The sequence below is a fragment of the Colwellia meonggei genome (assembly GCF_057537295.1).
Window position 1 is genome coordinate 461373 of record NZ_BAAJLZ010000001.1, and the last position, 57671, is coordinate 519043.

Here is a 57671-nt window from a genome sequence, read left to right on the forward strand (position 1 = left end):
AATAAGGTAAAAGTATATGCTAACACTTATTGATGCAGCATTAACCCGCACACGTTCGGTGTTAATGGTATTTGTATTATTGCTAATTTCAGGGGCAATTACCTATGCAAATATTGCAAAAGAATCAAATCCAGACATAACTATTCCTAATATTTATGTTTCTATTGTGCATGACGGCATTTCGCCCGAAGATGCGGAGCGTATGCTCATTCGGCCAATGGAGAAAGAGCTTAAGTCGATAGCGGGCATTAAAGAAATGTCTGCGACTGCAAGTGAAGGTCATGCTTCCATTAATCTTGAGTTTATTGCTGGATTAGATCCAAAAGAAGCGCTTGCTGACGTTCGCGATAAAGTAACGTTAGCGAAAGCGAAACTCCCATCTGAGTCAGAAGAGCCAGAAGTACACGAAGTTACTATGGCTAATCAGAACCCTGCCATCACTGTGATTCTATCGGGCGCGGTAACTGAGCGTGGACTGTTAACAATTGCACGCGATGTAAAAGATAAAATTGAGGCACTGCAAGAAGTCTTAGAAGTCGATATTGGTGGTGATCGAGAAGATATGGTTGAGATCATAGTTGACCCATTATTGATGGAAAGCTATGGCTTAGACCAGAACGATATTTATAATCTTGTTGAGCGTAATAACCGTTTAGTGCCTGCAGGAACTATGGATACGGGTAAAGGACGTTTTGCTATTAAAGTACCGTCGGTATTTGAAACAATACAAGACTTACTAGAACTGCCGATTAAAGTTGATGGTGACAAGGTTATTACCTTTCAGGATGTATCAACGGTACGCAGAGCGTATAAAGATCCAAGCTCTTTCGCTCGTTTAAATGGTGAACGTTCAGTTGCCATAGAAGTTAAAAAGCGTTCTGGTGAAAATATCATTAACACGGTTGCCAAAGTTAAAGCATTGATTGAAATTGAACGTCAACGTTGGCCAAATCAAGTATTTGTTGATTATGTCGGTGATCAATCAATTGACGTACAAGACACTCTAAATGATTTACAAAATAACGTTCTGTCAGCTGTTTTATTAGTTGTAATTGTAATTATTGCTACCTTAGGTTCTCGCACAGCGTTACTGGTTGGTTTAGCTATTCCTGGTGCTTTCTTAACCGGCATTTTAGTGTTAGCGATTGCTGGTTTAACCGTCAATATCGTAGTACTTTTTGGTTTAATCATGGCGGTTGGTATGTTGGTTGATGGCGCGATAGTTGTTACTGAGTTCGCCGACCGAGAACTCAATGAAGGTAAAACTAAACGTCAGGCCTATGGCTTAGCCGCTCGACGTATGGCGTGGCCTATTATTGCTTCAACGGCAACAACTTTAGCAGCTTTTGCACCCTTGATGTTTTGGCCAGGCATAATGGGCGAATTTATGAAGTACTTGCCGATCACTCTGATAGCCGTGTTAACGGCGTCATTAGCAATGGCTCTGATATTTGTGCCGACTATTGGTAGCATTATTGGTAAGTCGCGCAAAGTAAGTACTAAAGAACAGCAGCAAATGGAACAGGCTGAAGAAGGGGATTTAACCCAGCTTACCGGTTTCACTGGCAAGTATGTTCGTGTTTTAAGATCAGCAATTAATCATCCTTGGAAAATATTAGCAGGGACATTAGCAATGTCGGTGTTTGTAATATTTATCTATGGTGCTTCAGGTTTAGGAGCCATATTCTTTCCTGAAATTGAGCCATCTAGCGCCACTATGGTAGTGCGTTCACATGGTGATTTATCGATTAAAGAAAAAGATGAAATTATGGTTTCTATTGAAGACCGTATTTTAGATTTAGCTGAAATTAAAACCTTATACACTCGCACAGGTGGTAATGATCAAATTGGTACTTTTCAAGTTAACTTTACCAATTGGCAGTTTAGACGTACCGCGGATGAAGTTATCGCAGATATTCGCAAGCGAACGGATGACTTAGCCGGCGTTGAAATTGAAGTAAGAAAAAATGAAGATGGCCCACAAAACGGTAAAGATTTAGTTATTGAGCTCAGTTCACGCTTTCCTGATAAATTGAATGAATCAGCTCGTATTATAAGTACAGCATTGCATAACCACGATAAGTTTACTGATATCGAAGATACAGGCTCTAAGCCAGGTATTGAATGGCAGTTGCAAATTGATCGAAGTTTAGCTGCAACATATGGTGCTGATGCTGCACTAGTAGGCTCTACGGTACAAATGGTAACTAATGGCCTGAAACTAGGTGAATATCGACCAGATGATGTTGATGATGAGCTTGATATTCGTGTGCGTTTTCCAGAAGACAAACGCAATATTTCACGCCTTGATACCTTACGTTTAAAAACTTCAGCGGGCTTAGTACCGGTTAGTAGCTTTGTTGAGCGCAGTGCGGCACCTAAAATTGATAGTATTCGCCGTATGGACGGCAAACGAGTGGTCAGTATTAAAGCGAATTTAATACCGGGTGCGCAGTTGGTGAAAGAATTGCCACTCTTACAAGAACAGTTCCCTGAATTGGGTATCGACCCATCAGTTGAAATTGCCATAAAAGGTCAAAATGAAGATCAACAAGAATCAGAAGACTTCCTAGTAAAAGCTTTTGGTATTGCTTTGTTTGTTATGGCGATAATACTGGTAACGCAGTTTAATAGCTTTTATCAAGCATTCTTGATCCTTAGTGCTGTTATTTTCTCTACTGTTGGCGTATTTCTAGCGTTATTTTTAGTACAAAAGCCTTTTGGTATTGTTATGGGTGGCATTGGCGTTATTTCTCTCGCCGGTATTGTTGTTAATAATAATATTGTTCTAATTGATACCTACAATGTCTTACGTCGAGAAGGGTATGCGGTAATCGATGCAATATTACGTACTGGTGCTCAACGCTTGCGACCGGTAATGCTAACAACTGTTACCACTATTTTAGGTTTATTACCTATGGTATTGCAGGTTAACTTAGACTTCTTCAACAGAACCGCAGTTGTTGGTGCACCATCAACACAATGGTGGAATCAGTTGGCAACGGCCATTGCTGGTGGTTTAGCCTTCGCTACCGTTTTAACGTTGATTTTAACACCCTGTTTATTAGCATTACGTGATATTCGTAAAGTGAAAAAACAAGCGCGTAAACAAGCACAGCCTCTTGATATTAAAGCGATTGACTCAGCTGCTTAGCAGCTGTATTAAGTTAGTTTAATAACCTATTGTTATTGAAAAACCTTTAGCGCATATGCTAAAGGTTTTTTTGCTTACTTTTAATTGTTAAGACTAGGTAGGGTTAAATTAACGTTACTAACGTTTATTTCCGTTGATAATTTTTACTAACCTTGCATTAGCAAAAATTCAATAATTCTATTCATATCTAAATCAAAGTCATTAGCTTTAACGCCACGAACAATAAAGTCAGCTTCTTTTGCTAAATCAATATCTTTAGCTAAGGTGTAATGGTGACGATCTATGTTGTAGAAGCTGCGAACCTTTGGATTTATGGGATCATCTTGATTACGGCTTTCAACAATCGCTAATCGGTGTGAGCTTAGCTCGACCAATGTTCCAACTGGGTAGACACCTAAACATTTAATAAATAAATCAACCAACCGTGGCATTAACTTTCCTTGCCGCGCTAAATTTCGAAGCACACTAAAAGCTTTAATTTGACTGTAACCATCTTTATAGCAACGGTCAGCTGTTAGTGCGTCAAAAACATCACAAATTGCAATCATGGCTCCATAGTTTGAAATGTTATCTTGCTTTAATTGTAGTGGGTAACCCGAACCATCGTTTCGTTCATGGTGTTGTGCTGCTACTTCTAAGCTAATTGCAGAAATTTCAGGTGTTGCTTTGATAATATCAATTGAATGATTTACGTGCTGTTGAATAATTTTGTATTCGCTTGCAGATAATTTCCCCGCCTTGTTTAATATATTATCAGCTATCTTAATTTTGCCTACGTCATGTAAAAATGCACCTATAGCAAGTTGTTGAATGACACTTCTCTCAACTTTTAAAAAGCGAGCAAAAATGGTCATAAGAATTGAAACTGAGACCGAGTGCTCAAGTAGGTATTCATTTTTATTACGAATGTTAATAACACAAGCTAAGGTGTCAGGGTTTTTAAATATTGCCGCTATAGTTTCATTTGTTACATCAATAATGGGCGCAATATTAATTGGGTGGCCCTGTTGAACATCGAGAAAAACCTGTTGTTGTATTCGTTTTGAAGCATTAAAAAGTTTTTTTGCTTTAGTAACCTCTAGAATTACAGGCCCTGTTGACTCAATTGGCGCAGAAGGCGCAGCTGTCAGTGCCTCTGCAATGCTTTTAGTGGTGTCGACTAGCACTGACTCAACACCTTTCAACGTTAATGCTGTTATGGTTTTATTGTTTTTGATATGACCAGCGCGGGATAAGTTATAGCAACCTTGTTGTTTAACAATATCGACAACAAAGTGACCTTTTTTTAATTCTTTGATGCTAACTTCTATGATCATAATAAGTAGAGTTAACCGCCAGTATTGTTAAGTATAGGCGAACGCTGGCGTTGTTATTAATTCATCATTACAACACTATAATTTAAATACCATACCGTTCTGGGATTTTTTATTTGCATAGAGCTTTTTGTCGGCAGCTTTTAGTAATTCATCCATACTTTGCTGGCCATCGCTTGCCGCCGCGCCACAACTAATTGTTATCGGTAAACGCATATTTTGATATGGCATTGGGTTATTGACAAAAAAGTCGCATAGTCGATCGCTTGCTTGCTCTGCCTCGGGTAGTGTTTGGCTAGCAAGTACTACGACAAATTCATCGCCTGCGTAGCGAAAACATTTGTCGTTTTCACGCACCAGTTCTTGTAGTTGTGTGGCAACGTATGCCAGTACTTTGTCGCCACAGTCGTGGCCATAAGTATCGTTAACCGCTTTAAATTTATTACAATCAATAAACAATACCGAAAATGGCACACCGTATCGTCGTTGGCGAATAAGTTCTTCACTGATACAAACTTCCATCAAACGTCGATTGGCAACGCCGGTTAAACGATCATAATGTGCCATATATTCAAGTTGTTCGCGTATCAAAACATTAGATAAACATAGGCTAACTTTTACTGCCAACTGCTCTAAATGAAAGGTACCTAATTTATTATGAAAACGAGTAGACGCTTTATCGGTAAATAATAAACTACCAAATAGTTTACCTTCTAATGACAAAGGTGTGAGGGCGGCAGACTTGGCACCGCGCAGTAAGTTCTTTGGTAAAAACTGATCAAGCTGTGTTAATTCATTAGTTAAAAATGGTTTTTTATTAATATGCAGTTGAGCTAGTTTTTTTACCGAAATTTGTTTGGTATTTTTTTGGTGCCAATTTGACTGCAAATTACCGTTAATTAAGTAACTAAGAGGTGTAGGCTCGGCAAGCAATAGTGAAATGCCAGACAATTGAAATTTTTCTTGAATTAAACCCAGCAGTTGTTGCAGCAGTTCTTCACTTGATTGACAGGCTAATATTTCTGTTTCAATTTCGAATAGCTTACGGGCTATGCTTTCGTTAACTTTTGAGTTTTCAATCAACTGTTGGATATTTGACACGTGCGACACTCTGCCTGCTCAAATTTTATTCATTGTGATGTTTTCTCTGGATAAGTGCAAGCTTGGTATCTTACTGTTGGCAAATTAACAGCAAACTTGTCTAATAGCCGTATTTTGGTACTAATTTTGCTTCTACATAACAATAATTAGATATTAGGACTATCGGCAAATTGTTAGCTTGATAAATAATAGGATATTATCACTAAGATTTTAGTGCGATATGACGATATAAGGTTATTCAGTGAGATATTTCACTTTACGAAGAGGCAATATGCAACGTTTAGTTTTGGCAGTGTTATTAGCATCGGCTAATTTTTTCAATGCATCGGCTGCTGAGTTAACAGCAGTACAAATATATAGTGACAACGTATTACTCGATTTAATTAAAGAGAATAAGCATTTAAGTCAGGTCGTGATCGATGATTGTCAGTTGGTGCAAGACATTGAAGCACGAGCAGTAAAGTCAAAAATGCCGTCTTATCAGTTTTTATGGGGTGATATGCTCGCTTATGGCGTGTGTGTAAAAAAAGATGTGCCATTGGGTCTGCATTATATGCAAGCTTCCGCTGACCAAGGCTTATCAGAAGCGTTAGAACAAATGGGCCGTTATTATCATATTGGCAAATTCGTTCAAATTGACGTTAATCAAGCGATAATATTTTTGAAAGAGTCAGCGGCTTTAAATAATTTAAAAGCGCAGTTGCGGTTGGCAGATATTTATTTAGCTGGCGATGGTAGCCCGCTAGATTTTCCACAACTATATGTGCAACTGCATCAATCGGTAACCGATGATAAAAAGCAACATAAGAATATTGCTATGCAATTAGCTAAATTGGCAGATAAAATGCCAGAGCGGGTAGTTAATGCCGCTAAGAAAGGAAAATATTAGTCGTATAATCGGCACTTATTCGTTTGCGAATGATCAGTCTGTCATTGTGCCGAGGTTTGGGTATAACGTTAATCTACGATATACTTAACAAAAAACCATTATTGAATAAATGTGACCGAAAACGACCCACACCAACAGCGAGAAGCTGACAAATACGAAAAACCAGTAGCTAGCCGAGAGCTACTTTTATCGTTGATTGAAAAATCCAATATCCCGCCTACTTTTAAAGCCTTAGTAAAGCAACTTAATTATCAAGATGATGATATGTTGGTTGGCTTAAAGCGTCGCCTTCGAGCGATGGAAAATAGTGGTCAAATTGTGTTTAATAAATTTAAACAATACGCTATTGCCTCTCGTAGCAATGTCTTAACAGGGAAAGTTATTGGTCACCGTGATGGCTTTGGTTTTTTTGCCCCAGACAATGGCTCAAAAGATTTATTTATTTCTTCGCATGAAATGCAACGGGTTATTCATGGTGATGTTGTAGAAGCCATTTTACTTGACCGTACTGACCGAAAAGGTCGCAAAGAAGTTAAAATTCTTGATGTTATAGAGCCGAGAAAGTCGGGAGTTGTTGGTCGGTACTATGTTGACCATCATATTGCCTGTGTAGTGCCTGATGACGCACGCATTCAACAAGATATTCTAATCAAACCCGATAAAAAATCAGGTGCTCGCCACGGTCAAGTGGTGGTGGTAGAAATTATCCAACGACCAACTAAACGGTCAAATGCAGTTGGTAAAGTTGTCGAAGTATTGGGTGAGCATATGGCTCCCGGTATGGAAATTGATATTGCCTTGCGAGAGCATGATTTACCCTATCAATTTTCAGCAGAAGTAAAAGAAGAGGTTGTGGTAATTGCTGATGAGGTGGAAGAGTCAGCAAAAGTCCCCCGCGTTGATCTGCGTGATTTGCCATTGGTAACCATTGATGGTGAAGATGCTCGTGACTTTGATGATGCTGTTTATTGTCAGCCTAAAGCTAGTGGTGGCTGGCGTTTATGGGTTGCCATAGCTGATGTTAGTTATTATGTTCGGCCAAAAACTGCTTTAGACGATGAAGCCATTTCTCGTGGTAACTCTGTTTATTTCCCAAGCCAAGTTATTCCAATGCTGCCGGAAAAACTCTCGAATGGTTTATGTTCGTTAAATCCTAATGTTGATCGTTTATGTATGGTTTGTGAAATGACCATAAGTGCAGCAGGTAAGCTTTCTGGTTCTAAATTTTATCCTGCAGTAATGCGCTCGAAAGCTCGTTTTACTTACAGTAAAGTGGCGACCATACTGGGCGTAAATCCGCAACAAACCGATAAAGAATCTCGCGAAGCACTAAGAGCTGAATATCAACCCTTAGTGGCTGATTTAGAAAATCTTAATGAAATGTACCTGGCGTTAACCAAAGCGCGTACAGTACGCGGTGCTATTGCATTTGAAACGACAGAATCATTGTTTTTATTTAATCAGGAAAGAAAAATTGATTCAATTGTGCCTTTGGTTCGCAACGATGCCCATAAGATAATTGAAGAGTGTATGATTCTAGCCAATGTGGCTACGGCTAAGTTTATTGAAAAACATAGCAAGCCAGGCTTGTTCCGTGTTCACGATAAGCCTAGTGAAGAAAAGTACAATAATTTTATGAGTTATGTCAGTGAGCTTGGACTTGATATGTCATCAATGGGAGAGCGAAAAGCTCAACCAGAGCCAAGCGATTATTGCCATATTTTAGAAAAAATTTCTGGGCGTGCAGATCAAGAGTTAATTCAAACGATGTTATTGCGCTCAATGCGCCAAGCGGTTTATCAGAGCGATAATATTGGTCATTTTGGTTTAGCTCTGCCTTCATATAGCCACTTTACCTCTCCCATCCGTCGCTACCCTGACCTAGTTGTGCATCGCGTTATTAAGGCTATTTTGGATGAACAGGCTCAAAGTGATGCCAACGTTGGTGGACATAGTTATTCACCGGAAGCGGTAATTGAACTTGGAGAACATTGTTCAATGACCGAGCGACGTGCCGATGATGCCACTCGCGATGTTTCCGATTGGCTAAAATGTGAATATATGCAAGATCATGTGGGAGCAACTTTTACCGGTGTTATTTCAACGGTTACTAACTTTGGGCTTTTTGTACGCTTAGCTGATTTACATATTGAAGGTTTAGTACATATCACTTCTTTAGGGCATGATTATTATCATTTTGATGATGTTCGTATGTGTTTGTCAGGTGAGAATACTGGTGCAAAATACCGTATTGGAGATACTATTGAAGTCCAAGTTGCCGCGGTTAACTTAGATGAAAAGAAAATTGATCTAGCGTTAGCGGGCGACGGTACGGTATTAAAGCGTGCTAAACCATTACCTGCCGGACGACGATCAGATAAAAACTCAAAGAGCAGGGCCGGTAAAAAAGGCACGGGTAAATTTTCGGCTCAAGCACAAGAAGCACCTCAAGGGCGTAATAAGAAAAAAAGCTCCGAAAAAAAATCGACCAAAAAAGAGCAGAAAAAAACTGATAAGTCGACCACAGCCAAAGCTAAAAAACGCAAAGCTCGGAAAAAGAGGCCTGGTAAGAATGCGCGAAAGGCAAAAAATCAGTAAGTATTAAATTTCATTTCAGTCACTGGCAGTTACTTCGATTTCTGCCAATAGCTTCATTTAAAAAGTAATAGCGAAAATATTTATGGCAAAGCAAGAAGAGTTAGTATTTGGTATTCATGCCGTTAAAGCATTAATGGAACATGCGCCAGAACGATTTATTGAATTATGGTTATTAAAGGGTCGTGAAGATGATCGGTTAATGCCGATTATAAATTTGGCTCGCCAGTATGGCATTGCTACACAAATGGCTAACCGTAAAGTGCTTGATGATAAGAGTGACGGTGAACAGCATCAAGGTGTTGTTGCTCGCGTAAAGCCAGGTAAAACCTTCACGGAGGCGGACATAGACGATATTCTTGCGGTAGCTGAACGTAAACAGCAAGCGCCATTTTTATTAATTCTTGATGGTGTTACTGACCCTCATAACTTAGGTGCCTGTTTACGAAATGCCGATGCCGCTGGTGTTCAAGCCATTATCGTACCAAAAGACAATGCGGCTCGCATAACAGCAACTGTACGTAAAGTTGCCGTGGGTGCCGCAGAAACTGTGCCGTTAGTGCAAGTAACAAACTTGGCAAGAACCATGAAAACTCTGCAACAAAAGGGGGTTTGGATTATCGGTACGGCTGGTGAAACCGATACTTGCCTTTATGATGAGAAGTTATCGGGACCTATGGCATTAGTGATGGGGGCAGAAGGTAAAGGTATGCGCCGTTTAACCCGTGAGAATTGCGATCAACTTGTGAAGTTACCTATGGCAGGAGAAGTGTCAAGTTTGAATGTTTCAGTGGCAACGGGCATTTGTTTATTTGAAATAGTACGTCAACGCATGACAAACTAAGGCATAAATTTAAAAATACCAATTTATGAATAAGCAGCTTTAAATCAAAGCTGCTTATTTTTCTTCATGCTAGCTATTTGTGTTTAGCTTATAGGTTAGTAGACTTAAGGTTTTCTCATTGGCAAGTGAGCACGTTTTTACACTTTGTTGAGCTTGCGTAAGCATGGCGTCATTGTCACCTTTCATATCGGTGATATTTTCAGATATTTCATGAATAGCGACACTTTGCTCTTTAATCGCCCCTGCGATATTAGCCGTCATCTCTTGGATTGAATTTACTTCTGAAATAATATCGCCTAACGTTTGAGTCGACTGTTTTACTTGTTTGACATTATCAATACTACCGTCGCGACAATGATTGACTTTTTCTACGGCTCTAATTGTCATCGACTGCAGTTCAGTAATAATATAAGTAATTTGCTCTGTAGAAGTCTGTGTTCTATTGGCTAAAGTACGAACTTCATCGGCAACAACTGAGAAGCCTCTTCCTTGTTCACCCGCACGAGCTGCTTCAATTGCAGCGTTCAAAGCCAGTAAATTTGTTTGTTCAGCAATGCCTTTAATTTCTTCAATAAAGCCATTTATAGAGCGACACTTTTCTTCGAGTTGGCCGATATCTTTGGTTGAATCGATCAGTTCGTTAGCATTAGTACTTAAAAAGTCACTCAAGTTATTAAGTTGTTGTTGCCCAACTTCTGCTTGCTGCGCAATTATATCTGCAGTTGAGGCTGTTCGCTCTGTACTATTAACTATTTCTGCTGCCGAGCAGTCTAGTTGTACTGTTGCCGCAGATACTTGCTCGTTTTTCATTGCCTGTTGATGTAAATTTTTTTGGGTTGATTGTGCGTTTTGCTCAACTGACGCACTTACATTTCGCAGGTCTTCAACAGCTGAGTTTATTTTATTAGTAAACTTAATAAAGTTATTTACTGCGTCTATAACTTTACCGAATTCGTCATCTGTTTCTTTTAATACTTGCTTTGAAAAATCTCGTTCTTCGATAATCGCTTCTATATTTGTTATTGCACTCTTAATAGGGGAAATAATGATCTTAATAAGCTTGATAATAAATACTGATAGCACTGAAGATATGACGAAAAATAGTATAAGTGATGTCCAAAAGGCTTTATTCTCTTGTTGCTCAACAAAGGCACTGGTTTCGGTAATGGTTCTATTTAGCAATGTTTCAGCATTATGGGTAGCTGTACGCATTTCTCCTCTAATACCGCTGTCTTGTTTTAAGCCTATTTTTTGCTCAATCGCACTATAAGCTGTTATGGCATTTTCGTACTCATCAATAAGCGTTGCAGTATTAGCAATATGCTGAGAGTCGAACTTTAAAGTAGCAACCGATGTTGCTAATTTGTCGAGGTAATTGCTATCGCCACGTAACATATAATCTTTTTCATGGCGGCGAATAGTTAAGAGCGTAACTTGTTGAGTTGGCTCGTTAAGTGATTTGTAAATATCTTCTAGCTTATGAGTGGCGCGACGCAGCTCCCCATAGCGTCCGGAGTCTTTATCTAAGCCTTTTAGCTTCATTGCATTAACAAGCTCAGTGAAATTTTCGCGGTACTGGCTAAAGTTTTCACTAAGCTGTGCGATTGGAATATGACCACCTATGCTGTCATTTAAACTTGCTAATGTAGTTAACTCTTTATTGAGCTGTGAAAAATTATCGCCGTGTTTATCAAAATATTTAGGCAATTTTCGTAGCATGAAGTCTTTTTCATTGCGTCTTAGTTGTAATGCAATTATTCCAATTTGCTGTACGGTTGATTTTGCTTGCTGGAGTTGTTTAATTTGGTAGGAAAAGTAGTTAGTAGTAAATAGTAGTAATAACAAACCGAAAATAACTGCAGATAGCAAAACTAAAAGTTTATTTTTTAAAGATAGTGTCCTTGAAGGCATATGATGTTCCTTATCTAACTATATTTATTGTCTAATATATTTCCTTGTTACTATTAAACTAGAAGCTAGGTTATTTAAATGCAATAAAAACATGACATATGTCACATTCTGTTAACAAGGTTTTGGTATTTAACGTGTGTGTTGAATGAAAAGTGAACAGGTTTGTTTTGTTTTAGTTTTGTTAGTAGGTGATATTTCTATTTGCGCAATTGCTCTTTAAACATAGTAGGAATATTAATGTCTTGCTATCGCCGCTGCTTTTATCTACAATACGCGACCTTAATTCAGCCTGAACTTTTTGTTCCTTGCCTCAACTGGTGTTGGCTGAGCCAGATAATGAGGCTACAACCGTAAGGAGCTCGTAATGCGTCATTACGAAATCGTATTTATGGTTCACCCTGATCAGAGTGAACAAGTACCAGCTATGATTCAGCGTTACAGTGATATCATCACTAATGCTGAAGGCAACATCCACCGTCTTGAAGACTGGGGTCGTCGTCAATTAGCTTACCCAATCAATAAACTACACAAAGCACACTATGTTCTTATGAACATTGAAGCGCCACAGTCAGTTATTGATGAATTAGAAACTTCTTTCCGTTATAACGATGTTGTTATTCGTAACATGATCATGCGCACTAAAGGCGCGGTAACTGAAGCTTCAGCAATGGCTGCTGCTAAAGAAGACCGTCGTGAAGAGCGTCGCGAAGTGAAGAAAGAGGTTGCTGCACCAGCTGCTGAAGCACCAAAAGCAGAAGAAGCTGCGAGCGAAGAATAAGTAACCAATGACGCAGTCTCATGCTATGAATAATAGTTTAGAGAATTGCTTAGTGTTGACCGGCCATGTGGTTAAGCCACCTAAAACGTCAACAAGCCCAGCAGGTATTCAACATTGTCAGTTTTCGATAGACCATAAGTCTATACAAAATGAAGCTGGCATGAACAGGCAAGCGTTTGTTCGAATACAAGTTGTAGCAACAGGCAATGTGTCAACACACTTAACTCGTGATTTAATTGAAGGCTGTAATGTTAAAGTGACTGGTTTTATTAACCGTCATGAATCTAGAAACGGTAATCCGCTTTTAGTATTACATGCCCAACATATTGAAATGATTTAATTAAGGCTATTTTATTTAACCGACAATTATCGGAGTAATAAACTAAGCCATTTTAGGAGAAATCCATGTCTCGTTTTTTTAGACGTCGTAAGTTCTGCCGCTTTTCAGCGGAAGGTGCTGCTGCAATCGATTATAAAGATACAGCTGTACTAAAAAACTATATCACTGAAAGTGGTAAAATTGTTCCTAGCCGTATTACTGGTACAAGTGCTAAATACCAACGTCAACTTGGTCGTGCGATCAAGCGTGCTCGTTACTTAGCATTATTACCATATACTGATTTACATAAGTAACCTAATAAGGGGTTTTGAAAATGGAAGTAATCCTTCTTGATAAAATCGCCAAATTAGGCGGCCTTGGTGACAAGGTAACAGTTAAATCTGGTTACGCTCGTAACTTTTTATTACCAAAAGGTAAAGCAGTATTTGCCTCTAAAGCTAACGTTGAGCACTTTGAAGCTCGTCGTGCTGACTTAGAGAAAAAACTTGCTGAGCAATTAACTGCTGCAGAAGCTCGTGCTGCTAAGTTAACTGAATTAGCTGAAGTTACTATCGCTTCTAAAGCAGGTGACGAAGGTAAATTATTCGGTTCAATCGGTACGCGTGATATTGCTGATGCAATCACTGAAGCTGGTGTTGAAGTTGTTAAAGCTGAAGTACGTTTACCTTTAGGTAGCATCCGTGAAACTGGTGAATTTGATATCGTAATTCACGTACACACAGATGTAGATGCAACAGTTAAAGTTGTTGTAATTGCTGAAGCTTAATAGCTACTAGCAAACGTATAATAAAAACCCTGAATTCTGCAAAGAGTTCAGGGTTTTTTTATAGCTAAGTGCCATACTCCAGGTACTTGTGAACTTATCACAAATAGTACTATGCAGTTGTTTTGTCGATTGATTTAGTTTTATATTAAAACCTTGTGAGAAAAATTTCGTCTACACTTGAGTGAATGGTTGGTGAAAAAGGATTATTTGAGTGATAACAGTTCAGAAGCGGAGTACATATGTCGTCAGCCGTTAAAGATCTACTAGAAACTACTAATCAGGTACTTAAACGCATTTTTGTTGGTATTTATTTGCTTGTTAGTTTTTGTTTGCTTGGAACTGTTTATCAACAACAAAATAACACTCATGATGAAGTCGAGCTTCTTCTTGCTAACAACATAGCGATTACTCAGTTAAATAATTCGTCCTTATATTCGATCAGTGACTTTCCTCAAAATTCATTGAAAACGAATTTGTTTTATCGACAAATAGCACTTTCCGAAAGCCATCATTACATTAATTTTCAGCAACCGTATTTATTATTGTTAACGTCTCCAATTTATCTTTTTTTGTCATTCATACTTTTTGTTGCTTTTATTACTAGTAAAAAAACATTTATGCGAGCCTACCAAGCAGAACTGTCTACCTTAGATAAGCTCAAATCCTGGGCTAATTTGGCAATTATTCGTGGTGAAGTGAGCGAAATAAAAACGGTTGCTAGTAAGGAAAAGCACCATGAAATATTAACTACTATTCAAGGTATGCAGCAGCAATTGTATAACAATGTTGTTAGTGATATTTCTTCTGATCAAAATATTCGGGCAAGTGTGTTACTTGATCAGGAAACGCGTATTGGCAATCGTGCGTTTTTTGATAACCGCTTACAGGCCTTTTTGAAAGATGAAGATGTTCAAGGGGCGGTTTTATTAATCCAATTTGAAGAATTGGAATTAGTACAAAGCTTGTATGGGTATCAGCAAGCGATGTCATTGCTCTCATTACTTATTCAAGTAACAAAGCAACGGCTGCAAGGCCAGCCTAATTACTTTTTGGCGCGCCGAAGTGACTTTGAATTGTCAGTGTTATTGCCGGGGGTGTTTATTAATGAAGTTGAAAAGCTATCAGAAAGGCTATTAAAAAATTTACAATCTGTCACGCTTCCTATTGGTATTAATCAGGAGGAATTTATTCATATTGGAGTTAGCTACTTTGGCCACGACCAAGCGGCATATCAAGTAATGTCGGAGGCAGATATGGCATTACGAACGGCCCAGCTACAAGGACCATCACAATGGTTCATGTTTGAAATAGGAGAATTGGAAGCCGTAAAAACCAAAGGCTCATTAAAATGGCGGACGTTTTTAAGCTCAGCAATTGATAGTAATGCCTTTGTTATATTTTTTCAGCCCGTTATTGCTTGTGATACGGCGCAGGTTTTACATCATGAAGTGCTATCAAAAGTCCGAGATAAAGATGGGGCTTTGATAAGTGCCCGAGTTTTTTTACCTATGGCACGTAAATGCGGTTTAACAGTGAAAATTGATTTGCTCATTCTTGAACAGGTTTGTCGGGTACTAGCCTATGAGAAAAAACAACATGATGGTTGTAGTATTAACATTTCTATTGATTCACTCCTGTCTGCTGATTTTGTCTCGACATTTTTGGAAATAATAACGCGGTTTCCCGAATTGAAAGGGCAATTAATGATCGAAATTAGTGAATATCAGCTGGTTAGCCATAGTGGAGAATTAGCACCTGTAATAAACACAATAAGTGGTGCTGGCGTAAAAATTATTGCCGATAAAGTTGGCCAATATGTGGTTAGTGCAAATTATTTAAATCTTTATCCTATTCACGCGATGAAACTGCATCGAAGTATCGTACTAAATATTGATCAAAAAACAGAAAACCAGGTGTTTATTCAAAGCTTAAAAACTTTAGCCGAACCGAAAAATATTCCAATTTATGCCCTAGGTGTAGAACAGCAAACAGAATGGCGTACTTTATTGCAATTGGGCGTTAAAGGTGGGCAAGGGCACTTTTTTACCGAACCGGTGGCACAGGTAGCGAAGGCCATTCATCTGCATTAAGAATGCCGCGTTCAAACATACCCGCCAATCCTTGTAGGCCGCCAGTATGTAATAATACAATACGGTGCTGGGCAGGAAAGTAACCTGTCTCAACAAGGTTGAGAAGTGCTAATAGCATTTTACCTGAATAAACCGGTTCAAAATCAATACCTGTGTCGATGCTAAATTCTCGTATTTTGTTAGTATCGTCCTGACTAAATTTCGCATAGCCGCCACAATGGTATTCGTTTAATAGCACCCAGTTGCTATATGCTTTTGCATGTTCAGGTAGCAAGTTTCTAATTTGGTTTTCTAAATATGTTTCTTGCTTTAGCACTGAGACACCAAGTAGTTTATGTTGTTCCTTATCGCCGACAATTAATCCAGCAAGTGTGCCGCCACTGCCAACGGGGATCATTAACGTATCAAATGTCGCTTGTTGGTTAAGCTCATCAATAACCTCAGCAACGCCAGTTAATGCTAAAGTATTGCTGCCCCCTTCTGGTACTATGGCGTAGTCAGGGTATTGTTGCTGTAAGTGCTGTAAATATATTTCATCATCGCGTAAACGATAAGTTTTTCGATCAACAAAAATTAACTTCATTCCCCAATGTTTGGCCCAAGCTAAGGTATAGTTATTTTGGTTACTTGCTTCGCCACGAATGATTGCAATAGCAGGTAATTTTTGTTGGTAGCAGGCAAAAGCTGTGGCATGTATGTGATTGGAAAAACAACCGCCAAAAGTGATAATGCCTTTTTTTCCCGTTGCTTTAATATCTTGTAAATTATATTTGAGCTTGCGCCATTTATTACCTGAAATAATATTATCAAGTTTATCATCACGTTTTATCATAACTTGTACATTATGCTTGGCGAAGGTTGGGTGATTAATTGGTTGCAAAATAGAAGGCGCAGACATAAAAGATGTATCTCAGAATAAGCTAAATAAAATGAAGTAATTAAAACACTTGCGTCGAAATTAGAATCAGCGATAATGGTTTTATCTTGCACGTAAATAAAATAATAATATCGCTTAATGTCAATTATTACACGTATCACAAGTATTTTCTCTAAACCAAAATCCTCTGATGTGATCGGTATTGCATTACGACAGCACTCCGTTGCTTTCTTTGCAAAAAAAGAGACTGAAAATCAGTGTGATGCCATTGAAAATAAAGCACTTCCTGTAGCAAGTACCCTAAAGACGCTAGTGTCTGAGCATGAATTCTCAGGTCAATGTCATCTTGTGCTATCAAATACTCAATCACAAATTGTACAAGTTGATCGACCAACAGTGCCTGATGCTGAAATTAATGCAGCTTTAAAATGGCAAATTAAAGATCTTGTCAGTATTGCACCGGATAATATGGTACTTGATTACTTTGACGGACCTGTATTAGCTGGCGGCCTAGAAAAAATTAATGTTGTTTGCGCAGCAAAAAATGAATTAATTGAATTGGTCACATTGTTAACAACCGATGATATGAGCGTCGGGAGTATTACCACTGAAGAGTTTGCTTTTGCAAGTTTATTGCCGATTCAACAGGATGCGATATTACTTGTTTGTCAGCAGCCCAATGAAGAAATCAATTTATTGATCATTAAAAACGGTCAGTTGTTTTTTAGCCGTCGTTTACGTGGCTTTAGCCAAATAGCAAACAAAAATGAAATGGATTTAACTTCTGGTACTATTGATGCTCTGAGCTTGGAGATCCAGCGCTCGACAGATTATTTTGAGCGACAGCTTAAACAAGCACCAATTAAAACTATTGAGGTGCTAGTGCCGATGGCGAATGAAGCCTTTTTAGCACGTAAGTTAGCTGAAAATACCAACGTTGAAGTGAAGTTATTTGAAATGCCTAGTTTGCTTGAGAATGAGCGGGAAAAAGCGGTAGCGATTGCAGCCACAGCGCTTAACTTTATGGAGCCAGAAGCTAATGGCTAAATATTCAATTAATCTATTACAAGCTGACTTATTGCCAGCAAAAGTTTTTTGGACATTGAACCGCGTGGCGAGTTTATGGCTGATTGTATTAGCGATTATGTTGGCGTTTATTTTTATTGTTCAGTTACAAGTCAGCAGTTTAAACGCTGAGTATCAAACGCTTAATTCTGTCAATAGCCAACAAAAAATGCAATTGCAAAAACTAGAATTAGATATTGCCAATAACCGTAAAGACGCAAATTTATTAGCTCAATTAAATACCATCAAATTAGTTATAGATAATAAACAACATTTACATCAACAGTTAACGGATCCAACCCAAACATACAGTGCAGGTTTTTCTACTGCTATGGCTGAGCTAGCTGAGCTACACGATAAGAATATCAGTTTACAGCGGGTGACTATTGGAAATGGCAATATGACGTTTTCGGGCTTAGCAAGAAGTCCTGATGCTGTGCCTAATTGGTTATCTGGTTTTGAGTCGTCTACGTTCCTTTCTGGAAAACGTTTTGTTAATTTCACTTTGTCAGAAAACGAGCAGCAAGTAACCGAATTTGTTGTTAGCTCTGCACAAGCTAAAGGAGAGTAGTAATATGACTCAATGGCAGCTTTATGGTGAAAAATTTAATAATATTTCAAAGCGAGAACAGTATTTAATTATTGCCACTGGCCTAATTGGCATTGTTTTTATTTTGTATACTTTGTTTTTGGATACACCTGTCCAACGTATTACGAAATTAAATAAACAAATAGCGCAAACTCAAACAAGTAATCGTAATAATGTTAACTCAATTGAAATGTTAGAGCAGGCGTTACTAGAAGATCCTAATTTAGCGTTAAAAAAGGAATTGGCACAGTATCAGGCCAAACTTGGTGAAATTGACGAGCAATTACTGCGCTTAACTTCAGACTTAATTGATCCTATTCAAATGCGTCACGCCTTAATTAAGTTATTAAAGTTGCAAAAAGGCGTAAAAATGTTGTCTTTTGAAGTACTACCGGCAGAGCCTGTAACGAAAAATAAAGTAAAGGCAGATACAGTGAATACTAGTGCTGACATTGCTAACGCTGAAGGTAATGATTTATCAGCTGAAAGCCCGCAATTACGATTATATCGCCATGGCATTAAAATTAAATTACAAGGGCAGTACTTTCAGCTGCGTAAATATTTACAGCAATTAGAAGAGTTGTCGTGGAAGTTCTTTTGGCAAGAGTTTGATTACCAGCTAAAAGAATATCCCGTTAGTGAGCTTGAAGTCGAAATATATAGTTTGAGTACTTCACAGGAGTTTATCGGTGTATAAAATTGCCAGCACTTTATTAATACTCATATTGCCATTATCGGTAAGTAGTCAACAAACAGATCCTACACGTCCTTTTGGTGCAACAGCGGCTGTTAGCCAAAGTAGCGACAGTAAATCTGCATTAGTTTTACAATCAATTATTCAAAGTAACCAATCAAAAAAAGCCATGATTAATGGTGAGGTTTTAACGGTTGGCGATAAATATCGAGATTTTGAGCTCATAGCCATAAACTCGAATGGGGTGGTGTTGCAATCATCACAAGGTAGAATGGAATTGTCTTTATTTTCCGGTGTTATAGCGAACTCAAAATGAAAAAAATAATGAAAAATACAAAACACCAAGTTCAATGGTTATGTTGTACCGCCGTTTTGGTATTAGCTGGTTGTCAATCAGCACCTAAACCACCAACGGAGATAACACAGGCATTAGATAACGCCATTGCCGAAACCAGCAAACCTGCGGCTCCTAAACCACTACAAGGTTTACCTAGTTCTGTCAGACAAGAGCTAATGCAAAAAGAAGTGAGCCAAGCTCGCCAAGGACTATTGGCTGAGAAGCGTTTACAAATAGCTGCTAGCGGCGTTGCTGCTGAGCAATTTTTTGCTGCTATTGTTGAAGATTCAGCATATAGCATTGCTGTTCATCCTGATGTAACTGGCGCTATTACTTTAAACTTAAAAGATGTCACGCTTAATGAAGCACTGGATGTTATTGCATCGTTATACGGTTACGACATTCGTCGACAAGGTCGTGTTATTCAAGTTTACCCTGCAGGCATTCGCACAGAAACTATTCCATTAGATTATCTTTACGTAAAACGTAGCGGTATTTCTAGTACCAGTATTAATTCTGGTGGCGTATCTGAAAACGACCCGAATAACAGCAATAATGGAAGCAGCAATAATAACAACCGTAACAACAGCAATAATAATAGTGGCGGCAATAACGGTAACAATAATCAAAATGGCAGCAGCGGTATTAATATTTATACCGAGAATGAATCTGACTTTTGGACCGAGTTAAAAGAAACCTTAACAGCATTGGTTGGCAGTGAAGATGGTCGTTCAGTAATTGTTTCTCCGCAAGCGGGCTTAGTAACGGTACGTGCAATGCCTGCTGAAATAAGTGCAGTTAAAGGTTTTATCGAAAGCACGCAAGAACATTTGCGTCGTCAAGTGATTATTGAAGCAAAAATAATGGAAGTGACACTTAATGATGACTATCAACAAGGGGTCGAATGGAGCAATGTTTTAGGTCACATAGAGAGCACTGATATTGGTTTTTCAACAAATGGTAATATTGCGGGTAATGCGATTTCAGCAAGTATTGGCGGTGCAACAGGAATAACGTTTAGAAATGCTGACTTCACCAGTGTTATTCGTTTGCTATCCACACAAGGTAACGTGCAAGTATTATCAAGCCCAAGAATTACTGCCACCAATAACCAGAAAGCGGTGATTAAAGTTGGCGAAGATGAGTACTTTGTCACAGAAGTCTCTAGCACGACCACAACGGGTACCGCAACAACAACTACACCAGAAGTGCAGCTTACCCCATTTTTTTCTGGTATTGCCTTAGATGTAACACCACAAATAGATGCTAATGGAGAAGTGATTCTACATGTTCATCCATCGGTAACACTAACCGATGAACAAACCAAAACAATTCGCATAGGTGGTGAGGATCTTTCTCTACCACTTGCACAAAGTAGTGTTCGTGAATCTGACACCATTATTAAAGCGCAGTCGGGTGAGATTGTTGTTATTGGTGGTTTGATTGAAACACGCCGTGTTGATAATGAATCTAAAACCCCGCTATTAGGTGATATACCGTTAGTTGGTGAGCTTTTTAAGAGTAAAAGTAATGCTACTCAAAAGAAAGAGTTGGTTATTATGTTGAAGCCAGTTGTGATAGGTCATGATACTTGGAAAAGCCAATTACAAGATGCCCGTGCGCTGTTAAAGCAATGGTTCCCGGAAGATTCGGACGCAAACGTCACGAGCAACTAAGTAATCTGCTATGTACTTGTATCATTTTGGCTTACGAGAATTACCATTTACCTTGACGCCAAATACTAATTTTTACCTAGGTCTTGAGCCTCACAATGAGGCTTTAGCCGTACTAACCACAGCATTAAAAACAGGCGAAGGTTTTATTAAAGTTGTCGGTGAAGTCGGGACTGGAAAAACCTTAATGTGTCGAAAGTTACTTAATGAAATTCCTGAACATTTTGTAACCGCTTATATCCCTAATCCGTATTTAAAGCCTGATGAATTGCGTCGAGCAGTTGCTGTTGAGCTAGGTGTTAAGCAAGCGCAACGTATGTCGGTACAGTTATTAACGCAACGCATTCAAACGCGATTATTAGAATTACACAAGCAAGGACATTCGGTAGTATTAATTTTAGATGAAGCGCAAGCATTACCTGCTGAAAGCCTCGAAGCCTTGCGGTTATTTACTAACTTAGAAACAGAAACACGTAAGTTGTTACAAGTAGTGCTATTTGCGCAACCAGAGCTTGACGAGCGACTAGCGGAAACCGCTTTTCGGCAATTAAAACAGCGGATCACCTTTTCTTATAAATTACGTTCGATGACTGCCCATGAAGTTGAGCATTATATTCAACATCGAATGCAAGTGGCAGGATATAAAGGTGCTAGTTTATTTAATCATGCATTAGCGAAAAAAATAGCGAAAGTAACCCAAGGCGTGCCTAGATTGGTAAATATACTTTGTCATAAAATGCTGATGCTTGGCTATGGCGAGGGTAGTTATCAGCTGACAAAAAAACATTTATACAGCGCGATACAAGATACCGAAGGTATGCAAGGGTATAAAAAAACGAATGTAACGATGGTAAGTATATTAGCAATTATTACAATTGCAGCATTGTATTACGCATGGCGTATTTCCGGAGTGTCATTATGAGCGTTATCAACCAAATGTTGAAAGACCTTGATAAACGTCAAGGTGAGCAAAATGTCGACACGAATACAGTACTACCTGCCGCGACAAAAAGTTCAAATATGAAATGGCTATTATCAGTAGTTTTAGTGATTGTTATCATTAATATTGCTGGCGTATTTGCATGGCAACTTTACAGCGAAAACCAGCAATTAAAAGAACAAGCTCAACAGAGTGCTGCCAAAACTAATCGTACTGAAAGCAATATCACTAATAACGGGTCAGCGAGCACTGAACAGGATAAAAATGCAGAAAAAAAAGCTGGAGCTATTATTGTTGATGCCATTGAATCGTCTTTCGCAGTAGAGTCTGTTGCTGACGAGTTGCAAGCCAACTTTGACAAAAATCAGCGAGCGATAGACAAAGAATCAGCAACAAGTTCTGTCGCCGATAACGAGCAACCATTAAATGAAGAAGCTATACAAATACTTGAGAGCAGTCGTTTAGATGATGCAACCGCTACGCCTGACAAGCTGTCTACAAAAAAAGGTTTACAAAAAGGTGAGGTAGTAATAGCAAATAAAGCTACTGTTGAGGCAGAACAAGTCATTGAAAAAAGTAAACCTCGCTTAAGCATTTCTCGCTCGCAATTATCGCCACAAGCGCTAGCAAAAAAGAAAATCACTCAGGCTGAACAGGCAATGGAAGTTAATAATTTAAGTAAAGCTGAGTCATTATTTGAAGAAGTTTTGCTGTTATTACCTGAACATGAAGTTGCGAGAAAACAGCTTGCTGCACTTTGGTATGGGAAAAAAGAATATCAAAATGCAATAAATTTATTGTCTCAAGGTCTTGCTCTTGCGCCACAGTCAGAAGAAATGCGTCTAATGAGTGCAAGAATATATTTTGAGCAAGGACAAGCACAATCGGCATTAAACTTGTTAGTTCCGGCTAGTAACAGCAATTCGGTGGAATTACAGGCGTTATTGGCAAGCGTTGCGGCTGAAGTTAATGAACACAATCAAGCGAGTTCAGCCTATCATAAATTATTAGCCATTGAGCCTCATGTAGGGCGCTGGTGGTTAGGGCTTGCGGTTTCATTAGATAGCCAAGGGCAATTTAGCCAGGCCAGTAATGCTTATCGTCAAGCAATGGCAACGGGCAATCTTTCAAGTAATACCATGCAATTTGCTCGTCAGCGACTAGTAGAGTTAGGAGAATAATATGGCAGCACCTAAATTAAAAATGCGTTTAGGGGACCTTTTGGTTCACGAACATATTATCAGCAACGAGCAGTTGATGCAGGCATTGAATAGTCAAAAGTCGACCGGCAGAAAGCTCGGCGATACCCTGATTGAGCTTGGTCATATTGGTGAACAACAATTACTTGAATTCCTTGCCCAACAACTTGATGTACCATTTTTAGATATTAGTCAGCGTCGTATTCCAGGCGAAGTAGCCTTGCTCTTGCCAGAAGTACACGCTAGGCGGTTACGTGCATTAGTTATTGAAGATCAAGGTGACTCGGTATTAATTGGCATGAGTGATCCTGCTGATTTAAGTGCGCTTGACCAAATCGAACAAATGCTGGCGCCAAAGCGCTTAAATCTTGCGGTGGTTATGGAGTCACAGTTATTTGAGGCTTTTGACGGCTTATATCGACGTACGGCCGATATTGAATCTTTTGCCAGTCAATTAGAAGAAGAATACGATCAAAGCAGTGACTTTGACTTATCAAGTTCTTTTCTTGAAGAGGGCGGCGATGCAACGGTTGGTAAATTACTACAATCAGTTTTTGCGGATGCAGTGCAAATGCGGGCATCTGATGTACATATTGAACCCGATGAAAACTCTTTAAGAATTCGCCAACGTATTGATGGCGTATTACAAGAAAATATTCTTAAAGAAAATAAAATTGCTTCAGCAATGGTCTTGCGATTAAAGCTAATGGCAGGGCTTGATATTTCAGAGAAGAGATTGCCGCAAGATGGTCGCTTTAACCTACAAATCAATGGTCATAGTATTGATGTCCGTATGTCGACAATGCCGGTGCAGCATGGTGAATCGGTTGTTATGCGTTTATTAGACCAATCAGCGGGGTTGTTGTCGCTTGACGAAACGGGCATGCCAGAGCATTTCGTGCAACGTATTCGCCACCAGATATCACGTCCACATGGTATGGTGCTAGTGACGGGGCCGACCGGTAGTGGTAAAACCACAACCTTGTATGCCGCGCTTAGCGAACTAAATAAAGCCAGTAAAAAAATTATTACCGTTGAAGACCCTGTTGAATATCGCTTACCTCGGGTCAATCAGGTACAAGTTAACAGTAAAATTGATCTTACATTCTCCAGTGTTTTACGTACCGCTTTACGACAAGATCCCGACATTTTAATGGTCGGTGAGATGCGCGACCAAGAAACAGTTGAAATAGGTTTGCGAGGTGCATTAACTGGTCATTTAGTGTTATCTACACTCCATACCAATGATGCAATTACCAGTGCCCTACGTTTACTTGATATGGGCGCTGCAGGCTTTTTAGTTGGTAGCTCATTACGCGCTATTATTGCACAGCGTTTAGTACGTAAGGTTTGTGAAGGTTGTCGAAAAGTGCACACGCCAGATCAGCAAGAAATGTTGTGGTTATCGCATTTAGTTGGCGATGACGTTAAAGATATTCAGTTTAGTCATGGTAGTGGTTGTCAGTCATGTCAATACACTGGTTATAAAGGCCGTATTGGTGTATTTGAGTTACTGGAAATGAATGAACCTATGATGGCAGCCTTAAAACGTGATGATACTGAGGCATTTACATCGCTAGCAAAACAGCATCCTGAATTTAAGCCACTTGCGTTAGCAGCGTTTGATTATGCTAAGCTAGGAATTACCAGCGTTGAAGAAGTATTACGTTTGGTAGAAACTGTCGACGTAACAGGATAACTTGATAAATTATGCCCGCTTTTAATTATATCGGACGAGATGCCAACGGAAGCCAAGTAAAAGGGGCAATTGATGCAGCTAATTCTACCTTGGTGGCTGAGCAGTTATCACGCCAGCGTATTATTCCAATATCGATTGAAAGCGCAAAGAGTAGTGTAGCCGAAGATGGCTCTAAAGATATTGATATCAGCGATTTACTGGGATTGAACCAAGTAACTTTAGATGACTTAATTGTTTTTTGTCGTCAAATGTATGCGTTAATCAAATCCGGTGTTCCTATTCTACGTGCAATTAATGGTATGGCTGAGTCGAGTACGTCGGTAAAATTAAAGTCGGCACTTACTGATATTGCAGCGCAATTAGAGGGTGGTTTCCCACTATCAACAGCATTGCATCAACACCCTAAATTGTTCTCTCCACTTTTTATTTCTTTAGTGCATGTTGGTGAGAATACCGGTAACTTGGATGATGCTTTTTTAAAGCTTGCAAGTTACTTTGAGCGCGAACAAGAAACACGAAAACGTATTAAAACTGCACTTCGTTACCCTTCTTTCGTACTAATTGCTATTGTTGCGGCAATGGTCATTTTAAATATCTTCGTTATTCCAACCTTTGCCAATATGTTTGCAAAATTAGGTGCTGATTTACCTTGGGCAACTAAAATGCTAATTGTCAGTTCAAACTTCTTTTTGGATTATTGGCCTCATATGCTGGTCGCTACTATTGTTGGGATATTTTCCTTACGTCATTACTTAAGAACCCCACGTGGTATGTATTTGTGGGATAAAAGAAAATTAAAATTACCTGTAGTAGGTGGGGTTATTGAACGCTCAATACTTTCGCGTTTTTCTCATAGTTTTTCTATTATCTTACGAGCTGGCGTGCCAATGACGTCAGGCTTAACCTTAGTTGCAGATGCGGTTGACAATACTTTTATGCGCGAAAAAATAATAGCTATGCGTAGCAGCATTGAAAGTGGCGAAAGCTTATTACGGTCTGCTGTTACAAGTACTTTATTTACACCACTGGTATTACAAATGATTGCTGTTGGTGAAGAAACTGGCCGAGTTGATGAATTACTTGAAGAGGTTGGTGATTACTACGAGCGTGAAGTTGATTATGAACTAAGCACCTTAACGGCTCGTATAGAGCCAATAATGATCGCCATAGTTGCTGCAATGGTACTAGTATTAGCATTAGGTATATTTACCCCTATGTGGGATATGATGTCAGCATTTAAGGGTAATTAATATGCATAGTAAGCCCATTCGATGACATCGCAACAAGTTTCTGAAAAGAATGAAAAATCATTGGGAGAAATGCTAGTGGTTGTGGTACTCGTTGCGTTATTAATGTCGAGTTTTATTTTTTACTTTTTTAAACACCAAGGGCAGTTAACACGAGCTGGCTTTGAATCAGTTAGCAACGTATTTTCGGCGCGTGTAAACGGTATACATGCGCAATGGTTTATGGAGCTGCAACCAAAAAATGTCACAATTGACAGTAACATTGAAGGTGATAGTAAAGTTGTTGTGCCTGTTAATGACGACGGCTGGGTTGATGTGCAGAACTCAGCATTGCGGTGCCAAAGCATATGGCAGTATGTCATGGAATCACCATTAATATATATGAAACAGCCTATTGGAGCGGTATTGGTTGAATCGCAAGGTGAACACTCGATAAGTTACTGTCAGTTTAGCTTACCTAGCGGTGAGTATTTCACTTATCAAAGTAATAATGGCAAAGTGAAGTTTCAGTAATCGTTAAAAGTTAGTGGTAGAGCTACGTATAATTACAACTAAGTAGGTGACTTTGTTAGTAATTCGTTGTTAGAATTAGTTATATTGTTTATAAGTGAGGTTGGTATGAAAAAACAATCAGGTTTTACCTTAATAGAATTAGTTATCGTAGTCGTGATTTTAGGCTTTTTGGCTGTGACAGCAATCCCTAAATTTATCGATTTAACCGACCAGGCAAAACAAGCAAATATTGAAGGTATGGCTGGTGGTTATGCTACGGCCGTATCACTAGCTCGAGCACAGTGGGAAGCGGAAGGTCGACCACAAGATACCGGAGGCCGTAACTCGGTTGACTACGATGGTGCTACTTTAGTGCTTACCACTGAAACTGACGATGTACGTCCAGGTTATGCAGTTGGTTTAACGGGCGGGGCAGCATTAGGTACAGGATTTACTTCAACAAACTGTATTGAAATTTGGCAAAATATTTTACAACAACCGCCAGCATTAACAGATAACATTAATACCTTAAATAATGACAATACTATGGATTATTTTGTTGCTAAATCAGGCACAACTGAAACAACGTTATGTCATTATTATTTAAAAGAAACGTTAAATAAAGATTCGAACAATAATTTTACTAATCCAGGTGTTTTGACAACTGTAGGTAATAGTTTTACATATCAGCCAGCTGATAGCTCAGTAGTGGTTTACATTAATAATAATTAATTCTTGATTAATAATAGAAGGTTCATTTTATGAAGAAGTTAGCAAATAATAGTTTTAATCAGCAAAAAGGTTTTACCTTAATTGAGTTAGTGGTCGTTATTGTAATTTTAGGTATTTTAGCGGCAACAGCAGCACCTAAATTTATTGATTTAACGGGGGACGCTAGACGTTCAGTTATGGAAGGTGTGCAAGGTAGTATGAATAGTGCTATTAATCTTGTACATGCTAAAGCTTTAGTTGAAGGCCAAACTGGTGCTACAGGAGAAATTCAAATTGGTACTGAGTTTTTCGCACTCGTTCATGGGTACCCATCTGCAGCTGCTGAAGGAGACGGTCAATCGACAGGTAATGGCTTTGGACTAGCTGAGCTAATTGAACTTGAAGATGGCACAGACATTACAATTACAAACGCAAGTCCGGCAGTGGTTACTCATAGCGGCACAGCTACAGGAGATGTTTGTACATTATCATATGCTAATGCTACAGATGCAGAAACACCGCCTGTTGTTACTGCTACATTAACAGATTGTTAATTCGATTGGTTATACTAAAGGAGAGCATAGCTCTCCTTTTTTTTTGATTAAAATTTAATATTTAAATACATTATGTTAAGTTATTGCTATGTAGTACTTTTTAGTTGAAAGTATTTGAATATGGGCGGATCAGAGAATTATGAAGGCCAACGGATTTACATTGATAGAATTGATTGTTGTTATTGTCATTCTTGGTATTTTGGCAGCCACAGCAGCACCGAAATTTATAAATTTAAAAGCTGATGCGCAAACAGCAACCTTGGAAGGTGTAAAAGCTGCGATGCAAAGTGCATCGTCATTAGTGCATAGTAAGTCGTTAGTAAAAGGCAATCAAAAAGAATCTCTTAGCACGGTAAATATTGGCGATAACGGTGGTGATAGTAATGACGGTGAATTATTTATTACCTTTGGTTACCCTGTTGCTAATAATGGTGAATGGCAACGACTTCTCAATTTAAATCCAGACGATTTTAAGTATAGAGCATTAGGTGGAACTGGCGGGAGTGTTACTGCAATTTACCGGACAGATGTAACCCCGCCTACTAGTACCGAGGATCCATGCCTAGTTTACTATGTTAAGGCGTCTTCTGACAGTTTACCATCATTCACCTTAAATAAATGTGAATAGCAGCGTTTGGCCCTTGGAATGAAAGTGTGTGACCAATTAAATAAAAATTCGTTATTTAATCATCAAGGAGGCTTCACTCTAATTGAACTGATTATAGTGATCATCATTTTGGGTATACTTTCAGTTACTGTTGCACCAAAATTTTTTACATCAAAGGGCTTTTCTGAGCATGCGTATCGTAGTGATGTTATTGCAAAATTACGGTTGATACAAATCAAAGCAATGCAACAAACGGGAGATAATGCTCTTGACTGTCACCAAGTACTCATTACTAGCACAAAAATAGGTGCTCCAGATGATTGTGATGATACGCCAAGTTTTACTAGTAGCTGGGATGCAAGTAAAGTAGCTACAGGTTTAGAAATCAATTCTAGTGATGCTGTTTCCTTTTCGAGTAATATAACAGGTAATAGTTTTTCCTTTGACGATATGGGCCGTCCAATGTCTTGTGCTTCATGTGAAATTTCGATTATAGGTGAACAAACATTAAAGATAAAAATAGAGGCAGAGGGCTATATTCATGCCCTATAATTTTGTTGATTTAAAGTCACAGTTAACTTCAAAAGATGTAAGAGGTTTTACATTAATAGAGACAATAGTGGGCATAGTTGTGCTGTCAATTGCTTTCTCTATTTTTACCACGTTAATATATCCTCTAGCTAATCAGAGTGCAGAACAGGTACATCAAATTAAAGCCGCAGAACTGGGGCAATCAATGATTAACGAGATATTAGGTAAGGCCTTTGACCAAAACTCGGATATGTCTGGTGGTTTTTCTCGTTGTGGTGATGCCGGAGCATCACCTTGTACGCCTTCAAGTGAACAGGGGGGTGAAATTGGGGAATCCCGTGAAAGCTATAATGATGTTGATGATTACAATGGTTTGATAACTTTAGCAACGTCTTTGGGGGATGATATTGCATTTAGCGAGGCCTATATAGGCTACGCAATCGATGTTGAAGTTATTACTGACGGTAATTTTGATGGGCAACCTGATAATATTAACAATATAGCAAAGTTGATTACTGTCATTGTTACTACCCCGCAAGACTTTAAATTTGCTTTTTCTGTTTATCGAGTGAATTTCTAATGTTCATTCAAAAGTCAAAAAGTAATGGGTTCACGTTAATTGAATTGATCACAGTTATTGTGATTTTAGGGGTTTTGGCAACGAGTATTACATCGTTTTTAAGAATAGGAACAAGGAATTATACAGATGCAGCTGATAGAGAAGCTCTAGTTTCGACGGCTAGGTTTGTTATTGAACGTTTAAATCGTGAAATCAGAAATGCACTGCCTAATAGTGCAAGATTAAGTAATGAACAAAAATGTTTAGAGTTTACTCCAATAGCAATGAATGCTGTTTATTTGGATGTGCCAGTATTGCCAGAGTCAGCAACGGATACTATTTTTATAGCGCCATTTGCAAGTGGGCGAGTTTCTAATAGCTCCAGAATTTCTGTCTACGGTTTGAACAGTAATGATATCTATGGTGTAAATAATGGAGTTATTGCTAGTTTTGACCCTGATGCTGATGATGTACTTAAGCCTTTATATGTTAAGTCAGCAATAACTAACACTTCTGACGCTGTAACGTTAATATTAGAAAATACTTTAAGGTTCAATGCGGACTCACCCACAAGTCGCTTATACTTCATTGAGTCGCCAGTAACGTATTGTTTAGAAAATAATAAATTATATCGATATGATAGTTATACGCAGTACACCATTAGTGGTATACCTGTAGTCAATGGAGAAACAAGTAGAGTATTAATGGCTGAACATATCATAAATGAAAGTTTGGAAGCTCCTTTTAATGTTACTGAAGCCTCACTACAACGAAACGCTTTGGTCTCACTTTGGCTTAAGTTTGGTTTGAATTTTGAAGAGATAACATTCGCAAATGAAATTCAGGTTCCCAATGTGCCATAAAATTACTAAAACTAATTACACTAAAATGCGCTGCATAATGCAAACTTCGCATTTTGCAAAAGCACAAAAAGGTAGCGCATTGGTTATTGCGATATTTATTATTATTGTTATGTCGCTACTTGGAGCCGCATTAGTAAATATGCTAGATTCAAGCCAAGAAAGTGTTGCTTATGAAGTGCTGGGAACTAGAGCTTACACTGCGGCTCAGAGTGGAGCTCAATGGCAGTTGGGGCAAATATTTCCGGTAGGGGATGCAAATAATGTAAATGGATGTAGTGTTAATCCTCCTCCAATAATTAGTAATATTAATGGTTTACAAGGCTGCAAAATCCTCTCCCCTATTATTTGTACTGAATTTGAGCATCAAGGTGTACGCTATTTTACTATTGAAAGTACGGGACAGTGCTCGTTAGATGGCGAATTAACTTCACGCACAGTGGAGATTGAGGCTCGCAGTTTATAATGGCATATTCTGGTTTATACTCCTTTAAAATTCACTGTTGAATTATTTTACAGTGCTAAACGCAAAAAAGTAACCTTTACCTGTAAGTTGTTGTTTTTGTAGCGTCTTCTTGTTTTGGTACAAACATTGCTTGAATGGTTGCATAGCTGCCGTTTTTCATTAGTTAGGAATTTACGATGATTAAGTCTACATTAACATTTTTATTCGCAATACTTTTATTTGCCTCAAATAGCGCCAATGCAGGTTTTATTACTTCTGACTTAGCTGAAGATACCTATATAAGCTATGGCGGTTACGATTGGACGTGGGTGTCCCCTGTTAATACAACTAATTTCGAAGGCCTTAACCCAACTAATAATGAGTGGGTGATGAATGTTTTTGAAGATCCTTCCGCTCATTCAGGCTGGATGTTTATTGAAGGTGCAGAATTAGAACAATTGTTTTCTGAATTAACCCTAGCGCACTTTCAAAATAATGGCGAAATAATCCAATCGGTTTCATATTGGAACTCGCATTTTACTCATGTAGATATTTTTGATTTTGACAATAGATCTGGAGTGAAGTCATCAGACGGATCGGTATTTAATTATTTTGATACCTTCTATGTTCGTGCTTCTGCTCCTACTGATGTACCTGAGCCAACAACATTATTCATTTTCGGCGCCGCTTTATTAGGTTTCGGTATTCGTAAAAAAATGACTAAATAGCAAGCACATTTATTATTTAAAGAACCCTGCTATATGCGGGGTTCTTGCTTTTCGAATATTGATATTGACACAAGCTAATTCAATTTCTACATGTTCCCCTGTTTCGCGCTAGAATAAGCTATAACATTCAATGACTTTTCAAGTATGATATGATTAGTTAGATTATTGCTATTGTTTTAAGTGTCTAATTATTGGGGTGAAGATTGTAGTTATGAATTTATCTAAATTTATTGTCGCTTGCGCTGGAATCGCACTCTTATTACTTTCAAATTATTCTTTTTCTGCACAATGTTCAGCGGTATTTCCTGATGTAATTGCCACGCATGGTAATGGTGTTGGCAATAGCCAAATTAATTTTGGTTTCAATGCCAGACTTATTAATAATCCTGATACTGAATTGTCGACTCGTCGCGTAAGCCATAACTCTGGTTCTAATATTAATAGCTGTGATAGTGCAAATTGCACTTCATCCAATATTTCAGCTGCAACGGCAAATGTAAATTTTTTACGCGGTAACGGTAATGTAAATTATAGCCCTCCAAGAAACCAAACAACGACTTTTGGTAACGGAGGTACTAATCGTTATCGTAATATTACGGCTCGTTCAAATGCTACGATGCAATTTAGTGATAATTTTAATACGTATTTTTTTGAGCACTTATCGCTAGGTTTTAATAATGTACTCAATCTTTCGGCAGGCAAGACATATTATTTTAGGCGTTTTACTGTTGGCTCAAGCACTACTATCAATGTTGTTGGTTCAGGTACTGCAATTGTTTATGTTGATTCTGCCGTTAGTTTTCTATCATCGAGTAAAATTAATTCATCCGGAATAAATCAAAGTGGCGATGCAAGTAAGCTAGTCATGCATGTAAACGGTAATGTAACGCTAAACAGCCAAAGTACATTTACAGGAGCGTTATACGCAAGCAATATTAATTTTAACTCACCAAGTTACTTATTTGGCGTAGCCTCAGGTCGAAAGGTAAACCTTAACTCCAACGTAGTTCTGACCTATGACAATAATGTTTTTAATGCAGATTTTGGTGAAGTTTGTGAAAATTTGTTACCGTCCGCAACAGCAATTGCAAATTTTCAATTTGATGAATGTGCCTACTTTGGGGTTGGCAATGAAGTCGTTGACCAATTTGGTATTTACTCAGGCACCAGCCACAATAGTGTTAACACCTCAGTTGACGCTCAGATAGAAAAAGCGCTCGATATTTCAGCGGCTCAGCAGCATGTGCAAGTCAATATCCCATTACCTTCAACATATAGTGTTTCAACCTGGTTTAAAAAACCGACCGATAATTCTGGAAATAGATTCTTTATTTTGGGGGCGATGGCCAGTGGTGGTGATTTACTCTACTTAGATCGTGATAATGGTTGGCGTTGGGGAATTTATGATGCTGCAGCTGGCAACTCAATAGATGGAAACTATAGTTTTAATAATTTAGATAATAGCTGGCACCATATGGCACTGGTTTATCAAAATAGCCAAACCAAACTTTATATTGATGGCAGCTTTGTCGAGGTAATAAATATAGCACCTTCTGGAACTTTAAAGTATATCGGCACATCGTTTGATGATTTTGGAACGAGCACACCACAGGGGTTTAGAGCTCCACTAGATGAGTTTATTGTTTTTGATGGTGCATTAACAGAGAATGAAATTCTTACGGTTTACAATTATCAGGTTAATGGTAAGAACTATGATGGCACATCGCGGGAAACTACCCAATGTGCGCAGCTTATTGCTCAGTATTCTATGGAGGAAAGTATCTGGAGCAATACAGTTAATGACGTTATAGATGAAACTGGTAACTTTAATGCACAAGCGGTTGGTGGTGCATTGACCGGCAATTCGATTCCAGCATTGACGGGAAATCCTGGGACTTGTCGATATGGCTCTTTTGATGGTGTTGATGATTATATCGAAATGCCAAGCTCATTTGAAAATTTACAAGATAGTTTTACCATTGCTGCATGGATTAAGCCCGAAAATGTAAATAGTGGCTCAAGAATCTTTATTGATGATGAAAATAATCAGCGAGGTTTTGGTTTTAGTTTAGGTGATCCCGGAAATGGTCGTCTGCGTTTTTTCTCTCGAGGAGTTAGCCCTGTTAGTGTTGATACAATTACATCTATTGTTGCTGGTGACTGGTCATTCGTAACTGCAGTTCATAACAGTGTAACTAAAACTCGACAAATTTACATCAATGGTGTCGCACAGATCATCACTGGCGGCAGTACCAGTAATACATACAGCGGCACGTGGGGAATCGATTCAGGCCCTGCCAGCATAGGTGGCGAAACAAGTAGTTCAGGAGAAACAGGTAGTCGGTTCCACTTTACTGGTGCTATTGATGAAGTTCATGTTTTTAAAGGGGCACTAACTTCTGCCGAGATAAATGAAGTTTATGCCAAAACACATCCTTGTGCAGAACCAGTTATTCATCACTATGAAATAGTTCATGACGGTAACGGCTTAACTTGTGCAGCAGAAACGGTAACGATTGAAGCGTGTACCAATAGTGATTGTTCAACTTTAAGTACAGAGTCAGTTAGTTTAGATTTTCAGGTAAATGGAGTGACTAAAGCGCCTGTTACATTCACCGGCAGTACTGATCTAAATAATCCTACATTTAGTTTTAATCATATCACCGCTGAAACTGTTGCTTTGTCTATTGCTAATGCTACGGTTAATGCCAGTAACTCGTTTGAGTGTTCTGGTGCAGGCACGAGCTGCAATATGCAATTTTCAAATTCTGAATTCAGGTTTTTATATGGTACTAGCAATAGTGAAACGATTGACAGTCAAATTTCGGGCGATGTGTTTTCTGGACTAAAAATTCAAGCAAGGAAAAATGTCAATGGAGAATGTAAGGGAGTCTTTAATGGTCTGGTGAATGTAAAATTGTCACAAGAGAATAGACCAACAATTGCCTCTGACACTAATGCAGGTTTGATGTTTCAAGTAAACGGTAATGATATTGGAAAATACACAACGTTTTCCAATGACATTGAATTGAACTTCGTTACTGATAACGGAGAAGAGAGTGTTGCAATTATACCCAACCCTGTTTATCTCGACGCGGGAAAAATTAGGCTGCATGCAAATTACAATCAAGATAGCGTTTCATTAGTTGGAACATCGAATGACTTTTGGGTCAGGCCTTCCTACTTTGCAATATCGGCAACCCACCCAAGCTTGATTACAGCAACGAATACCAGTGGAAGTTTAAATGGTAATTCGACAGATAGATCTGTGACAGAAGGTAGAGTAATTCACCCCGCTGGAGCTGTATTTGATTTCTCTGTAGAAGCTCTAAATATTTTGAATAACCCTGTTGAAAATTACCGTCAAGTAGATGGTCAATTGCAATTAAAAGTGCAGCGACTATTGCCTAATAATACAGGTACTGTTGATGGCAAGTTTACCTATGCTAATAATGCTGAGATTTTTACCGCTTTAGCTCCAACATATAGTAATGTAGCTTTAACAAGTTTTTCTTCAGATCCCAATAATATTGGCTTATCAAAATATGCTGGAGCTAAGTTTGCCGAGGTTGGTATTATCAATGTTGATATTCAGGATGTTAATTATGGCGGATTAGGTTCATCAGACGGCTTAGTTGAAGGAGATGATTTAACCATTGGTCGTTTTACCCCCGCGTATTTTAAACAAACAATTGGAAATACAGGTAATTTAGATGCAAAGCAAAGTGATGCTGCAACGTGTTCTAGCGTTGATTGGGCGTATACCGGACAACAGTATGCGGACGGTAAAGGTGCAATTTTCTATGGCATTAAACCTGAAATAGTTGTTACTGCGTATAATGCGGGTGATATTGTCACCAAAAATTATACGGCCACCAACTTTATGAAATTAGAGCCTGATGATTTTGATATTGTGGCTCCTACTCATGATTTGAACCAGTTGCGCAAAGGTGAGATAGACCCTAATGTTGTTGATAACTTAGTCGCTTTAACGGCGAGTATCAATTTAGGAAGTATTGCAAATGGTAATAGTGCGGGAGAAGTAATATATACTTTCTCTGAGAATGACCACTTTACTTATACTCGAGATAATACAAGTTTTATTACGCCGTTTCAGGCTGAAATTCCTTTAACTATTAATCAAATTACTGATGAAGACGGTATTACAATAGGTGTTGATTTAAGTAATGATAAATTCGTTGAGACAGTTGAGGTAACTGGCCTTGAAGTGCGCTTTGCTCGTATGGTTATTGAAAATACTTTTGGTCCCGAAACTTCGAATTTACGTGTGCCGCTATATGTACAAACTTATAATGGCACAAGCTTTGTTCAAGCAAATGACGAAAGTTGTTTAGTGCCTTTAATTTCGGCTAAAAAAGCAGGTGCTAAATACTCAGGAAGTATGAACCTGTGGGATTATCGTTTAATTGATATTGATAATACTGACGGGCTTGGAGTTGGTGATACTAATGCGAGTATTGCTAATGCTTTTTTGGCAGGCGAACATAGCGATTTGTTTTTTAGTGCTTCGCAAGCACAAGGTGCTTTAGAGTTAGAATACGAAGTACCTGCTTGGTTAAAGTTTGATTGGCAAAACTTGGATACCAATAATGATGGTCCTTATACCGATAATCCAACGGGCAGTTTAAATTTTGGTCTCTATCGCGGCAACGACCGAATTATCTCTTGGCGTGAAGTGACAAATGTGAAGTGACAAATTAAGTTTTAACTGCCTACTCAATTTTAGATAATATCAGCCCTCACTTGGTTGATATTATCTAAATTTAGCCCTTTCATTAAAAATTCTTAAATTTTCGTTATATTTCTATCATTCTAACAACACAAACGTTAAAGTCTGCGGTATGATAGCCAGTTAATAACACTATTTTATGCGCAAGCGAACGCTAACTTGCCTATCGATAACCCTATATTTTGGCAATTTGTTGCCTAGGTGATGTTTAAAGGACATTTCGACAATATGTTTAAGAAATTACGCGGCATGTTTTCTAACGATTTATCAATCGACTTAGGAACAGCAAATACCCTGATTTATGTAAAAGACCAAGGCATTGTATTAAACGAGCCTTCTGTTGTAGCTATTCGTCAAGATCGCGCCGGTGGCTCTAAAAGTGTTGCTGCCGTAGGTGCTGCTGCAAAACAAATGTTGGGTCGTACACCGGGCAATATTGAAGCGATTCGTCCGATGAAAGACGGTGTAATTGCTAACTTTTTTGTTACCGAAAAAATGCTGCAGTATTTTATTAAACAAGTGCACAGCAATAACTTTTTGCGTCCAAGCCCACGTGTTTTAGTGTGTGTACCTTGTGGTTCTACGCAAGTTGAACGTCGTGCTATTCGTGAATCAGCGCTAGGTGCTGGTGCACGTGAAGTTTACCTTATTGATGAGCCAATGGCTGCAGCAATAGGTGCTGGCATGCCAGTATCAGAAGCAACTGGGTCAATGGTGGTTGATATTGGTGGTGGTACGACAGAAGTTGGTATTATCTCATTAAATGGTGTGGTTTACTCTTCATCTGTGCGCATTGGTGGTGATAAGTTCGATGATGCCATTATTAACTATGTTCGTCGTAACTTTGGTAGCTTAATTGGTGAAGCAACAGCTGAGCGCATTAAGCATGAGATTGGCTCTGCCTACCCAGGTGAAGAGTTGGTTGAAATTGAAGTACGTGGCCGAAACCTAGCCGAAGGTGTTCCACGTAGCTTTACCTTAAATTCCAATGAAATCTTAGAAGCATTACAAGAGCCGTTAACCGGCATTGTAAGTGCAATTATGGTGGCACTCGAACAATCTCCACCGGAACTCGCTTCTGATATTTCAGAGCGCGGTATGATATTAACGGGTGGAGGCGCACTACTAAAAGATTTAGATCGCTTATTAATGGAAGAAACGGGTATTCCTGTTGTGGTTGCTGATGACCCATTAACTTGTGTTGCTCGTGGTGGCGGTAAAGCCATTGAAATGATTGATATGCACGGCGGCGATCTATTTTCATACGAATAAGTATTATTCATAAATGAATCCAATTTTTAAACATGGACCTTCCCCACAGCACCGACTTGTTTTGGTGCTGTTTTGTTCTGCATCATTAATATTTTTTGACCATAAAATGAATAGTTTCGAGTCTGCTCGTGGTTTTTTGCAGTCTATGGTTAGTCCGCTTCAATATTTGGCTACTGCACCTAAGCAGATGATGAATTGGGCGGCAGAAAATATTGTTACCCGTCGGCAATTAATTGCTGATAACGAGCAGTATAAAATTAATGAATTAGCGTTTCACGAACAGGCCTTACAGCTAGAAATTGTCAAAAAAGAAAATGAGCGCTTACGAGCATTACTTGCGTCGCCGTTACGTGGTGATGCTAAAAAAATGGTTGCTGAAATTCTTAGTGTTGATAGTGATCCTTATACACATCAAGTGGTGATTAATCGTGGTGCTAATGATGGTGTATTTGAAGGCCAAGCGGTTATTGACGATGACGGTATTGTTGGTCAAGTACTTCATGTAGGTACCACGAGTAGTCGTGTGTTGTTAATCACAGACGTTACTCATGCAATTCCAGTGAGAATAAGCCGAAATGGTGTGCGTTTAATTGCAAGTGGTGTCGGTGTTATTGACCGTTTAACCCATAACCATGTTCCTCACAGTACAGATATTCGTGTTGATGATATGCTAGTTACTTCCGGCTTAGGTGGAAAATTCCCCGAAGGCTACCCTGTTGCCAAGGTTTCTTCAGTTGTACAGAATGAGTCGCATGCTTTTGCTCGTATTCAAAGCCAACCTGTAGCAAAAATTGACCGACTGCGTTACGTGTTATTGCTCTGGCCTGAGCAAGATGAAGCATTTGCCAGTAAAAGCTTAGTCGATGCACCAGCTAGTGAAGGTAAAAGTGAATGAGCCTTTCTAGTTATTTAATTATTTTATTAACGTTTTTAGTGGCACTTATGGCGAGTATTATGCCGTTACCATTGAGTGTTGACGCATTTCGCCCTGATTGGGTGTTAGTAGTCTTACTTTATTGGTGTTTGGCATTACCAACGAGAGTCAATGTAATCACAGCATGGGTAATGGGCTTTATACTTGATGTTTTACTTGGTTCAACGTTAGGAGTTCATGCTGGTGCTATGGCTATTTCGGTTTATATTGTTGCTGGAAACTTTCAGAAAATTCGTAACTTTTCAGTATGGCAACAAGCGATGATCGTTGGTGTGCTGTCGGCGCTTTATCATTTAATTGTGTTTTGGCTGCAACGTTTTTTAACGGATGCGATTTTTCTGCCGAGTTATTTATACCCAGTACTCACTACAATTGTCTTGTGGCCGTGGGCTTTTTTGTTGTTACGAAAAATAAGACGAAACTTTCGAATCAAATAGCATGTCTAATACCTTAATACTGGCGTCACAGTCGCCACGTCGTAAAGAGTTGTTGTCGCAACTAGGATTTCAATTTCAATGTTGTCCAGCAGATATTGATGAAAGCATTATCGAGAATGAGACGGCGGAGCAATATGTCGCACGTTTGGCACTAGAAAAAGCCAATGCCGTTGCGCAGCGTTGTAGTGATAACAATGCAGTGGTTTTAGGCTCAGATACTAGCGTGGTATTTCAAGAGCATATTTTGGGTAAACCTGAGTCGCTAGAAGATTGCCTCGCTATACTGAGTATGTTGTCAGATAAATCACACCAAGTATTAACTGCCGTTGCGGTTGTGCAAGGTAAACGATGTGAAGTTGACGTTGTAAGCACAGAGGTTAAGTTTAAGAAATTATCAACGAATGAAATTATTCGTTATTGGCACACCGGCGAACCTCAAGATAAAGCCGGCGCATATGGAATTCAGGGTATTGCCGGACAATTTGTGAAACAAATTCAAGGTAGTTATTCTGCTGTGGTCGGGTTACCTTTGTATGAAACAGCCCAATTACTATCTTCTTTTGGTGTGAGTTCGGCACTAACACAAGAATAATCAACAGTTATAAATAGGACTTCAAATGAGCGGTGAATTACTGATCAATGTTACGCCGAGTGAAACACGAGTAGCACTTATTGAAAATGGTTCGTTGCAAGAAGTTCATGTTGAACGAGAAGCTCGTCGCGGTTTAGTTGGAAATATTTATTTAGGTAAAATTATTCGCGTACTACCCGGTATGCAAGCAGCTTTTGTTGATATTAACCTAGGTAAGGCTGCATTCTTGCATGCCTCAGATATCAATTCGAAGCTTATTCTTAAAGAAGAAAACAATAATAGCGATCATGTGCCTGACATTCGCAGTTTAGTGCATGAAGGCCAATACATTGTTGTACAGGTGGTGAAAGACCCTATCGGCACTAAAGGCGCTAGATTAACCACTGATATTACCGTTGCTGCTCGCTTTTTAGTGTTAATGCCAAATGCCAGCCATGCTGGAATCTCACAACGTATTGACGACCCTACAGAACGTAACCGTTTGAAGTCAATCGTTACGCCATATTGTGGTGATGATCATGGCTTTATTGTTCGCACTGCTGCAGAAGGCGCAGGTAAAGAAGAGCTAGAGCATGATGCCGAGTTTCTCCGTCGTGTTTGGACAAAAGTTATTGAGCGAAAAGAACGTAAGCAAACCAAAGACCCTATTTATCAAGATTTATCATTAGCTTTTAGGATGTTACGTGACTTTGTTGGCGTGTCATTAGAGCGTATTCGTGTCGATTCCAAACTAACCTATGAGCAATTAGTCGAATTTACTACTGAATTTGTACCTAATTTAACGCCTGTACTTGAGTCATATCCTGGTGAGCGACCAATATTTGATTTGTTCGATGTTGAAAGTGAAATACAGCGCTCTTTGCATCGAAAAATAGAACTTAAATCTGGCGGCTATTTGATCATAGATCAAACCGAAGCCATGACCACCATAGATATAAATACTGGTGCCTTTGTTGGCCATCGTAATTTAGAAGAAACTATATTTAATACCAATATTGAAGCGACATTGGCTATTGCACGACAATTAAGGTTACGAAATCTTGGTGGTATTATTATTGTTGATTTTATTGATATGAATAATAAAGATCATCAACGTCGTGTTTTACATAGCTTAGATGTAGCAATGTCGCGAGATAATGTTAAATACAGCTTATCTGATTTTTCCGCACTTGGTTTAGTGGAAATGACTCGCAAACGCACGAGAGAAAGCTTAGAGCATATTTTATGTGGTGAGTGTGAAGTATGCCATGGTCGCGGCTATGTTAAAACGGTTGAGACTGTTTGCTTTGAAATATTACGAGAAATTGTTCGAGTAAATCGTGCTTACGATGCCGATAAGTTTATTGTGTATGCTTCATCATCGGTTAGCGAGTCATTAATTAATGATGAGTATCATAATCTTGCTGAACTAGAGGTGTTTATTGGCAAGCAAATTAAGATACAAACCGAAAACATGTATAATCAAGAGCAATTTGACGTAGTAATGATGTAGCTACAGTTTTCATGCTATCGGAGGTAATTAAGGTTTGACGAAAAAATAATGAGTGTTTCAGCAGTACTAAATAGATGGTTAAAGCGTCTGTATAAACTTCTAGCAATTGTGCTAGTGGTTTTTGCCGTGCTTATTAGTACTTTGCGCTTATTTTTGCCTTATGCTCATAATTACCGAGAAAATGTTGAGAGTTTTCTAAATACTACTTACAACACCAATATTGCTATTGGCTCGTTTACTATGGGCTGGCAAAAGTCTGGTCCAAGTTTGATTGTGCAGCAGGTAGAGTTGTTATCAAGTGCTGATGCAAAAGTCTATATTGACAGCTTAGAAGTGGAAGTTGATTTTTGGGGCAGTATTCGCGCTCGAAAATTAGTGACGCAAGACTTCGCTATAGTCGGTGCAGAGTTAGAATTTGAACAAACGCTAACAAAAGCTGATGAAAATCCAGCTGAGCAAACAAGTGCTAATACTCAAGGTGAAAATCGCGCTTTCATCGATAACTTATCGTCGATTTTACTTGAGCAAATATCACGTTTTTCTATTCGAGATAGTCATGTTTTATATCGTACTATGGCAGGTGTGCGAGCGTTTACTATCAATGATATGTCCTGGCTTAATGCTGATGAAAACCATAGAGCTTATGGTACCGTGATAGTGGATGGTTTAAGTTCGAATAACTTAAAAGTGCTACTCGATTTTCACGGCAATACTTTTGATAATCTTACCGGACAAGCATACCTTGAAGCAAATGAGCTCAATATTACACCTTGGCTTGGGCGGGTATTAGCCATTGATGACGAAAATACGCATTCTTCAATAAATTTTAAAACTTGGCTTAATGTTAACGCGGGAAAACCAGAGTTTATTCAATTTGCCTTAGGGCATAATGAAATTAGCTGGCAGCACGATAATAGCGAACAAACCTTTGAAATAGATGGCGGTAATATTCAAATCAATACCATTGATGAGCTAGTTTATAACGTAACAACATCACCGATAACTATTAAACGTAATGGCCAGCAAACAGACCAAATTACTTTACTAGCAAATGTTAATAGAGAAAATGTAAATGGCTACTTAAGCGGCTTTGAATTGGCGAGTCTTCAGGGCGTTTTTCCTTTGCTTTCTAACGATCACGGATTAGAAGGTTTATTGGCAGAGCTTGCGCCAACAGGGCGAGTTGAAAATATTTACTTTGAAAATAGTCATGGTGATATTGCGATTTCAGCCAATTTTAACAATATAGATAGCCATTTTAGTAACGGCATTCCTGGGATTGACAATGTCAGTGGTGAACTCATATATCAAGGGGATAAGTTACACATCGCTTTAAATGCTCATGACGGCGCGCTTGATTTTGACAAGCATTTCAAACTGCCAATTCAATATAGCCAATTAAGCACTGATATCTATGCACAGTTTTCTGGCGATAGTTGGCAATTTTCTGCTGAAAATGTTGAGTTTTCTTCATCTGAAATAACCTTAACCGCCGATGTTCAGGTTAATAGCGAGGCTGAAAAACCGGTAACTATGGCGCTATTGGCGAGTGTTAGTGACGGTGATGCGAAATTTGCTGAGCATTATTATCCGCACTTACTAATGGGTGATGATCTTGTTGATTACCTCAATGGCGCGATTGTTGATGGTAAAGTTGAGCAAGCACTAGTGTTATTTAATGGCCCACTGCAAAGCTTTCCATTTAATAATCATGAGGGTATTTTTGTCGTTGATGCTGAATTGTCACAAAGCACCTTTGTTTTTGATCCTGAATGGCCAGCAATTGACAACTTTGCTGCTAACCTAAATTTTACCAATAACAGCATGTTGATTACGGGGCGCGGTGGTTCATTATCAGGTGTAGATGTCACTGGCGTTGAAGCTGCAATAGTCGATTTGTCAGATGAGCAAATATTAACGGTTGATGCTAATTTTTCTAATACTGACCCTAAGTTAGTTGCGGCATTAATGGATGCTAGTCCAATGCAAAGCTCAGTTGGTGCTACACTTGAACAAGTGGTTGTTGATGGGGATATTAGCGGTGACTTTTCTTTAATATTGCCATTAAATGACACTGACGCGGTTGTTGCAAAAGGACAAGTGAATTTTAGCGACAACAAAGTAGCCTTACAGGCGCCAAGAATGGACTTTGTTCAGGTGAATGGCAAGTTGGAATATCATAATGACATTATTAAAGCTGACAATGTAACCCTAAATTGGCGGGGTTTACCTTTGACACTTAATGTTTTAGCAGAGCAGAAAACTGAACATTATCTTGTTGCTATTGAAACACTGGCTCAATGGCAAGAACAACAATGGCAAGCACAAGTACCAGCAGACTTGGTCAAATATGTAAATGGCGAATTTAACTGGCAAGGGCAATTAGCACTTAAGATCAGCGACAATGATTTTAGCTATGATTATCAGGTTAATTCGGATTTAAACAATATCAATTTATTGTTACCTGAGCCTTTTAGTAAATCGGCTACAGATAATATTGCGGTGAGTATTCACGCCTTTGGCGATGATGCTAATAGTACCATTACCGCTGAAATTGCAAACAATGTCGATTTTTATGGTTTGCTCGACCATCAGCAAACTAGCTTTTCGTTAGCGCATTTAGTTTTAGGTAAACAACAATTGTGGCTTCCAACTAAAGGCTTTCATATCACCGCCGATTTGGCGTCAGCTGACTATGAGCAATGGCAACCTTTGGTATTAGACATATTAGCTGCTACCGAACCTGAACCTGTTGATAACAAGGTATTGCAAACAGACAACAATAGTACTATTGAGGTGCCTGCTCAGCCACTATTGTCAGCGCCAAATAAAATTAATGGCCGTATAGGTAATTTATTAGTTTATGGTCAGGATTTTACTGATCTTGATTTTGATATTACACCAGAAACAAATTGGTGGTTATTAAATGTAAATGCTAAAGAGGCTAGAGCCAATGCTAAGTTTTACCCAGATTGGCACCAGCAAGGTATCGATGTTGATATCGACTTTTTACAGTTAGCAGGTCAACAGCAATCAACCGTGACTGAACAAGAAAATAGCGGGGGTGCTCTTGTCTCGAACGCTGATATTGATGAAAGAGTTGTTGGGATTAATAGCGAAGACTCGTCTGCTGAAAGTACGGAGAATGTTGTACCAACGGTCAATATTGCCAGTAAAGATGAAGTATTAGCCATTGACCAGCAACTCAATAATGAGATATTTACTAATATGCCTGCGATGAAAGTGAATTGCGCTAGTTGTAAATATGGCTTGTATGATTTTGGTGAAGTATCTTTCACCGTTGAACGAGAAAGTGAAGATACGCTGTTGCTGAACAAGTTTACTGCTAAACGCGGTAAAACTAATATGGCCTTTGATGTCAGGTGGCGAAAAAATGAAACTGACTCGCTTACCAAAATTGTTGGTAATTTAAACGCTGATAATGTTGCCCGAGAAGTTGAAAATATTGGTTACGCTTCAAGCATCAAAGATAGTGGTGTTGCTATTGAATATGATGTTAGCTGGCAAGGCGGGCCTCATGATTTTGCATTAGCAAGGTTCGATGGTGATCTTTCCGCTAAGTTTGATGATGGTTATTTAGCCGATGTCGACGATAAAGGCGTTCGCATTTTATCGCTGTTAAGCTTGCAATCTTTAGTGCGAAAGTTGAGCTTTGATTTTAGAGATATTTTTAGTGATGGTATGTTTTACCGAGAGCTAAAAGGTAGTTTTACCGTAAAAGATGGCGTTGCATATACCGACAGTGTTCGCATGAAAGGCACTGCAGGTGACTTAACCATTATTGGCAATACTAACTTAAATAATGGTGACCTCGACTATCGTATGTCATATAAGCCAAATTTAACCTCGAGTTTGCCTGTGCTTGCTTGGATCGCTACCTTGAACCCAGTTACATTTTTAGCGGGTGTTGCACTTGATGAAGTGATTACATCATCTGTTATTGCTGAAATTAAATTTGAAGTGACTGGTAATTTAGATGACCCACAATTTAAGCAAGTGAGTAAGAAAACGCAAAATATTAGCGTTGGGCAATCAACGCCACCGACCGTTGTTGATAATGCTCCAGATGAAAATTCGCCCACGGTCATTGAACAGCCAGAGCCAACTTTGCTGCCAAAAGACAACATTGATGGATAAGTCTGATGTTAACTAAAATGATGCCGTTATGCGCTGTGCAGATGTGCTCAAGTACAGATGTAGAGGAAAACCTTTCAGAAATTGAAAAACAGCTTTTAACGTTAGCTTATGAACCCCAGCAACTTGTGGTTTTGCCTGAGTGTTGCTTGTTTTTCGGTGGAAAAGACACAGCCCAATTGTCATTAGCTAAAAAGCAAAAAGAGACGAAATCTCTGACCAGAAAATTATCGGCATTAGCTGTTAAATTCAATGTTTTTTTAGTCGCTGGTAGTATTCCCGTGTTATCAAAAATTGCAGAGAAATTTACTAATACATGCATCGTGTTTTCACCAAATGGTGAGCAATTAGCTAGTTATGATAAGTTGCACTTATTTGATGTTGCCGTTGCAGATAACGCTAAAAATTATTGTGAGTCTCGCTATGCTTTAGCAGGCGAACAAACAACAGTTGTTGACATTGCTGGCGTTAAGGTTGGTTTGTCTATTTGTTATGATCTTCGTTTTCCTGAACTATTTAGGCAGTTAACGCAGCAGGGAGCAAAAGTTATTACTGTACCTAGTGCTTTTACCCGTGTAACGGGAGCTGCGCATTGGTTAACCTTGTTGCGAGCACGCGCGATAGAAAACCAAGTATATATTATTGCGGCCGGACAAGAAGGTGTGCATTTGAACAGCCGAGAAACATGGGGTCACAGTGTTATTATTAACCCTTGGGGTGAAATAATTGCGCAGCGCGATACTGGAAAAGGTATTATCTGTGCAGACTACAATGAACAAGAATTACTTAAGGTGCGCAATGCTATGCCTGTTGCTGCACACAATCGTTTTAATAATAAGTTGATGTCGTATGAATAATGTTGAGCAAGAGCTCTTAGCCAATAGTGAAATTGATCAAAGCACCTTAAAAAGTACCTTAGATAGTATTTATCAGCGTAATGTTGATTTAGCTGACTTATATTTTCAAGCCAGTAGCCATGAATCTTGGATGCTTGAAGATGGCATAGTAAAAGAAGGCTCATATAATATTGAGCGTGGTGTTGGTGTACGCGCAATCTCTGGTGAAAAAACCGGTTTTTCTTATTCTGATGACATATCACCATCAGCCTTAAAAAAGGCTGCCGATGCTGCTAAAGGTATAGCGAATGCTGAAAAATCAGCTAGTGTGCAAGTTTTTGGTAGTAAGAGCTTACAAGTTAATAAAGAGCAATATAAAGCACTTGATCCATTAGCAAGTTTGCCGCAAGAGCAAAAAATCACCTTGCTTCATGAAGTTGAGGCGCACGCTCGTAGTGTTGATAAGCGCGTAAAACAAGTGATAGTTAATCTTTCAGGTGTTTATGAGAAAATTTTAGTAGCGGCAAGTGATGGTACTTACGCGACGGATATACGCCCTCTAGTTAGACTTAATTGTTCAGTATTGGTTGAAGAAAATGGCAAGCGAGAGCGAGCCAGTGCTGGTGGTGGTGCGCGTACTGATTATAGTTACTTTTTTGAACTTGAACACAACAAACCGCGCTATTTAACTTATGCTGAAGAAGCGGTTCGGCAAGCGTTAGTGAATTTAGTTGCCATTGATTCGCCAGCAGGTTTATTGCCGGTTGTACTTGGTGCAGGTTGGCCAGGCGTATTATTACATGAGGCAGTTGGTCATGGCTTAGAAGGTGATTTCAACCGTAAAGGTTCATCGGCATTTTCAGGCCGTGTAGGCCAACAAGTGGCATCAGAGCTATGCACTATTGTTGATGACGGCACTATGGAAAATCGTCGAGGTTCATTAAGTATTGATGATGAAGGCACGCCAGGTCAATACAATGTCTTAATTGAAAAGGGTATTCTTAAAGGCTACATGCAAGATAAGCATAATGCTGGCCTGATGGGCGTTAAGCCAACAGGTAATGGTCGACGTGAATCATATGCACATTTACCTATGCCACGTATGACTAATACTTATATGTTAGCAGGCGAACATAAACCTGAAGATATTATTAAATCGGTTAAAAAAGGTATTTACGCACCTAATTTTGCAGGTGGGCAAGTGGATATTACTTCTGGAAAGTTTGTTTTTACTAGTTCAGAAGCTTATTTAATTGAAAATGGCGAAATTACCTCGCCAATTAAGGGAGCGACTTTGATAGGTAGTGGTCCTGAGGCAATGCAAAAAGTTAGCATGGTTGGTAATGATTTAAAACTTGATGCTGGTGTTGGTGTTTGTGGTAAAGATGGCCAAAGTGTGCCGGTTGGTGTTGGGCAACCGACCTTAAAAATTGATGAAATGACCGTTGGTGGTACACAGTAGCTAAAACCTAGAAAGTAAAAATAAAAAAGCCCGTTAGGGCTTTTTTATTGTCTAATGCTCTATAAATTTAAGTACTATTTTAGTCGAATACCGTTCGCTTCAATGGTTATTTTCCCTTTTTTTAGTAAATTGCCTACTGTAGCTTTAAAGGTTTTCTTACTTACGCCCAGAGTGCGTTTGATTAATTCAGGATCACTTTTATCGTGTAATGGACTAAAGCCATCATGCTCTGCAATATGTGCCAATAATTTATCGCTAAAGTCTTTTACCTTGCCTTCACCTGGACGAGTAAGTGACAAGTCAATTCGGCCATCTTCACGTACTTGTTTTATATAGCCTGTTATTTTTTTACCAATGCGTAATGGTTTAAATATTTCATTATCGTAAAGTAAACCCCAGTGTAGGTCGTTAATAATAGCCTTAAAACCTAAATCAGTTTTCGTACCTATGGTAAGTTTTACCTTATCCCATCGTTGATATTCAGCAGGCCAAATATCGATGAATTTATCGAGCTTGCTTGAAGCAACCAAACGATTGGTTTTTAAATCTAAAAATATTCGTACTAAATAATACTTACCAACTTCCATTTCATTGTGTTGCTGGTTGTATGGAACTAGTAAATCTTTCGGTAAGCCCCAGTCTAAAAATGCACCCATTTTATTTACTTGCACAACTTTTAGAGAAGCAAACTGATCAACTTCCGCGAGTGGTTTTTCAGTTGTCGCAACAATGCGATCAGCAGTATCTAAATAAATAAATACTTTAATTTCACCGCCAACTTGGCAATGTTCAGGTACTAAGCGATTAGGTAGTAGTATTTCACCTAACTCATTTGCATTTAAATAGGCGCCATTGTCATTTATTGCGACAACAGGAAGGGTATTGTATTTGCCGATGCTTGCCATGTGGTTTCTTGGGTCAGTTAACTTGCGGCTATAATAACCGATTTACGGGCGAGTTAACTATAATTTTCCATACTAAGGCTAGGTTTTCTTGCCGTGATGCTATTTCGCCCGGCTATTTAATTTGGTCTGAATGTATTCGCTGTGACGTAAATGTAATAAGTCAGCGATTTTTCGAATAATATGCTCTTCAATACTAGCTAACTCGCCGTCGGCATAAGCAACCTGCCATAATAGTTCTAGCATTTTAATTCGCTGATCAAGGCTATAATTTTCATTAATTTTTGATGTGAACTGATAAAAGTCGGTGGCATTTTCACATAACAATAATGCATGTTTAACAATTTCTTGCACTTCTTGTTCAGTTAGCTGAAAGTGACTAGAAATAATATCATTGAGCTTTTCTTGCTCTGACTTGTCAAGCTGGCCGTCAGCAAGCATAACTTCACATAACAACACACTGCAGGCTATTTCTAAGCTTATTTCTTCTGCCGGGTTATTTTCGGTTTCCGATAGTGACTGAAAAAATGCACTAATTTTAGACAACATACGCGCTCCTCTTTTAGATACTTTAATATAAGCTATTTGCTTTTAGGTACAAGTGCTTATGTGGTTTATTTCATAACAAAATGTAACGGTACGTTTTGATACTAATACTTAGCTAATTTGCTATTTAACCTTTTAATGATTAGTATATTTAAAAACAAATGACAGCGCTGTCTTGTTGGTTTTTTAAGTCATAAGTTACTCATCAAATAAAGCTACTGTTTTAAGTTAATTGAGGAGTTAAAAGGAAATGAAGAGAAAAGAAACATCAGCTATGCCTCCGGCGCAAAGTAATCAGGCTAGCCAACCACAAAGAATTTTATCAGTCGATGCATTACGAGGCTTTGATATGATTTGGATCCTTGGTGCAGAAGGAATTTTCGCAGCATTATTTCTTATAACCGGTTGGCCGTGGCTACAGTCATTATCGTTACAAATGCAACATTCTAGTTGGCATGGCATAACAGCATATGATGTTATTTTTCCACTATTTATATTTCTTGCCGGCGTAAGTTTAGGGATTGCCGCAAAACCAATAAATCACTACTCGTCAGAAAAAAGAAAGACATTAATTAGTAACAGTATTAATCGTTTATTGTTGCTGTGTTTACTGGGCGTAGTGTACAACCATGGTTGGGGAGCGGGCATTCCAATGCAATTGGAAGATATACGCTTTGCTAGCGTATTAGGGCGTATTGGTATTGCATGGTTTGTTGCTGCGATGTTGTGTTGGTATGTTAGTGAAAAAGGACAATGGCTTATTGCAGTAGGCATTTTAATTGGTTACTGGTTGCTGCTCGCTTTTATTGATATTTCAGGTTACGGAGCTGGTGACTATAGCGCCAATGGCGCTTTGAATGTTTGGTTTGATGACGTGTTTCTCCCCGGTGTAAGTTATCAAAATTTGGCAATTGATCCTGAAGGTGTCTTATCGAATTTAGGCTCAATTGTTAATGCCCTAGCAGGTGTTTTTGTTGGCCGTTTGATGATGCGTTTCAAGCTTGAACCGTTGACTTTGATAATAAGGCTACTCATATTTTCATTTATATCTCTGGCTATCGGGTTTAGCTGGAATATTCTTCTGCCAATTAATAAGACCTTATGGACTAGCTCTTTCGTTTTGGTAACCGTAGGTTACAGCTGTTTACTCTTAGTGATCTTTTATTATCTTTTTGATGTATTAAAGCTTACAAGGTTTGCGAAATTCTGGGCTGTTATTGGCTGTAATTCAATTCTAATTTACCTGGCATCAAGCATTGTTAGTTGGCAATACATTAGTGAAAGCTTGTTTGGTGGTGTTATTGCGTTGTTTAGTGAAAATTGGCGAGTACTAGCTGGTATTATTTTTATGCTATTTACACAATGGCTTTTACTTTATTGGTTATATCGACGAAAGATATTTATAAAAGTTTAACTATTTGGTGAAAACCACTAACTTGTTATAAAAGTCACATTTATTTTGTGGCTTTTTTATTTTATAGGTTAAATGTTTTTTTATTAACTTATTGTAATTTAACGCTTTTAAATTAATTGAAGCCCTTTCCATAAAAGCGGCGTGGATTTTGTAACAAGCATTTACATCTTTGTTAGTTTTTGTAGCCAGTGATTTCGGTATCCTGTATGCAATTATACTAATTATTATAAAATTTATACTTTGCGAGGACGTTACAGTGACACGGAAAAAACAGATATTCATACCTATTGTCATTTTAATTGCAGGCTTTTTAATGTTTATGCTTTTTTCAAGCATGAAGAAACCACCTGAAGAAAAAGAAGAAGTTGATAATACACCTATTGTGGCTGTTGAACCGATTTCAGTTATGCCAATGACATTACAAGTTGAGTCTTACGGTGTTGTTAAACCTAAGTATGAAACTGAAATCGTCGCACAAGTTAATGGCCAAATTGTTGAGTTGTCGGATACTTTTGTACGCGGTGGTTTTGTTAAAAAGGGGCAATTATTAGCACGCATTGACCCTAATGATTATGAAGCAGCATTAATTGATGCTGAAGCGAATATGGCGTCTGCGAGAGCAGCTCTAGAAACAGAACGAGCACAAGGTCGAGTAGCTGAACAAGAATGGAAACGTATTACTAACACTTCTCCAACTGAATTAAGTTTGCGTAAACCTCAATTAGCACAAGAGCTTGCCCGTGTAAAAGCAGCACAAGCATCTGTGTTAAGAGCTAAGCGTAATTTAGAGCGCACGGAGCTTAGAGCACCTTATGATGCAATGATTGAAAGCCGAAATGTTGGCTTAGGTTCTTTTGTTGCGATGGGCAGCATGGTTGGTAAATTATTAAGTACATCAATTGCAGAAGTGCGTTTACCAGTTGCTGATAACCAACTTGAATTTTTGGTAGCGCAAGGTGAAGGTGCGGAGGTTAATCTAATTGGTACTTTTGCTGGTCGAGAAATGGTTTGGCCTGCAAAGATAGCAAGAAGTGAAGGGGTAATTGATAACAAGAGCAGAATGAGTTATCTAGTTGCTGAAATTCATGACCCATACGCATTGGTTGAACGTAAAGATGAGACACCTGTTCGTTTTGGCTCTTATGTTACTGCAAAAATCTTAGGGTTAGAAATTGCTCAAGCAACAAGTATTCCTCGCCATTTAGTTGATAATAACCGAGTTGCAATTATGGACAGCGAGTCTAAATTGCATTATGCAGAAATTGATATCGTTCGCCAAGACGGTCGAAATGTTATTGTGTCGAATGGTTTAGCTAATGGCGATCAATTGATTGTTTCTGCACTTGATTACCCTATTGATGGAATGAAACTAGCACTAATTGGTGACAAACAAGAAGAAAGTGAAGAAGAACAAGTTGATAACGCTGACAGCGATACTCAAGTTGCGTTAAATGATAGTGGTTCAGGAGAATAGTTATGACAACTGTTGCACCGGAGAAAAAGGCTGAAATAGATCATACTATTGATACCAATAAAGGCTTAATTGCTTGGTTTGCCCGTAATAGTGTTGCCGCTAATTTATTAATGATTTTTATTTTAGTGGGTGGCTTTTTAACCATTCAAACCATTAATAAGCAGATGTTCCCGCAAGTTAAAATTAACTGGATTTCTTATGCTGCGCCATATCCAGGAGCAGCACCACAGGAAGTTGAAGAAGGGATCACTATTAAAATTGAAGAGGCATTGGAAACAGTTCAAGGCCTCAAACGTGTTATTACTTATTCTAATCGCGGTTACTCTAATGGTTGGTTTGAAGTTGAATTAGACTATGATCCACAAGTCGTTTTAGAAGAAGTTAAGTCGGCGATTGATTCCATTTCGAGTTTTCCTGATGGCATGGAAAGAATAAAAGTTGAACGTGAAAAGTTTCGTCAAGAAGTCATGTACATTAGCTTGTATGGTGACTTAACTAATGGTGAACTGAAGGAGTTAGGTCGAAAGGTTCACAATGAAATTCAGCAATTACCGTTTATTAATATCTCAGAATTATTCACCGGCTTAGATTATGAGATCTCTGTAGAAGTAAGCAAAGACAAACTTCGTGAATATGGTTTGAGTTTTAATGATATTGCCAATGCTGTACGTAGTTATTCACGTAATATGTCTGCTGGACAAATTCGTGCTGAAAATGGCTATATCAATCTTCGTGTAGAAAATCAGGCTTATCGTGGTCATGAATTTGAGCAAATTCCAGTAGTAACTTTAGAAGATGGTACACGTATCCTGTTAGGTGAAGTTGCGACCATTATTGACGGCTTTGAAGAAGGTCTGCAATATTCTAAATTTAATGGTAAAAATTCAGTAACTTTATTTATTGGTGCGGCTGATAACCAAAGCATCACCAATATAGCTGAAGTTGTTAAAGAGTACGTTGAGAAAAAAGCAGACGTTTTACCAACAGGTGTTAAGCTAGAAACATGGGTAGATATGACATATTACCTTGAAGGTCGCTTAAACATGATGGTAGATAACATGAAAAGTGGTGCAGTATTAGTATTTTTGATGCTGGCGTTATTTTTACGTGTTCGTTTGGCCTTTTGGGTAATGATGGGTTTGCCGGTATGTTTCTTAGGTACGTTGTTATTCATGCCTTTAGAATTTATCAATGTAACTATCAATGTTATTAGCTTATTCGCCTTTATTTTAGTGTTAGGTATTGTGGTTGATGATGCCATAGTTATGGGAGAAAGTGCCCATGATGAAATTGAAGAGCATGGCCATAGTACTGACAATGTTATTCGTGGTGTCAAGCGTGTAGCGATGCCTGCAACCTTTGGTGTTTTAACCACGATAGCCGTATTTTTGCCTTTCCTTTTTGGTGAAGGTCCATCTTCCGCATTTGGTAAAGCCATTGGCTCAGTGGTCATCCTTTGTTTAATTTTCTCATTAATTGAGTCGAAACTTATACTTCCGGCGCATTTAGTGAAAATGAAAATTAAGGAATTCAATCCTAAAAACCCATTAGATAGATTAAGAGCATGGGTAGATACCAATTTAAAAGTGTTTATCGAGAAAGTATATCGTCCATCATTAGCTTTATTTCTTGAATATCGTTATGGAGTATTGATGTTCTTTATTAGTTTAATGCTAATTAGTGCCGGTTTATTTGCAGGTGGTTTTGTGCGCTTTGTTGGTCAGCCAAAAATTCCGCATGACTTCCCTCGTGTATCAGTGGAGATGAATGTTGACGCTTCAGAAAAAGCAACTTTAGATACCTTATTAAATATTCAGGGTGTTATTAATCGTATAGATAAAGACATCGAAGTTAAATACGGCAATTCAATGATTTCGGATATGCAGGTTGATTTACGCAGCAGAACCAGTGGCCAGTTAATGGTGAAATTGGTTGTTCCTGAGCAAAGACCTATCAATACCTTTGAACTTGCTGATATGTGGCGAGAAGCTATTCCTAATTATCCAGGAGTTAAGTCATTAACTATTGGCGATAACCTATTTGGTGGTGGCCGAGATGATGGCGATATTGCCTTTAGATTAGAGAGTAAAGATGATGCTGATTTATTAGCAGCTGCGAAAGAGTTAAAAGCTAAATTAAATTCGTTAAAAGGCATTGGTGATGTCAATGATAGCCGTCAAACTAGCGCTAAGGAAGTACAGTTTGAGTTAAAACCATTAGCATATAGCTTAGATCTAAGTTTGGCTGAAATTGCCTCACAAGTGAGTTACAGTTTCTATGGTCTGGAAGCACAACGTATTTTACGTGATAGCGAAGAAATAAAAGTGATGGTGCGTTACCCACTTGATCAACGAAGCTCTGTTGGCCATGTTGATGATGTTATGATTCAAGCACCTAACGGTGCAGAGTTACCATTGTCAGAGCTTGCCGTTATAACATTACAAGAGGGTGTGACACGTATTCGTCGCGAAAATGGCAATCGTACTATTAATGTTTGGGCGAGTGTTGACGCCGAACAGGTCGAGCCGTTTAAAGTGGCAAAAGATATTCGCGACAATTTCATTCCTGAGTTATTAAGAAAATACCCGCAAGTGAAAAGTGAAGTATCGGGCAGTATTCAAGAGGAAATGGAAAGTGCTAGTAACCAATTACGTGATTTTGTTATTTCTTCATTAATCATCTTCTCGTTATTGGCGATACCATTGAAGTCATACTCGCAAGCGACCATGATTATGGTGGTTATCCCATTTGGTATTATTGGTGCGGTATTAGGTCACTTTATCTTGGGAATGGATTTAAGCGCCTTGTCTGTGATGGGTATATTAGCTGCTGCTGGTGTTGTAGTTAATGACTCCTTAGTGATGGTAGATTATGTTAATAATGCTCGAAAACGTGGAGAGCGATTGAAAGATGCAGTAATGCATGCAGGCACTAAGCGTTTTAGAGCGATTATGCTGACTTCAATTACGACATTTATAGGTCTAGTTCCGATTATTTTCTTTGAAGTAAGTGCGCAAGCTAAGATTGTAATACCAATGGCGGTGTCATTATCTTTTGGTGTGCTATTTGCCACGATTGTAACTTTGGTACTTATTCCTTGTTTATATATGATAATTGAAGATATTAAGTCGCTATTTAGACGTAAGAAGCAAGTTCAGCAAACAGAAGCGCCAGTATTAGATAGCCTTAAAGGTGGCACTTTGTAGAGTGTGTATCTAGTAAAGTAAAACGTAAAAAGCCATCACAATGTGATGGCTTTTTTAATAGCTTACTTATAAACGGAATCAGTAAATTACGTACGACTTAATCGATACTTAATTTACAACTCAGTTATTTAACACCAAGTTCTCTTAATCTTTCTAGTAAGTAGCTTTCTTGGGTGTGTTTATCAGAAAGTACAACTTCACTTCTTGGGTGCAAGAATAGCGGTAAAGATATACGTGACTTACTTGAACTTGCTCCCGTTGGATTGATCACTCGGTGACTTGTCGAAGGGAAATAACCTTGCGAGGCTTCTTGTAGCATGTCGCCAATGTTAATTATCAAGCTGCCAAAGTCACATGGCACATCAGCCCACTCACCATTTTGTTGCTGCACTTGTAAGCCAGGTTCATTTGCTGCCGGTAGTATGGTTAGTAAGTTAATGTCTTCATGGGCAGCAGCTCGTATTGCTCCTGGCTCTTCTGTGCCATCAAAAGGAGGGTAGTGTAATACACGTAGTAATGTATTTGGCGTGTCCATAATCATATTAGAAAGTGGCTCAGAATAGTGTTTAGCTACCTCAGCAGGGCTGTGCTTTTCTACCCAATCTAATAATTCACTAGCGAGGTCTGATGCCATTTTATAGTAATTTAAAATATCTTCTTTTAACTGAGTTGGAATACGCCCCCATGGGTAGATGTGATAATACTCTTTAATATCTTTTTTGGTATGACCTTTTGCAGTTTCAGAAATTTCAGGAGCAAAATATCCATCTTGTTTTTCTGGATCAAAAGCAAATGCACTTGTATCTTCATGAGTAAAAAATGTATACCAATCTTGATATATTTTTTCTACTAACGACTGCTGAATAGGGTGGTTTGTTAGTACACCAAAACCTGTGTTGCGTAAACTCTCTACGAATTTTTGTGGTGCATCGCTAGCGCGGTAATCCACTACCTGTACTTGCATAATTTTCCCCTCGGGCAATAATATTTAATACTTAGTCTTTATTTTTACGTATTATATACTCAAACTAAAGGGAAGTGGACGATAACAATAATCTAAGCGGTAAAGTTTTCCGTAATGGTCTGTAGCCACTTCTTTAATTAAAAATTAATTTTTAGCAATATAAGTGAAGTAAATGATGAAACAGTTAGTTTTGATGGTTTCCGGTGTATTATTTTTTTCAGGGTGTAGTTCTAATAATAATATTTGTGAAGATGTAACATTGGCTTCCGAGCAGGTTCAGCAATGTCAGTCGTTACACAAGCAAATTGTTAATGCTAAAAACAAACCTTTAATTCGCACAGAATTAGAGCGTAGATACCAACAAGATTGTATTGATATTCGCTTTTATCGTGATGATAAACAGGCAGGAGTATGTGGCAATAAAGCTGAGGTTGCTGACGCACAAAAGCTGAACAATTAATTCTCAGTTGTTATTGAAATCAACTAAAATAGTAGGCTGCTATTTTAGTTGTGATAACCTAAAGCTTTAAGTAAAAAAATTATTGTTTTAAATAGCTTACTATTAGTAAGTGCTTTACTTTTTTGGGTTTAGGTGAGAAATTAACTTCGCGCTAAATTATTCATATGCACAGTTTTGTATTGTTCTTGGCAGTGAGAGTATTTAGCTTATGATGTATCAATAATTTCGGTGCGACTCAATATATCTATTAACTAAGCATTGAAATTTTTGACTCTTAATATTTTTATCTATTACGCTGATGGCGTATTAATGGCTACCATATAAAACTATTGTGGTGAAAACATTGGCAGGTACTTTGGAATCTTCTGATACTTCAGGTTTAGCAAAAGAATCAATTAATTTACTGAAAAAATTTCAGAAATTACAGGATCGCTATACGGCACTATTAAAACTCAATCAGTTATCTACAGATTGTGCTAATCTCGATACTTTTTTCACTCAAGTTCACCAATCAATTGCCTCAATTATGAGTGCCAATAATTTCTATATCGTCTTATATGATCAAACGTTAGCAACACTCGAGTTGGTTTACCATGTTGACGAAAAAGATGATATGGAGAAAGGTGTTTATCCGTTAAGTCGATTTAAAGGGTCAATGACCAGTTATGTGATAGAAACAGGTGCACCTTTATTAGCTACACCGGAAGTAATTGCCAAGTTAGAACAAGAACAAAAAATAAAATCTATTGGCACCGCAGGTATTGATTGGCTTGGCGTTCCATTGATGCATGAAGGTTTTGTTATTGGTGTAATGGCAGTACAAAGCTATTCTGCAGCAACACGCTATCAAGAAGCAGAATGTGATCTTCTAGCATTTACCGCCCAACATATAGTTACCGCATTAACACGTGTACAAGATAGAGAAAGACTACAATCAGCAGTAGATGCTCGTACACGAGAGTTAATGCAGCAAATTCGTGACCGTGAAAAGTCAGAGTTATTGCAAGAATCCTTGTATCGAATCTCAGAGCTAACTAACGATCCTAGTCTTGATATTGAAACCTTTTACAATATGGTGCACAACATTGTTGGTCAGCTGATTAACGCCGAGAATTTTTATATTGCTAAATACAACCATGTAACAGATGAAATTTATTTTAGCTACTATCTTGATCAGTCGCCTAAAC

Annotated in this window: 49 protein-coding genes (2 of these 49 cut by a window edge); 42 read left to right on the forward strand and 7 right to left on the reverse strand. The window is 38.5% G+C overall.

The annotated features are described in order from the left end of the window. A protein-coding gene (locus tag AC27E9_RS02155) for an efflux RND transporter periplasmic adaptor subunit (RefSeq protein ID WP_487126820.1) crosses the window boundary here: on the forward strand, positions 1-5 show its end. The gene continues 1117 nt to the left of window position 1, outside the view; the window shows 5 of its 1122 coding nt (coding positions 1118-1122); its start codon lies off the left edge, out of view; its stop codon occupies positions 3-5. An 11-nt stretch (positions 6-16) separates the two neighbouring features. Further along, positions 17-3154, forward strand: a complete 3138-nt coding sequence (locus AC27E9_RS02160; protein WP_487126821.1) for an efflux RND transporter permease subunit — start codon at positions 17-19, stop codon at positions 3152-3154. A gap of 146 nt (positions 3155-3300) precedes the next feature. On the opposite strand, the gene AC27E9_RS02165 is transcribed toward AC27E9_RS02160, so the two are convergent. Continuing rightward, the gene (locus AC27E9_RS02165) at positions 3301-4470 is read right to left on the reverse strand and encodes a cyclic di-GMP phosphodiesterase (protein ID WP_487126823.1); all 1170 of its coding nucleotides are present in this window, start codon (positions 4468-4470) and stop codon (positions 3301-3303) included. Positions 4471-4545: 75 nt separating this feature from the next. Beyond that, positions 4546-5568, reverse strand: a complete 1023-nt coding sequence (locus tag AC27E9_RS02170; protein ID WP_487126825.1) for a GGDEF domain-containing protein — start codon at positions 5566-5568, stop codon at positions 4546-4548. Positions 5569-5839: 271 nt separating this feature from the next. On the opposite strand from AC27E9_RS02170, the gene AC27E9_RS02175 reads away from it, so the two are divergent. The 3 genes from AC27E9_RS02175 (at position 5840) to rlmB (ending at position 9896) form a co-directional block, all read left to right on the forward strand. Beyond that, the gene (locus AC27E9_RS02175) at positions 5840-6457 is read left to right on the forward strand and encodes a tetratricopeptide repeat protein (protein WP_487126827.1); all 618 of its coding nucleotides are present in this window, start codon (positions 5840-5842) and stop codon (positions 6455-6457) included. Between the two features lie 111 nt (positions 6458-6568). Then, on the forward strand, positions 6569-9055 hold the full coding sequence (gene rnr, locus AC27E9_RS02180) for a ribonuclease R (RefSeq protein WP_487126829.1): 2487 nt from the start codon (positions 6569-6571) through the stop codon (positions 9053-9055). An 82-nt stretch (positions 9056-9137) separates the two neighbouring features. Next, a complete protein-coding gene (gene rlmB, locus AC27E9_RS02185) occupies positions 9138-9896 on the forward strand; it encodes a 23S rRNA (guanosine(2251)-2'-O)-methyltransferase RlmB (protein WP_487126831.1) in 759 nt (252 codons plus the stop codon). Between the two features lie 69 nt (positions 9897-9965). Here rlmB and AC27E9_RS02190 read toward each other — a convergent pair whose 3' ends face one another. After that, positions 9966-11807, reverse strand: coding sequence for a methyl-accepting chemotaxis protein (locus AC27E9_RS02190; RefSeq protein WP_487126833.1), 1842 nt, complete (start codon positions 11805-11807; stop codon positions 9966-9968). A 364-nt stretch (positions 11808-12171) separates the two neighbouring features. Here AC27E9_RS02190 and rpsF point away from each other — a divergent pair, with 364 nt between their 5' ends. The 5 genes from rpsF to AC27E9_RS02215 all read left to right on the forward strand — a co-directional run bounded on the left by rpsF (position 12172) and on the right by AC27E9_RS02215 (position 15781). Further along, the gene (gene rpsF / locus AC27E9_RS02195) at positions 12172-12585 is read left to right on the forward strand and encodes a 30S ribosomal protein S6 (RefSeq protein ID WP_487126835.1); all 414 of its coding nucleotides are present in this window, start codon (positions 12172-12174) and stop codon (positions 12583-12585) included. 7 nt (positions 12586-12592) lie between these two features. Beyond that, the gene (priB, locus tag AC27E9_RS02200; protein WP_487126837.1) at positions 12593-12925 is read left to right on the forward strand and encodes a primosomal replication protein N; all 333 of its coding nucleotides are present in this window, start codon (positions 12593-12595) and stop codon (positions 12923-12925) included. A 65-nt stretch (positions 12926-12990) separates the two neighbouring features. Continuing rightward, entirely contained in the window at positions 12991-13218 is a 228-nt protein-coding gene (gene rpsR / locus AC27E9_RS02205; protein ID WP_077283912.1) for a 30S ribosomal protein S18, read from the forward strand. A 20-nt stretch (positions 13219-13238) separates the two neighbouring features. Continuing rightward, positions 13239-13691 (forward strand): 50S ribosomal protein L9, encoded by a 453-nt coding sequence (rplI, locus tag AC27E9_RS02210; protein WP_487126838.1) that lies wholly within the window; start codon positions 13239-13241, stop codon positions 13689-13691. A gap of 239 nt (positions 13692-13930) precedes the next feature. Next, on the forward strand, positions 13931-15781 hold the full coding sequence (locus AC27E9_RS02215) for an EAL domain-containing protein (protein ID WP_487126840.1): 1851 nt from the start codon (positions 13931-13933) through the stop codon (positions 15779-15781). Here AC27E9_RS02215 and AC27E9_RS02220 read toward each other — a convergent pair. Further along, positions 15735-16679: a 1-aminocyclopropane-1-carboxylate deaminase/D-cysteine desulfhydrase gene (locus AC27E9_RS02220; RefSeq protein ID WP_487126842.1), complete on the reverse strand. Its 945-nt coding sequence runs from the start codon at positions 16677-16679 to the stop codon at positions 15735-15737. The genes AC27E9_RS02215 and AC27E9_RS02220 overlap by 47 nt on opposite strands. Positions 16680-16796: 117 nt before the next feature. Between AC27E9_RS02220 and AC27E9_RS02225 the strand changes: the two genes are divergently transcribed. The 27 genes from AC27E9_RS02225 to tldD all read left to right on the forward strand — a co-directional run bounded on the left by AC27E9_RS02225 (position 16797) and on the right by tldD (position 47518). After that, on the forward strand, positions 16797-17705 hold the full coding sequence (locus AC27E9_RS02225; RefSeq protein ID WP_487126844.1) for a hypothetical protein: 909 nt from the start codon (positions 16797-16799) through the stop codon (positions 17703-17705). Then, positions 17698-18294 (forward strand): PilN domain-containing protein, encoded by a 597-nt coding sequence (locus AC27E9_RS02230; RefSeq protein WP_487126846.1) that lies wholly within the window; start codon positions 17698-17700, stop codon positions 18292-18294. Before AC27E9_RS02225 ends, AC27E9_RS02230 begins: the two co-directional genes overlap by 8 nt. Positions 18295-18298: 4 nt before the next feature. After that, positions 18299-19009, forward strand: a complete 711-nt coding sequence (locus AC27E9_RS02235; RefSeq protein WP_487126848.1) for a hypothetical protein — start codon at positions 18299-18301, stop codon at positions 19007-19009. Next, positions 19002-19322, forward strand: coding sequence for a hypothetical protein (locus tag AC27E9_RS02240; protein ID WP_487126849.1), 321 nt, complete (start codon positions 19002-19004; stop codon positions 19320-19322). The genes AC27E9_RS02235 and AC27E9_RS02240 overlap by 8 nt, the downstream gene beginning before the upstream one ends. 8 nt (positions 19323-19330) lie before the next feature. Further along, positions 19331-21019 carry a pilus (MSHA type) biogenesis protein MshL gene (gene mshL, locus AC27E9_RS02245; protein ID WP_487126851.1) on the forward strand — a complete coding sequence of 563 codons (1689 nt, stop codon included), beginning with the start codon at positions 19331-19333 and terminating at the stop codon, positions 21017-21019. 10 nt (positions 21020-21029) lie between these two features. Beyond that, positions 21030-21938 (forward strand): ExeA family protein, encoded by a 909-nt coding sequence (locus tag AC27E9_RS02250; protein WP_487126853.1) that lies wholly within the window; start codon positions 21030-21032, stop codon positions 21936-21938. Then, entirely contained in the window at positions 21935-23137 is a 1203-nt protein-coding gene (locus AC27E9_RS02255; RefSeq protein WP_487126855.1) for a tetratricopeptide repeat protein, read from the forward strand. Before AC27E9_RS02250 ends, AC27E9_RS02255 begins: the two co-directional genes overlap by 4 nt. A gap of 1 nt (position 23138) precedes the next feature. Continuing rightward, complete coding sequence (locus AC27E9_RS02260) at positions 23139-24854, forward strand: GspE/PulE family protein (RefSeq protein ID WP_487126857.1); 1716 nt, start codon at positions 23139-23141, stop codon at positions 24852-24854. 11 nt (positions 24855-24865) lie between these two features. Further along, positions 24866-26104, forward strand: a complete 1239-nt coding sequence (locus AC27E9_RS02265; protein WP_487126858.1) for a type II secretion system F family protein — start codon at positions 24866-24868, stop codon at positions 26102-26104. 21 nt (positions 26105-26125) lie between these two features. Beyond that, complete coding sequence (locus AC27E9_RS02270; RefSeq protein ID WP_487126860.1) at positions 26126-26614, forward strand: hypothetical protein; 489 nt, start codon at positions 26126-26128, stop codon at positions 26612-26614. Between the two features lie 105 nt (positions 26615-26719). Continuing rightward, on the forward strand, positions 26720-27325 hold the full coding sequence (locus AC27E9_RS02275) for a type II secretion system protein (RefSeq protein WP_487126862.1): 606 nt from the start codon (positions 26720-26722) through the stop codon (positions 27323-27325). 29 nt (positions 27326-27354) lie between these two features. Then, the gene (locus AC27E9_RS02280; protein WP_487126863.1) at positions 27355-27858 is read left to right on the forward strand and encodes a prepilin-type N-terminal cleavage/methylation domain-containing protein; all 504 of its coding nucleotides are present in this window, start codon (positions 27355-27357) and stop codon (positions 27856-27858) included. 160 nt (positions 27859-28018) lie between these two features. Next, positions 28019-28486: a type II secretion system protein gene (locus AC27E9_RS02285; RefSeq protein WP_487126865.1), complete on the forward strand. Its 468-nt coding sequence runs from the start codon at positions 28019-28021 to the stop codon at positions 28484-28486. 24 nt (positions 28487-28510) lie between these two features. Then, positions 28511-29017 carry a prepilin-type N-terminal cleavage/methylation domain-containing protein gene (locus AC27E9_RS02290; RefSeq protein ID WP_487126867.1) on the forward strand — a complete coding sequence of 169 codons (507 nt, stop codon included), beginning with the start codon at positions 28511-28513 and terminating at the stop codon, positions 29015-29017. Beyond that, on the forward strand, positions 29007-29576 hold the full coding sequence (locus tag AC27E9_RS02295) for a type IV pilus modification PilV family protein (protein ID WP_487126869.1): 570 nt from the start codon (positions 29007-29009) through the stop codon (positions 29574-29576). Before AC27E9_RS02290 ends, AC27E9_RS02295 begins: the two co-directional genes overlap by 11 nt. After that, entirely contained in the window at positions 29576-30418 is an 843-nt protein-coding gene (locus tag AC27E9_RS02300; RefSeq protein WP_487126870.1) for a PulJ/GspJ family protein, read from the forward strand. The genes AC27E9_RS02295 and AC27E9_RS02300 overlap by 1 nt, the downstream gene beginning before the upstream one ends. A gap of 37 nt (positions 30419-30455) precedes the next feature. Continuing rightward, positions 30456-30881 (forward strand): pilus assembly PilX N-terminal domain-containing protein, encoded by a 426-nt coding sequence (locus AC27E9_RS02305; RefSeq protein WP_487126872.1) that lies wholly within the window; start codon positions 30456-30458, stop codon positions 30879-30881. A gap of 176 nt (positions 30882-31057) precedes the next feature. Further along, positions 31058-31588: a PEP-CTERM sorting domain-containing protein gene (locus AC27E9_RS02310; protein WP_487126874.1), complete on the forward strand. Its 531-nt coding sequence runs from the start codon at positions 31058-31060 to the stop codon at positions 31586-31588. 211 nt (positions 31589-31799) lie between these two features. Continuing rightward, a complete protein-coding gene (locus AC27E9_RS02315) occupies positions 31800-36302 on the forward strand; it encodes a DUF6701 domain-containing protein (RefSeq protein WP_487126876.1) in 4503 nt (1500 codons plus the stop codon). Between the two features lie 264 nt (positions 36303-36566). Continuing rightward, the gene (locus AC27E9_RS02320; RefSeq protein WP_487078754.1) at positions 36567-37610 is read left to right on the forward strand and encodes a rod shape-determining protein; all 1044 of its coding nucleotides are present in this window, start codon (positions 36567-36569) and stop codon (positions 37608-37610) included. A gap of 13 nt (positions 37611-37623) precedes the next feature. Further along, entirely contained in the window at positions 37624-38505 is an 882-nt protein-coding gene (gene mreC, locus AC27E9_RS02325) for a rod shape-determining protein MreC (RefSeq protein ID WP_487126878.1), read from the forward strand. After that, complete coding sequence (gene mreD, locus AC27E9_RS02330) at positions 38502-38981, forward strand: rod shape-determining protein MreD (protein WP_487126880.1); 480 nt, start codon at positions 38502-38504, stop codon at positions 38979-38981. Before mreC ends, mreD begins: the two co-directional genes overlap by 4 nt. 1 nt (position 38982) lies before the next feature. Then, positions 38983-39573, forward strand: coding sequence for a Maf family protein (locus AC27E9_RS02335; protein WP_487126882.1), 591 nt, complete (start codon positions 38983-38985; stop codon positions 39571-39573). Positions 39574-39598: 25 nt separating this feature from the next. Further along, the gene (gene rng / locus AC27E9_RS02340) at positions 39599-41065 is read left to right on the forward strand and encodes a ribonuclease G (RefSeq protein ID WP_487126884.1); all 1467 of its coding nucleotides are present in this window, start codon (positions 39599-39601) and stop codon (positions 41063-41065) included. 48 nt (positions 41066-41113) lie between these two features. Next, positions 41114-45223 carry a YhdP family protein gene (locus AC27E9_RS02345; RefSeq protein WP_487126886.1) on the forward strand — a complete coding sequence of 1370 codons (4110 nt, stop codon included), beginning with the start codon at positions 41114-41116 and terminating at the stop codon, positions 45221-45223. 5 nt (positions 45224-45228) lie between these two features. Continuing rightward, the gene (locus AC27E9_RS02350; protein ID WP_487126888.1) at positions 45229-46077 is read left to right on the forward strand and encodes a carbon-nitrogen hydrolase family protein; all 849 of its coding nucleotides are present in this window, start codon (positions 45229-45231) and stop codon (positions 46075-46077) included. After that, positions 46070-47518 (forward strand): metalloprotease TldD, encoded by a 1449-nt coding sequence (gene tldD / locus AC27E9_RS02355; RefSeq protein ID WP_487126890.1) that lies wholly within the window; start codon positions 46070-46072, stop codon positions 47516-47518. The genes AC27E9_RS02350 and tldD overlap by 8 nt, the downstream gene beginning before the upstream one ends. A 74-nt stretch (positions 47519-47592) precedes the next feature. On the opposite strand, the gene AC27E9_RS02360 is transcribed toward tldD, so the two are convergent. Both AC27E9_RS02360 and AC27E9_RS02365 read right to left on the reverse strand, forming a co-directional pair. Continuing rightward, positions 47593-48423 (reverse strand): CvfB family protein, encoded by an 831-nt coding sequence (locus AC27E9_RS02360; RefSeq protein ID WP_487126892.1) that lies wholly within the window; start codon positions 48421-48423, stop codon positions 47593-47595. 99 nt (positions 48424-48522) lie between these two features. Next, positions 48523-48969 carry a tellurite resistance TerB family protein gene (locus tag AC27E9_RS02365; protein WP_487126894.1) on the reverse strand — a complete coding sequence of 149 codons (447 nt, stop codon included), beginning with the start codon at positions 48967-48969 and terminating at the stop codon, positions 48523-48525. A 247-nt stretch (positions 48970-49216) separates the two neighbouring features. Here AC27E9_RS02365 and nagX point away from each other — a divergent pair, with 247 nt between their 5' ends. The 3 genes from nagX to AC27E9_RS02380 all read left to right on the forward strand — a co-directional run bounded on the left by nagX (position 49217) and on the right by AC27E9_RS02380 (position 55060). After that, positions 49217-50380, forward strand: coding sequence for a transmembrane glucosamine N-acetyltransferase NagX (gene nagX, locus AC27E9_RS02370; RefSeq protein WP_487126896.1), 1164 nt, complete (start codon positions 49217-49219; stop codon positions 50378-50380). A 256-nt stretch (positions 50381-50636) separates the two neighbouring features. After that, positions 50637-51854 (forward strand): efflux RND transporter periplasmic adaptor subunit, encoded by a 1218-nt coding sequence (locus tag AC27E9_RS02375; RefSeq protein WP_487126898.1) that lies wholly within the window; start codon positions 50637-50639, stop codon positions 51852-51854. 2 nt (positions 51855-51856) lie between these two features. After that, entirely contained in the window at positions 51857-55060 is a 3204-nt protein-coding gene (locus tag AC27E9_RS02380) for an efflux RND transporter permease subunit (protein ID WP_487126900.1), read from the forward strand. Positions 55061-55184: 124 nt separating this feature from the next. On the opposite strand, the gene AC27E9_RS02385 is transcribed toward AC27E9_RS02380, so the two are convergent. Continuing rightward, positions 55185-56024, reverse strand: a complete 840-nt coding sequence (locus AC27E9_RS02385; RefSeq protein WP_487126902.1) for a 2OG-Fe(II) oxygenase family protein — start codon at positions 56022-56024, stop codon at positions 55185-55187. A gap of 172 nt (positions 56025-56196) precedes the next feature. Between AC27E9_RS02385 and AC27E9_RS02390 the strand changes: the two genes are divergently transcribed. Further along, on the forward strand, positions 56197-56484 hold the full coding sequence (locus tag AC27E9_RS02390) for a hypothetical protein (RefSeq protein WP_487126904.1): 288 nt from the start codon (positions 56197-56199) through the stop codon (positions 56482-56484). 343 nt (positions 56485-56827) lie between these two features. Then, positions 56828-57671: the beginning of a sensor domain-containing phosphodiesterase gene (locus AC27E9_RS02395; RefSeq protein ID WP_487126906.1), read on the forward strand. Its footprint extends 1712 nt past the window's final position; the window shows 844 of its 2556 coding nt (coding positions 1-844); the start codon lies at positions 56828-56830; its stop codon lies off the right edge, out of view.

Bases quoted from the DNA above. Each gene is read 5' to 3' on its own strand.
- AC27E9_RS02160 (WP_487126821.1), top strand. From the start codon at position 17: ATGCTAACACTTATTGATGCAGCATTAACCCGCACACGTTCGGTGTTA.
- AC27E9_RS02165 (WP_487126823.1), bottom strand. From the start codon at position 4,470: ATGATCATAGAAGTTAGCATCAAAGAATTAAAAAAAGGTCACTTTGTT.
- AC27E9_RS02175 (WP_487126827.1), top strand. From the start codon at position 5,840: ATGCAACGTTTAGTTTTGGCAGTGTTATTAGCATCGGCTAATTTTTTC.
- rlmB (WP_487126831.1), top strand. From the start codon at position 9,138: ATGGCAAAGCAAGAAGAGTTAGTATTTGGTATTCATGCCGTTAAAGCA.
- AC27E9_RS02190 (WP_487126833.1), bottom strand. From the start codon at position 11,807: ATGCCTTCAAGGACACTATCTTTAAAAAATAAACTTTTAGTTTTGCTA.
- rpsF (WP_487126835.1), top strand. From the start codon at position 12,172: ATGCGTCATTACGAAATCGTATTTATGGTTCACCCTGATCAGAGTGAA.
- priB (WP_487126837.1), top strand. From the start codon at position 12,593: ATGACGCAGTCTCATGCTATGAATAATAGTTTAGAGAATTGCTTAGTG.
- rpsR (WP_077283912.1), top strand. From the start codon at position 12,991: ATGTCTCGTTTTTTTAGACGTCGTAAGTTCTGCCGCTTTTCAGCGGAA.
- rplI (WP_487126838.1), top strand. From the start codon at position 13,239: ATGGAAGTAATCCTTCTTGATAAAATCGCCAAATTAGGCGGCCTTGGT.
- AC27E9_RS02215 (WP_487126840.1), top strand. From the start codon at position 13,931: ATGTCGTCAGCCGTTAAAGATCTACTAGAAACTACTAATCAGGTACTT.
- AC27E9_RS02220 (WP_487126842.1), bottom strand. From the start codon at position 16,679: ATGTCTGCGCCTTCTATTTTGCAACCAATTAATCACCCAACCTTCGCC.
- AC27E9_RS02225 (WP_487126844.1), top strand. From the start codon at position 16,797: ATGTCAATTATTACACGTATCACAAGTATTTTCTCTAAACCAAAATCC.
- AC27E9_RS02230 (WP_487126846.1), top strand. From the start codon at position 17,698: ATGGCTAAATATTCAATTAATCTATTACAAGCTGACTTATTGCCAGCA.
- AC27E9_RS02235 (WP_487126848.1), top strand. From the start codon at position 18,299: ATGACTCAATGGCAGCTTTATGGTGAAAAATTTAATAATATTTCAAAG.
- mshL (WP_487126851.1), top strand. From the start codon at position 19,331: ATGAAAAATACAAAACACCAAGTTCAATGGTTATGTTGTACCGCCGTT.
- AC27E9_RS02250 (WP_487126853.1), top strand. From the start codon at position 21,030: ATGTACTTGTATCATTTTGGCTTACGAGAATTACCATTTACCTTGACG.
- AC27E9_RS02255 (WP_487126855.1), top strand. From the start codon at position 21,935: ATGAGCGTTATCAACCAAATGTTGAAAGACCTTGATAAACGTCAAGGT.
- AC27E9_RS02260 (WP_487126857.1), top strand. From the start codon at position 23,139: ATGGCAGCACCTAAATTAAAAATGCGTTTAGGGGACCTTTTGGTTCAC.
- AC27E9_RS02265 (WP_487126858.1), top strand. From the start codon at position 24,866: ATGCCCGCTTTTAATTATATCGGACGAGATGCCAACGGAAGCCAAGTA.
- AC27E9_RS02270 (WP_487126860.1), top strand. From the start codon at position 26,126: ATGACATCGCAACAAGTTTCTGAAAAGAATGAAAAATCATTGGGAGAA.
- AC27E9_RS02275 (WP_487126862.1), top strand. From the start codon at position 26,720: ATGAAAAAACAATCAGGTTTTACCTTAATAGAATTAGTTATCGTAGTC.
- AC27E9_RS02280 (WP_487126863.1), top strand. From the start codon at position 27,355: ATGAAGAAGTTAGCAAATAATAGTTTTAATCAGCAAAAAGGTTTTACC.
- AC27E9_RS02295 (WP_487126869.1), top strand. From the start codon at position 29,007: ATGCCCTATAATTTTGTTGATTTAAAGTCACAGTTAACTTCAAAAGAT.
- AC27E9_RS02300 (WP_487126870.1), top strand. From the start codon at position 29,576: ATGTTCATTCAAAAGTCAAAAAGTAATGGGTTCACGTTAATTGAATTG.
- AC27E9_RS02305 (WP_487126872.1), top strand. From the start codon at position 30,456: ATGCAAACTTCGCATTTTGCAAAAGCACAAAAAGGTAGCGCATTGGTT.
- AC27E9_RS02310 (WP_487126874.1), top strand. From the start codon at position 31,058: ATGATTAAGTCTACATTAACATTTTTATTCGCAATACTTTTATTTGCC.
- AC27E9_RS02315 (WP_487126876.1), top strand. From the start codon at position 31,800: ATGAATTTATCTAAATTTATTGTCGCTTGCGCTGGAATCGCACTCTTA.
- AC27E9_RS02320 (WP_487078754.1), top strand. From the start codon at position 36,567: ATGTTTAAGAAATTACGCGGCATGTTTTCTAACGATTTATCAATCGAC.
- mreC (WP_487126878.1), top strand. From the start codon at position 37,624: ATGAATCCAATTTTTAAACATGGACCTTCCCCACAGCACCGACTTGTT.
- mreD (WP_487126880.1), top strand. From the start codon at position 38,502: ATGAGCCTTTCTAGTTATTTAATTATTTTATTAACGTTTTTAGTGGCA.
- AC27E9_RS02335 (WP_487126882.1), top strand. From the start codon at position 38,983: ATGTCTAATACCTTAATACTGGCGTCACAGTCGCCACGTCGTAAAGAG.
- rng (WP_487126884.1), top strand. From the start codon at position 39,599: ATGAGCGGTGAATTACTGATCAATGTTACGCCGAGTGAAACACGAGTA.
- AC27E9_RS02345 (WP_487126886.1), top strand. From the start codon at position 41,114: ATGAGTGTTTCAGCAGTACTAAATAGATGGTTAAAGCGTCTGTATAAA.
- AC27E9_RS02350 (WP_487126888.1), top strand. From the start codon at position 45,229: ATGTTAACTAAAATGATGCCGTTATGCGCTGTGCAGATGTGCTCAAGT.
- tldD (WP_487126890.1), top strand. From the start codon at position 46,070: ATGAATAATGTTGAGCAAGAGCTCTTAGCCAATAGTGAAATTGATCAA.
- AC27E9_RS02360 (WP_487126892.1), bottom strand. From the start codon at position 48,423: ATGGCAAGCATCGGCAAATACAATACCCTTCCTGTTGTCGCAATAAAT.
- AC27E9_RS02365 (WP_487126894.1), bottom strand. From the start codon at position 48,969: ATGTTGTCTAAAATTAGTGCATTTTTTCAGTCACTATCGGAAACCGAA.
- nagX (WP_487126896.1), top strand. From the start codon at position 49,217: ATGAAGAGAAAAGAAACATCAGCTATGCCTCCGGCGCAAAGTAATCAG.
- AC27E9_RS02380 (WP_487126900.1), top strand. From the start codon at position 51,857: ATGACAACTGTTGCACCGGAGAAAAAGGCTGAAATAGATCATACTATT.
- AC27E9_RS02385 (WP_487126902.1), bottom strand. From the start codon at position 56,024: ATGCAAGTACAGGTAGTGGATTACCGCGCTAGCGATGCACCACAAAAA.
- AC27E9_RS02390 (WP_487126904.1), top strand. From the start codon at position 56,197: ATGATGAAACAGTTAGTTTTGATGGTTTCCGGTGTATTATTTTTTTCA.